Raw genomic sequence first — 57671 nt, forward strand, 5'->3', positions numbered from 1 at the left:
CCGATGGCCACGCAATCTCGCTGTTCAACGACGGCCACGGCCACATCATCGGCGTCTATGATGCCGACAACAACGGCGTTACCGCCACCGACAAGGTCGCCTTCGCCCTGCATGTCGATGCCGCCACCGGCCAGGTCGCGGTGGCGCAATACGTCTCGCTCCAGCACCCCGACACCACCAGCAACGACGAGGGCATCGCGCTCGGCGCCGGCTCGGTCTCGGTCACCGTCACGGCGACCGATGGCGACGGCGACCACGTCACACAAAGCGCCGACATCTCCCAGACCATCGTCTTCGAGGATGACGGGCCGAAGGCCGTCGGAACCGCCTCGATCACGGCGAATGTCGACGAAGACGGGCTTGCCGGGCACAACCCAGATGCCGGCAGGCCGGGTGAGACGGGAGCGATCGGCCTTTCCGCGACCGTCACGGGCGCTGCCGGCGCGCTGACCGCGCTCGTCGACTTCGGCGCCGACGGCCCGGGCGCCCAGGCGTTTCATCTTGCCTCGACGGCCGTGCCGGCGGATTCCGGCCTTACGTCGCAGGGCGCGCATGTGCTCATCGTATCCGATGGGAGCACCTTGCATGGTTATGCCGAGGCAGGAAACGGCGCCGGCTTCTCGGCCGGCGACCGCGAGATCTTCCAGCTGACCGTGGGGGCCAACGGCTCCTACGTCTTCACGCTCAAGGATCAGATCGATCATCCGGCGCTGGACGGCCAGGCCGGAGACAATGGTGAAAACCAGCTGACGAGCCCGATCGATCTTTCCTCTTATATCGTCGCGACCGACGGTGACGGCGACTCCATCTCCCTTGGCGCCGGGACCTTCCTGATCCAGGTCCTCGACGACATTCCGGTGCAGACCAGCGCCACCGTCTCCGGCAATGTCGGCGAGGACGCGCTTTTGCTGGCGAACTCGAATGGTCATTCCGTCGGCAATCCCGACGGAGATGGCCTCGGCACGGTCGCGACCGGTTCGCTGAGCTCGCTGGTCTCCGCCGGGGCGGACGAACCCGGTTCCTTCTCGCTGATCCAGAACCCCGCTGGCTTGCCGGCGGCGACATCGAAGGGCGAGGCGATCGTCTACCACGTCGACGGCACGGTGCTGACCGGCTATGTCGAGAGCGGAACACCCGGCCTCGATGCGGGCGACCGCAAAGTCTTCACCCTCGATGTCCAGCCGAACGGCACCTACACCTTCACCTTGCTGGACCAGATCGACCACCTGCCGAACTCCCCCGCCAACGATGACAACCAGAAGCTGGTGCTCGACTTCACACATGCGCTCCAGTTCACCGACGCCGACGGCGACACGATCGCGATCACCGGCGAGACGACGACCACCACAGCCACGACAGGCCTGAGTCTGCATTCCGGCCATTACGGCACCTATACCGTGGGCGGCGTTACGTTCGACGGACTAACGTTCAATGGAGCCTTGGCTCACGATTTCAACAATGGCGCCGGGAGCGATTCCTTCAACGTTTCGGGTCAGGGCGTCGGCATCGGCGACAATCATATCCATGACAATGAGGGCTTCATCTTCTCGCGGCCCGGCACCGACGCGGTGAGCTTCACCATCAACGGCAACGGTTCGGGCACAATTTCCTGGGAAGCCTACAATGGCGCCGGCGTGCCGGTTTCCGGCAGCTCCGGTTTCCAGACAGGAACGACGACCGTGCCGGCCGACGGCTCCGTCGTCACGATCGACCCGGCGGGCACGTTCGACCATCTGGTGATCCGCTTCGATCTCGACAGCGGCGACAAGATCCGCGCCGAAAATTTCCTCTATACGTCGACCACCACCACCAGCGGCGGCGTCTTCACCATCGGCATCGAGGACGACATTCCGGTGGCGCTGAACGGCAGCGCCACTCTTCCGACCGTCTACGAAGACACGCTGACCGGCCTGTCGAGCGGAAATTCGGAAGCCGGCAGCCAGCCAACCTCGGTTACTTTTGGGGCATCAGCCTTCGTCCCACTGCTTTCCATCGGCGCTGATGACGACGCGACTTTCTCCTTCAACGTCGAAAAGAATGGAACTCAGGCGGGCGTGTCGTCGGGGGGATCGGCGGTTCATTTCGTTGTGGGTGTCGATGCCGTCGATGGCGTCGCGGCGGACGGTCGCACCGTGTTCACGATTGCGGACAACAACAACGGCACCTTTACGCTGACGCTGCTCGATCACCTCGACCATAGTCTCAATTCCGGCGACAGCGGAACGATGGCGATCGACATCGGCTCGCTCTTCAAGGCGACCGACTTCGACGGCGACAGCGTCAACCTGGCCGGCACGTTGAACATTGTGGTCGAAAATGACAGGCCAGTGATCGTTGCGGCGGAGACCACCGTGGCGGAAAGCACCGCAGCGGGTTCCACAAACGCATTCAACGCGGCCTCCGCGACCGGCTCGCTGGGAATCTCGTGGGGAGCCGACAACGCCAATCCCGATACCGGCACGCATGACCGCTCAGTCGCCTTCAGCCCGTTGCTGACGGGTGTCCAGGCCGGCCTGACGTCCAATGGCGATGCCATCACCTACACTCTGTCCAGCAACGACGCCGTGCTGACGGCGACCGCCACGCACAACTCGGTCATCCGCACCATCTTCACCGTGTCGATCAACGATCAGACTAACGGCAACTATTCGTTCAACCTGCAAGACAATATCGACCATCCGGCTGGAGCCGACCACAACGACAAGGCCCTGTCCTTCGGCTTCAACGCGACGGATTCGGATGGCGACAGCACGTCGTCCGCCTTCACCGTGCATGTCACCGACGACATTCCGGTCGTCACCAGCCCTGCGGGTACGGGCAATGTGTCGGAGAGCCTGCTGCCCCTGGTACAGCCGACATCAGGCAATCTCAATATCGACTGGAATGCGGACGACAAGGGATCGAGCCATCTCGAATTCGCGCGCGGTCCCGGCAACACTCTCATGGCGCCCGAAGAGCTGACCTCGGGCGGCGTTTCGCTGGACTACACAGTCCGTCTTGCCGCCAACGGCGTCGATGAGGAACTCGTCGCCTTCAAGCAAGGCGACACCGTATCCAATCCCGTCTTCATGGTGACCCTGAACGGCGTGGGCACGCCGACCTTTGTCTTCACCCTCTGGCAGCCGCTTGACCACGACCACACCGGCGGCAGCGACGCCTCGCTGCCGCTCGGCTTCACCATCAAGGCCGTCGACGGCGACGGCGACTCCGTCACCCAGAGCTTTACGGTCAATGTCGCGGACGACGTGCCGGCGGCAGCGATGAATGCACAGGTCCAGCTCGATGACGACGCGCTGGGCGGCAATCCCGATGGCACCGGCGATGTCGATCCCGACACCGCCCACACATCCGGTACGCTCGGTCACACCTACGGCGCCGACGGCGCCGGTACGACGCTGCTCACCGGCGCAACGCTGCCGGTTGCGGGCGGGTTCTCGGTGACCTCGAACTCGGGAACCGACCTGATCATCAGCCAGATGCAGAACAACGTCGTCGTCGATGTGCTGAAGGTGCATCTGGCCGACACCACATCCGGCGCCTACACGGTCACGCAGCTTCATGCGATCGAGCACCCTGCCGGCGACGACGAGAACAATCTGCAGTTCGGGGTCAACTACACCGTCACGGACGGCGACCACGACACGGCCACCGGCACGCTGTCGATCGATGTCGACGACGACACGCCGACGGCGAGTGTGAGTGCCTCGCAAAACGTCGCCGAGGGCACAACGGTCACCGGCGTGCTGGACTTCGTCGCCGGCGCCGATGGTGCCACGGTGACGCAGATCAACGGCAAGACCCTGGTGTTCGGCGCCGATGGCTACTCGCAGCCAATCGTCTTCGAGCACGGCACGATGGCGGTCATGGCGAATGGCAGCTACACATTCACCGCGCAAGGCGACGACGTCTATCTTACCGGAGGCACCGCAACCGGCACCTTCACCGTAAAGGATGGCGACGGCGACACGTCGACCGCCAACTTCGGCTTTGCGATCAACGACACCACCAACGACACGACGGTCAACCTTAGCGCCTCGACGGTGTCGGAAGGAGCGGTGGCCAACTACGTCTTCACGGCAACACTGTCGAACGCCTCCCAGGGCGTGACCACGATCACAACCAACCAGGGCGACATCACGATCGCGAACGGCCAGACCACCGGCACGCTGACGATTGCCTCAGGCAATGACGAGGACGTCTATCTCGACGCGTCGAGCCGGACCGCGACCATCATCAACACCAGCGGTGGCAATTTCGAGCATCTCGTGGTCGGCGCCGCAACGGCGACGGCGCAGGTCACCGACACTACCAACACGGTGACGGCGACGCTCACGTCCTCAACAATCCCGGTCTCGGAAAATGGCGGCTCGATCCTCTACACGGTGACGCTGACCGGTACTCCTGGTTCGGTCGCACCGACCGCACCACTGACCTTCACGCTGGCCAATGGCGAGACAGTGACAGTCGCCACCGGCGCTACGACAGGATCCGTGACCCACACCTACACGGACGCCCAGATCACCAACCAGGCGAATATTTCCAATTCGATCGCGTCGGTGCAGTCGGGGGGCAGCGAATACGAGCATCTGGTCACGGCGGGCTCGACCACTGTCGACGTCAACTACTTGACGACGCTTACCGGTCTGACGCTGCAAGCTTCGGGCGGGGATACGTTCGTCGATGAAAAGGGCCTGGATATCCGTAGCGGCGAACCTGCGGGATCTGGCGAAAACGACAACAATCCGGCTACCAATGTCGATCCGTCGGAAAGCAACACCGGCGCCTTCGGTTTCACATCGCCCGACGGCCTGGTCACGCTGACGATCGGGACCACGGCGCTGACCTTGGCGGAGTTACAGGCCGCCTCGCCCGGAGCGCCGGTGACCATCTTGGGCGGCCCGGCCTACGGATTGCTCCAGGTGACAAGCTTTGTCGGAGACGCGACCGGCGGCACGGTGACCTACAAGTTCACCTTGCTCGACAATGTCACTCATCCGAATACAACGGCGGATGCGACGCCCGGTGACCGTGGCCTCCAGGATCAGGTGTTTGCGAACTACGGTGTTGTCGTTACAGACACCGACGGCAGCAGCACCACCTCTTCGCTCGACATCGCGATACGCGATGATGGCCCAACGGCCCACAATGACACCGATTCCTTCGGCACTGGCATCATAGGCAGCTCGATCCTCGGCAATGTGATAGACGGCGCCGGCACCAACGAAGGTCTGCACGGCACCGGTATCGACACCCTGGGTGCCGACGGCGCCAAGATCAGCGGCGTCACTGGCTCTGGTGGATCGGACACCGATGTGGCTGGCGGCGGCTTCGTCGTCAGCGGCCAATTCGGCACGCTGGCTCTGCAGGAGGACGGCAGCTACGCCTATACCCGTGTCTCCGGCCTGGCCGGCAGCGACGTGTTCACCTACACGCTGAAGGACGGCGACGGCGACACCTCGACCGCGACGCTGACCGTCGGGCTCGACAGCACCGGTCAGCCGACCGCCACCTCGTCGAGCATCGTGGTCGACGAAGACGATCTTGCCGCGGGCGTCCACAACACCAATAGCACGGGCGACGATACGACTTCGAACCCTGCGAACATGTCGCTTGGCAGCTATGGGCCGGACGGGCATGGCTCGCTCGGCTTCAACGTTGCCAATGGCGACACCGTCATGGACGGCGCTTTCACAGTGAAGCATGACGGCGTCGCGCTCCACTATTACTACGACACCGCCTCACACACCTTGTACGGCACGACCGACACGTCTGGCGCGACGGCCGCAGCCAGCCACGCCGCCTTCAAGATCGAGGTCGACGAGACAGCGGCGACCTATAACTTCACGCTGCTGCAGGAGGTCGATCACCCGCAGGGCGGCGACGAGAACGACATCAATCTTTCGCTTAGCTACACCATCACCGACTCCAACGGCGACCACGCCAACGGCACGGTCGGCATCAAGATCGACGACGATATGCCGACTGTCGCAGCGGATACCGCGACGGCCGTGGCTGGCACCAAGCCGACCATGAACGCGATCCTTGTGCTCGACTTCTCGCAGAGCATGAACGATACCGTCCCGGGCACGGGGCAAACGCGCCTCGCGCTGATGAAGTCGGCCGTGGCGGATTTCCTCGCGAGCAACGACGTCACGTTCACGCAGATCACGGTTTATACCTTCGGAATCAGCGGCAGCTTCATCGGGCAGTATTCGGATCCGGCAGCGGCGGCTTCGGCCATTGCGGCGATCAACTCGACCTCGGCCGGCACCAACTACGCGAGCGCCGTGAGTCTGGTCAGCGGCACGACGGGCAATGGTTACGCCAATCTTAGCCATCCCGCGGCGGACCAGACCAATCTGTACTTCCTGACCGACGGTGACCCGACTGGCGGCACTCACCTGACCTCGGCGCAGCAGACGGCATGGACCAACTTCCTCAACGACAGCGGGAACGACCCGGACTATCCCGCGGTCAATCACGTCTATGCCGTCGGCTTCAGCGATATCAATAATACGAGCTTCCTTGACGAAGTCGCGCAGCGTAACCAAGACAGCACGCAAATCGTCAAGGATCCGACCATATTGTCGGCCACGCTGTCGGCTTCGTTACCTGGTGAGGTAAACGGCAATCTCCTCGGCAACGACCATTTCGGCGCCGATGGCGGGCATGTCTATTCGATCACGGTCAATGGTACGACCTACACCTGGAACGGTGCGACGGGGGCGGGCTCGCAAATCACAGAGGCCGGTGCGATCACCGGCACAATCACCGGCCAGACGACGGTGACGGGCATTGCCACGGCAATTGGTGGACATTTCTCATTCCATTTCGACACCGGCGCATGGACCTATACCAGCCCGACCAATGTCGCCTCGAATACGACCGAGAGCCTTAACTACACATTGGTGGATGGCGACGGCGACAAGGCGAGCTCGAGCTTGACGGTTAATGTGGTCGTGCCAGCGCATCCGGAAACAAACGCTGTTTCAGCCAGCGGCGCGGAGGACGCATTGGATGTTGCGATCACGCTGACGGGCTCCGACGGCGACGGAACCGTGACTTCTTTCAAGATCACCAGCCTGCCAACCAACGGCACGCTCTATCTTGACGCCGCGCATACCCAGGCGATCGCGCTCGGCGGGTCCGTGCCGGCGGGTACGTCGATGATCCACTTCGTCCCTACCGCCAACTACAATGGGCAGGCTACGTTCCAGTATGCCGCCTTTGACAACGACGGCTTGCAGGACAGCACCCCGGCGACGGCCACGATCACGGTAACGGCGGTGAACGATGCACCGACGGCGACGATGGACTCGACAACCTACGCGGCCACCGCGCAGACGAGCCTCACCCTTTCGGGCACGGGATTGTCTATCGCCGACGTCGACGCCGGCAGCGGTTCGATGACGGTGACCCTGTCGGTCACCGAGGGCACGCTGTCGGGGTTGGCTGGCAACAGCGGCGCGACGGTCTCGGGCAGTGGTTCGACGTTGACGATCACCGGTACTGTGACGCAAATCAACAATCTGCTCGGCGGTGTGGACACAGGTGCTGGCTCAGCCGGAACGATCACCTATGTCGACAATGTGGTCACGCCATCTTCGACAGCCACACTGACACTCACCGTGCATGACAACGGCAACACTGGCGGCGGAGATCTCAGCGCCAGCGACACGGCGACGATCAGCATCGCTCCTCTGAACCATGCGCCCGTGGCAGCTGATTTGACAGTGGTGTCAAACTACGGTGGGGGAGCATTCGCCGTGGCGGACGCTGCCTTCCTGGCGTTTGCATCCGATCCAGATGGGAACATGCTTAGCATCACCGGCGCATCTGCACAGAACGGATTCACGACTCTCAATCACAACTCTGGCCAGATCAATATAAACGACAACAACAACGCCGGTGGGACCTTTACCTATACAGTGAGCGATGGATCGCTGACCGATACGGGTACAGTCACCTACCAGCAGGACACAGATGGCACCGTATCGGGAACCAGCGGCAGGGACATCGTCGTTGGCAACGATAGTGCGAGCACGCTGGACGGTGCAGGCGGCAGCGACGTCATCCTCGGCGGCTCTGCCGGTGACACGATCATCGCGGATCAGGTCGATCTGTTGATCAACGGCGGCGGCGGGACGGATACCTTGAGTGTCAACGCGAACTTCACCAGTTCGAGCGACGCTCAGCTTGTCAATATCGAGAATGTGACACTAGCAGCAGCGGCAACCCTCAACCTGTCCAACCAGACAGAGGGCTTCAAGATCATCGGCTCTTCGGGCATCGATACGATCGTCGGTGGTGCAGGCGCAGATACCATCAACGCACGTGGCGGTAATGACACCCTTACAGGCGATGGCGGGGCGGATCAGTTCCGACTAGCGACGAACACAGGAACAGATACCATTACCGACTTCCAAGCCGGAATCGACAAGATTGGCTTCCTCGAAGGCACAGGAGCCGGTGCTGTCAACTTCGGCATCTCAGGAACAGCGGCGGGACAACCCCTTACCAACAGTGATGGCAATTTTACCGCCCGATCGAGCATCGGTGCTATCGATACTACCGACGACAATCAGCTGGTGCTGATTACCTCTTCGACCGGCCAGACATCAGCTCAAATCGCTGCCGCAACTGCCGCTGCTACAAACACCTATATGGCTGTTTTCAATTCGACCCTCGGCGTCGGACAGATTTGGCATGACACAGACTGGAGCACCACTGGGAGCCGAGTTCTTGTAGCGACGTTGAATGGTGTTACCGCTGCGCAGATGGCAGGCCTGCAGGCCTCCGACTTCGTTGTCTACAACAGCGCTACCGACCCCATTGTCCTCGATCTGAACCACAACGGCTTCACCTTCTCCGACCTCAGCCACGGCGTCCAGTTTGACATCAATGGCGATGGGGCGAAGGACCAGGTCGCCTGGAACACCTCGAATGACGGCATGCTGGCGGTGGATCTCAACCATGACGGCAAGATCGACGACGGCACCGAGCTGTTCACGCCGAGCTTCGGCGGCGGCAAGTTCGCCAGCGGGGCGGCGGCACTCGCCTCGCTCGACGGCAATCATGACGGCGTCATCGATCACAATGACGCCGCCTTCGACAGCCTGCTGATCTGGAAGGACGCCAATACCAACGGCGCCAGCGATGCCGGGGAATTGTCGCACCTCGCGGATAACGGTATCGTCTCGATCAGCACGGCGGCCAGCCCCGCCGTGGGCGAAATCGACGGGCAGACCGTGACAGGCAACGGCACGTTCCAGATGGCCGACGGCACCACCGGCAACTATGTCGAGGTCGAACTCGACACCTCGCTCGGTGCCCCCGCACAGCCAACCGTCGCCTCCGACGGCACGAAGACCTTCGCCATCGGCTCTCTCGAGGTGACCGACCTGATCGCCGACTTCCATGACGGGGCCAAGGGCGACCAGATCGATCTTACGGCATTGCTGAAGGGCCTGGCCGGCGTCACCGATCTCGAAGCCGGCGGCTTCGTGGAGATCGCGCAGTCCTCCGCCAATGCGGCGAACGCCGAGGTCAAGGTCGACACCAATGGCGGCGGCGACAACTATCACACGGTGGCGGTGCTGGAGAACTATACGTTCCACAGTGCGGCCGAAGCAGTCAAAATACTCTATGACGACAGCCATGGTACCAAGCAGGACGTGGCCTAAGGGGCGAAAGGAACGGGGTGAGCAACATGAACAGAATCTTGCGGGTGGCTTTCGGGGCCGGTCTGCTGTCGATCTTGTCGACGGGCCTCAATGCCGCCGACATCATCGAAGGACCCACGGGCGATTATTGCGGTGTCGTCGGCACCTCCAACCTGGTGCTGAACGACAACATCGTCGATCTCAGGGATCAGGTGGTGAAGCTGATGGACGAGTCGGTCGCCGTCGCAAACAGCTCGGAGTGGATCAATTCGTCCCGGCCGGTTTTCGTCTGGGCCTCGGAAGCCAAGGTCGCCTGCGGCATGGCTTACGGCTATCTGAAGACGAACTACAAGGACGAGGACACGCTCAACAAATGCGAGTGCTTCCACGATCGCATGGTCGAGTACATGCACTGACCGGATAGGCAACCTGCGCCTGTTGGCCACCATGGCAGCGGACGGATCAACTCCTGAAGGCGATCGCCGTGGCCGGCATTGGCCAAGTCGTCACGCTGGCTTGCGCCGACCGGCTGGAGCAGCCTCCCATGGCACAACCTCCGTCGTCCGGCTCGGCGCAGCCGATCCCATTGTGACGCAACCGCAGTGTGGTATGCGACAGACATTCAAGGCGTTCGCGAGCTATCAGCCGACCGTGCCGTTGCCGATGGCGACGTTCGGCGTTTCCGCGTTTTCGTCGGACCGCGATACCTTCTCAGGGCAAGCGCGACGGGTCGGGGCGCTGAGGGCCCGGCTCTTCGGCGGCTGAAGAAAAACAGGACGGCACGACCAGTTCGCCGTAACATGCGTCGGAGACCAGACCGGGAATAATAAGCCGGCGGTGAACAGGGTGGGACAATCATGGAAGCTGGCCGACGGGTCCGTGGGCTGAAGATTTGGGCAACCGCCTTCGCGCTCGCCGCGGTATTGTCGGGCTGCCAGTCGAAGGGGGGCGTTACCGAAGCGCTCGATCCGGCGGCGATTGCCGCGCCTGCCGGGCAGGACGGCGCCCCGGCCGCCGGCCCGGCCCAGGCAACCCAGTCGATGGGTGCCGGTTCGACGAAAATTACCATGCTGCTGCCATTATCCGCCCCGGGAACGGCGGGGGAAAATGGCCGCAAGATGCTCGATGGCGCCAAGCTCGCGATGACCGATATCGGCAATGGATTGCTTACGCTGACGGTGGAGGACACCAGGGGCGACAACGCACAGGCCGGCAAATTGGCGCTGCAAGCCCTGACGACCGGCACGAAAGTCGTCATCGGGCCGACCGAACTGCCGGCAGCCCAGCATATCGCCACATTGTCGGGATCGAAGCGGCCGCCCGTGCTGGCGCTTGCCGACAATTTCGCGGGCGGCGCCGGTGTTTATGCCGTGCGCCTCAGCGAAGCGGACAGTGCGGCGGCGGGCGCTGCGGGCATCGCCGCGAAAGGCGGAAAAAAATTCGTATTGTTTGTCGCGGGTGGCTCGAATGCCAGCACGGTCGAGAAGCGGGTCGCCAACAGTCTCAGCATCTATGGCGCGACGCTCGCCGTCACCGTTCCATATTCGGCCGGCGACGGCGCCGCCAAGGCGGTCGACGAAATGACCTCGCTCGTGGACACTCCCGACGCGGTCATCATTGCCAGCGGCAATGCCAGCCCCTCGCCTATCCTTGCCGCCCTCAAATCAAAGGGCATTGCGGGCAAGGCGACCTCCGTCGTCGGAACCAGCCGTTGGCTGGAGCATCCCATGGAACCATCGTTCGAGGGAGCCTATATCGCAACGCTCGATCCGGGTGAAACCGGGCCGATCGCCGATCGCTTCAGGACGACATACAATTATCCCGCCGACGTCAACGTAGCCTACGCTTATGATATGGTTGCGCTGACTGCAGGAATTGCCAGCGCGGTCGGACCTGACGGTTTCAGCAAACAGGTGCTCGAAAATCCGAGTGGATTTCGCGGATCGACCGGCCTGTTCCGCTTTCGCGCCGATGGATCCAGCCAAAGATCGATGCCATTCTATCGGATAGAAAAGGGTGCGCTCAAACTGGTTGCCAAATCGACCTCGGGGTTCTGACCGTCCGGTAACGAACGCTGTGCTGGCCCGCCTGGTCATTACGGTCGGAGGCCTCGAGCTGCTGTTCGGGATTGCCCTGATCATGCATGCCGGAGCCTTGCTTGCGACCGACAGGCCTTCCCTTGGGACTCGTGTCGAGAATGCCGGGCAACCAGCCCGGTCGCAGACGACTGTTCTCGACGGAAGATGGCGAGAAGCGCGCAGGGTTGCCGAGGGCATTGTCGCGCTGCCGTCAATTGACCTGTCCGAGATCGAGCGGATCGAAGCCCGGCCGCCGCTCGGCGACCTCGGCCTCGCCGTGCCCCCTAAAACGCCGATGCCGAATGACTGGCGCGAAACCCTGCTCTTCCGGCCAATGGCAACGTCATCGGCGACTTTCGAATCCATGGGACGCAAAGTGGCCGTCAGTGGTGTGGCCAGCATAGAACCGGAAGCCACCTGCTCGTTTCACGATGTCGCTTGGTCCTGCGGCCAGCGCGCACGCGCCGCCTTCAACTCCTGGCTGCGTGGGCGCGCGCTGAAGTGCTTCATGCCGCCGGAGATCGAGCGTTTTGCCATTGCCGCGCCGTGTAGCCTTGGCAAGCAGGATGTCGGCGCCTGGCTTGTGTCCAACGGCTGGGCGATCGCGCTGCCCACCGGCATCTATGGCAAGGCGCAAGCAGTCGCCGAGGACGCGGCGGTGGGAGTTTTCGGCCCGCCGCGATAGGCGAAAATCGATTCACGTTTCGCACATCGATCAAATTGTATGATTTGCCGCAACTGAAATTGCGCATGCCGGCGCTATGCTCGCCGATCTGACAGGAGATTGGTAATGGCACAAGCCGAAACGACCGCCACCGAGCCGGTATGGAAGGGTGTCGCGTGGCTCGCCTTCCTGGGGACCGTTGGCAGCCTTGCCCTCTCCGTGGGCCTCAATTACCTGCTGTTGTTCAGCGATGTCTTGACGCCGTTCGCGCGCAGCATGGTCACTGCGCTGCTGCTGCCTCTGATCATCGGTCTGCCGCTTTTCGTATTGATCGGCTTGAAGCAGGCCCAGATCCGCGGCTACCGGCGGGAGCTCAACAGGGCCGAGACCTATGACAGGGTGACAGGCTGCCTGAACGGCCCGGTTTTCACCTCGATGGTCGAGCGGCGCGCGGCCAGGCCGTCAGCGCCAGGGCCGCGCTCGGGCGCCTTCCTGGTGATTCATGCCGAACACCTTCGCTCCATAAATCTTCGCTTCGGCCCAGATTGGGGCGATGAGGCCTTGCGGCTCGTCGCATCGGCCATTCAGTCTTCGGTCCGCAAGGAGGATATGGTAGGTCGCATAGGAACATCGATGTTCGGAGTCTTTCTTCCAGGTACGACCGAAGCGGAGGCCGCGGAAATTGGCGAGCGCATTCGGGCAAGCGTCGCGCGGGTCTATTTCGCGCCCAAGGGGACCGAGGACGCTCTGACGATCAGCCTGGGAAGCACCGTGTTTGAAACCGAGCTTGGATTCGAGGACATGTTTCGCTCAGCGGAAGCGCAATTATCCGCCCGCGCATCCGCCGAAACGCGCCCTGCAGGTCTCCAGTAGCCCGGTGTAACGTGACCGAAGCCAATACCTGGCGGCAAATCGACGTTTGGACACATTCCTAAAGCTCAGCGAGCAGGGCCGCTCGACAGGCACAAGCATTTGATCGATCTCGTTGCCGGAAACCTCATCGGCGCGGAAAGAGAACCTCGCCCATTCCAAGCACCGCGTTGTCGCCGCCATATTTATGTGGTGCGCTCCCCAGCAGCGGCCGTTTCAAAATGCCTTCGGCGATCAGATGACGATCGATGATGGTGGCAAAAACGCTCTCGGGCGCGCCACACTCGACGAAGCTCGGCGACAGATGTCCTGGCGCGCGATCAAGAAGGATCGAACCGCGACGCATCAGGTAGCCGGGCATTTCACCTATGCCACCGGCTACCACCAGCGTGCCTGCGATCATGCGGCTGCCGGCATAGTCGCCCGAGCCTTTCAGCACCGAGATCAGACCGCGCCGCATCCGGTCCGCGGCGAAGGCGCCCGCCCTGCCCCTGACGATCAGCACGCCGCCATTCATGCCGGCCAGTTCGCCGACGAGCGGCGCACCAAGGTGATCGCCGGCATTACCTGTTATCTCCAGCCTGCCGCCGCGCATGCCAGAGCCGGCGTGCGGCCCCGCATTGCCTTCGATCGTCAGCTTGCCGCTGCGCATGGCGCGCCCGGCCTGCGCGCCAGTATTGCCGATCACGCGAACCGATCCACCTCCCATGCCTTGCGCCACCCGGTCGAGGCGTGTGCTTCCACCTTCGAACACGATGCTAAGCGGATCGCTGCCGGCGAGGCGAAAAATGTCGCCCACCTTCGATCCGTGCTTCGACATGCCGATTCGGATTTTTTCGATATCCCGTCTTTCGCTCCCAGCAAGCCGCTCCGGCGTCAGCGGCGACAGGTCGAGGCGCTCAGGCGGTTCGGCAACAAGAGTGAAGGTCAGCGCCTTCATGGCAACATATCCTTCAGCGAATAGATGAACTTACCGAGCTTGCCGCCGTAATTGCCGGCGCCGATGCGAACCGCGCCTTTCTTCGGTCCGAGCTGGAGGACGGCCTTGATGCCGGCCTTCATCGCCGCGGCAACGGCATCATTGGTCTCACCATCAATGACGATTTCCAGGACGGCGTTGATGTCGGGGCCGAGCTCACTCGCAACCACACCGCGCAGTGTCGGCGCGTAGCCTTCGTTGGCCGAGGCGATCATGCCCTTGTATTTGCCACCTATCTTGGAACCCGAACGGGCGATGCCGCCCGGGAACGGCACGATGGCACCGGGCACCATTCCGATCGCGGCGACCGCGGCCTCGGCCGCGACCAATGCGTTGGCGCTGCTTTCGGCCATGACAAAGAAATTGCCGCCGCCGACGGCTTCCTTCGTCAGTCCGGTTGTTGCCTCGCAGAGGAATTCACCATCCATGACGGGAATGCGCCAGAAATGCCTGTCGCCGATCTTCTTGGAGATTTGCCAGCCGTCGCCGAAATAACGCAGTGCCGAACCGAGCTTGAGCTTAGCGCTGCCCTCCAGCCCGGCAAAGCAGGCGGAGCCCGGCGAAGTCAAAACACACTGCCCGACGCGATTGAGCAGTTGCTTCTGCAATTCATCGGTTCCCATCGCGAAGATCATCACGCGGCAGCCGGGCCGGCCATCCGGGGTGGCTGACGGCGGCAGGTCGGCATCGATTGCCGCTTCGCAGCCGCAACCGATTACCGAGGTGGCGAAGCCGGTCATCGTGATCGCCGCCTGCCGTGCCCATTTCCGGTTCGGCGCGGTGATGATGATGGCGGTTGCCCGCATCCCAAAGGCTTCGGCAAAAGTATCGTCGATCGTTACGCCATTTACGCTCACGTTCGGCATGGCACCTCGCCGAATGGCTGTTCACGCGCAATCGCGGAATCCGGGAAATTGAACCAATCCAAGGACAGGCCGTAGCGCTGCTGGTGATAGTCCTCCAGACGCCGCACCATCGCCTTGTCCACAGGTGGATTAAGCCTGAGGGCCTTGCCCCAGCGGTAATGGATGATCTCCCCGTCCTGCACGACGAGATCGCCATCCTTGAAAACATATGCCGCCTGTCCGAGCATTTTCGCGATACTTTCGTTCCTGCGATAGACAGCAATATCGGCTATCGCGCCGGCGCCGAGATGGCCTCGATCCGTCAACCCAAGCAGCCTGGCCGGCGCTGCGCGCGTCATGATGGCTATTTCCTCGAACGTGTATTCGCGGTCGATTGCGGACAGGGTAGAGTGCGCTAAGGCGGATCGTGAAAGTCCAGCGGCCATTTCGGTGCGTGCTTCCCGCCTCATCAGCAGCTCGAACAGAGCCGGATAAGCGGTAAAGGGTGCACCGTTGGGGTGATCGGTGGTGAAGAACACACGCCAGGGATCGTCGATCAGGAGAAAAAGCTCGAGCCCGATCGCCCACTGCATCGTGCCATAAAAGTCCTTGCCATAGCTGTAGGGCACGATGCCGCCGCCATTGCCATCCCCGTCATGAATGACGGTCTTTTTCGGATGTGCGCTGCCCCGCGCCGAGAACTGCCGCATGACGTCGGAGGAGACCGTGACCGTCTGACCGAACATCACCTGACCGATATCGATGGTGACTTCCGGCGTCGTGTTGACCAGTTCGGCAAGCCGCGCGGCAGCGGAGGAAAATCTTCGCTTTCCTTCCGTGCCATAGCCATAGAACTGGAGGTGGGCAAGGTGCAGCGGCTGCCCATCCGCCGCCGCAATCGTCGCGGCCGCCGTGTCCGCAGATCCGGGAATGCCCAGATTGTTGCAATGGACATGCAAAGGATGCGGCAGGCCAAGATTGTCGACGGCGGCCTGCAGCGTCTTGACGATGTTGCGCGAGCTGACGCCGTAGGAAGGCACCACATCGTCCAGCGCGAACGTGCGTGCGTTTTCCTTGAAGGCGGCCGCTGCACCGGCATTGATCACCTTGACCCCGAGCGCTCGCGTCGAGGCGACCGTCCAGGCGACATAGTCCTCGATCATTTGAGGTGTGGCGGCGTCACGGATCATTGACAGCAGGAAGTCGTCGTTGCCGAGAATGGCGAGCGTCGCCTTGTCGATGATCGGGATGTCGGCCAGCTCGAGATGGGTGTGGAGTGCAGATCCCGGCGACATCGCCGGTTCGACGACCGTCGTGAAGCCCATCTTGGCGTAGAGACAGCCGGTCTGGAAGGTCGACCAGCCGGCATTGGAGAGCGGCGTGGTCGCCGGTCGGGCCTGATGGGCGGCATGCTGTTCGGGCAAGAGAAGCCGCGCGGTATTCACGTTACCGCCGCCAATGTGGGAGTGGATGTCGATGGCGCCCGCCATCACGATGCAGCCGGCGGCTTCGATGGTCCGGTCGGCCACCCCCTCAGCCGGCGCCGCGACGATCTTGCCGTCCTTGATCCACAGGTCGCCCTTGCCGAGACGGCTGTTGACGGGGTCGACGATGTCGCCGTTGGCAATTTTCGTCAGCATGGCAATGCCTCGGCGAAAACCCGACTGGCGACCAGGCGAATGATCGTCGCGGCGGAGGGCAATTTCGAAGCAGCGCGGGTATCAGTCGACTTCAGCGAGCCGGTACGGCTGGAATAGACAACCGCATCGTGATCGACTCCAGCTTCGCCAATGGCGATGGTGACCGCGGCGCCTGTGACCGGCTCTTCCGTTTTAACCAGCGCAATCAGTGCCATGCGTCCCCTTTTTCTCGGGAGTTGGGCAACCGTGGCGGAGATCCGCAGGTGCAGGTCGGCTTCGCCGGCGGCGATCATGCGCGCCACATCGTAACGCCAGGGATCGAATTCCGGGAAGCCCCGCGCAAAGCCCGTGCGCAATGGAAAACCTGTCATCCAGGTCGAGGCGAGCACGCTTCCCCACCCGTTTTCGCTCGCGGGCAGATGAAGGCCAGATGCACGTGATTTGCGATTGAGATCGGCGATCAGCCCCTGCAGCATCTCCAACGCCAACCCATCGGTGGCGTGGCCTGAAAACAGGAACACGGGAAAGTGCGCAGCCGCCAGAGCCTTGGCGAAATCGTTGAAGTTCGACACCGGTCGCGATGTTTGCCGCCTCTTGTACTGCGCCCTCAGCGCCGCCAGCGTGGCGCCGAGGCTAGCCTGGCCACAGGAAAGGAGCGTTGCCTTGCGCCCGTTTTTCAACGGCGGCGCGGACACCCCGTTCGACCCCACCAGGAAGAACTCGCGCTCAATCCCGGTCGAGAGATCGGGAACCGTGCCAGCGAGTTCGGCAACAAGATCATGATGGGTTTGTGCGAGTTCGCCCACGATCACCACGATATCGGCACGCCGGCGCGTCTCCCCAGGAGCGACGGTCATCGCGCCCCTGTCGGTAAAAAGCAGGGTCTCTCGGGCAAGTGCCGCGCCGTCGGTGTGATCGTATGCCGCGCCAAGCCGCTCGGCCAGCGCGATCGCCGCCCTCGTGCCGTGTATGTCCGTATCAAAGCTGAAAACCGGGCACCGGCTTGACGATAACAGCGACGCGGCATGCGCAGCCGCGCGCTCGACCAGCGCTTCCCGGTTGCCTATCCAAGCAACCGCCATTCGCTACACTACTTTCTGGTGCCGGCCCGATCCTAGACGAAACTGGATTGGCCGTGAACCCCGCTTGCCAGCAGATTAACGAATGTTTTCATACGCTATCAACAAACTCCGACCGCGCTTAATCATATTTGATGTAAGCGAAGCGTTGATCGGTCGCCGGAGTTCCCTCCAGCGTTCCGCCTTCCTTGGCCGGCTGCCACTGGACAACGTCCTCGATCTTTCTCGCCAACTCGAAGTCCTTGTCGGTGATACCCTTCGCCGCGTGGTTCATCAGGCGTACCTCGACCCAGGCATAGGAAGCGGTGATATCGGGATGGTGCCACGCCGCCTCGGCGAGATGGCCAACCGTGTTGATGACCATCAGCGTCGACTTCCAGCTGTGGGTCTTGTATTTGCGCCGTATCCAGCCGTTTTCGTAGCGCCATTTCGGCAACTCCTTCTCAAGCCGGTCGGCAATCTCGGCGTCCGAATAGACCTTCTCCTTGACCGTTTCGCTCATCTCGACCTCCCCGAATTGCTCGGTCCGTCAACACGACAGGCCAAAGCAGAAACATGAATGCACTCTCTTTGGCTTGCTCCCTCGACGAAAACAGTTATCATCGTGGCGGGCACCTAAACTTCCATGATGCATCCATGATGCATCCATGATGCACCCATCGGGGGGCATATGTCGAATTTTGTTACCGTACGAGTGCCCGCTCGCCTTCACCTTGGCTTCCTCGATCTCAATGGCGATGCCGGACGTCGCTTTGGCAGCGTTGGGCTTCCGTTGAGTGAACCCGAAACCGTTGTCACCCTGTCGCGGTCCGGCGAGACCATAGTCGAAGGTTCCGAGAGCGTTCGCGCCGGTGAGCACTTGTCGACGCTCTGCAGGCATCTCGGCATTCGCGGCCAGCACCATTTGGTGATCGAACAGTCGATCCCGAGTCACGCCGGCCTTGGGTCCGGCACGCAGATCGCCCTTGCCGTCGCCTCTGCACTGCGAACGCTCCACAACCTGCCTCTCGATGTCGCCGGCGACGCGACCCTGCTCGAAAGAGGCGGCCGATCTGGAATCGGCATCGCAAGTTTCGAAGACGGCGGCGTGATTGTCGACGCGGGCAAGGACGAGCGTGGCGGACCGCCTCCGGTCGTGGCGCGGCTGCCGTTTCCCGAAGAATGGCGCGTCATCCTCATCCTCGACCATGCCGGGCATGGACTGCATGGCGAGGCAGAGGTCGCGGCGTTCCGTTCACTGCCACCCTTCCCGACGGCGGGCAGCGGCGAGATCTGCCGGAGGGTACTGATGGGTATCATGCCGGCCTTGGTCGAGCGCGATCTTGCGGCATTCGGCGCTGCCGTCACCGCGATACAGATGCTGATCGGCAGCCATTTCGCTCCGGCGCAGGGCGGTGTGTTCACCTCAAAGCGGGTCGAGATGGTCGCTCACCGTCTCAATAAAGCGGGCGCCGTCGGGATCGGCCAGAGTTCCTGGGGACCCACAGGGTTTGCCTTCGCGCCGTCGCATGACGCCGCGCTCAAATTCGTCGGCGCGGTTCAGAAGACAGCCGTTGAAGACGGCCTTCAGATCAAGATCGTCAAAGGCAGGAACTCCGGCGCGAAGATCAGTTCGACCGGACTCGGTCTCGTCGGCAGCTGACGCTTCAGATTCCAAGCAGAAAGGCGAGAAATGGCCCGCAAACATATCCTGCATATGCTGACGCCGTTGAAGCACATGAGCCCGTTCGACGTGAACATGGCGCTCGACGCTGGCTTCGACAGCGTGGTCCCCTATGTCGATGTCGATCTTGGTGAGGTGACAGGCCTGGTTCAGGACGCGATCTTTTCGCGCCCGCCGGATGCGGGTGTCGATACCGGCATCTTTATCGCCGGGAAGGATGCTTCGTTGGCGCTCGACATGTTCGATGCCGCGAAGAAGGCGATGGTGCCGCCTTTCCAGGTTTCGGTATTTGCCGACCCGGCCGGCTCGTTCACCACGGCCGCGGCGATGGTGGCCAAGGTCGAGAAGGCGTTGGAGAAGAAATTCGAGCGCGGGCTGAAGGACACGAGGGTGGCTGTTTTCGGCGCCACCGGCGTGGTTGGCTTCTGCACCGCCGTCATCGCGGCAAGGGAGGGCGCCCGCGTCACGCTTGTCGGCCATGACGGCATCGAAAGGGTGAAGCAGATCGCTGCCGAGATCAAAAGCCGATTCAAGATCGGTGTCGATGCGGCTGACGGATCGACCGATGCCCGGAAAGCCGATCTGGTCGAAGCAAGTGAGGTCATACTGGCTTGTGCGAAAGCCGGCGTCCAGGTGGTTTCAAAGGCCCAGTTGAGAGGAAGCGGCTTGCTTATCGCCGCCGACGTCAACGCGGTCCCGCCCGCAGGCATCGAAGGATTGGCCGTCAATGCCAATGGCGACCCGCTAGAAGCGGCAAAGGTCGTCGGGATTGGCCCGCTTGCCATCGGCAACGTCAAATATAAGGTCGAGTCTGGCCTTTTCAAAAGAATGATCGAATCCGAAAAAACGATCGCGCTCGATTTCCAGGAAGCGTTTTCCCTTGCACGCGAGATTGCCAAATAGCGCCAGATCTCTGCTGATCGCGGCGATTTCAGGCCGGGCATTGGCCATGGCTGCGCGGCGTGCGGGCTATCGTCCGTTGGTCGCTGATTTCTTCTGCGATACCGATACGGTTGCGCTGGCAGAACGAACGACCAAGCTGCCGGGCAACCTACAGGACGGCATCGACGGCGAGCGCATCATCGAGACGCTTCGGGACCTGGTCGGCGAAGACCAGCCGGTCGCCGTCGTCCTGGGCTCGGGTTTTGAGCGGATGACGGAGACTGTCGACGCCGTCGCTCGCCATTTTCCGCTTGCCGGCAATTGCGGCGCGGCGATCAGCAGGATCAAGGACCCGCAACTGCTGGCCGCGGATTGTGCCGAACTCGGCATCCCACATCCGGAATTCCGGTGGGATCGACCGCCTGAGCCAGACAGTTGGGTGGCCAAGACCGTGGGCGGCGCCGGGGGTGGGCATATCAGACAGGCGGCCGGAGAAAGCCAGACCACCGGCCGCTATTTCCAGCGTTTCGTCGCCGGACGCAGCGTCTCGGCCCTCTTCGTCGGCGACGGCCAGGCCGCGCGCATCGTCGGCTTCAGCCAACAATGGACTTCTCCCGTCTCCACGGCGCCCTACCGCTATGGCGGGGCCGTGCGGCTGAGACGCTTCGACCGCAGGCAGGCGGCGGTCATCGGCGGCTGGCTTTCAGCCCTGACGCGCCGTGCCGGCCTGGTTGGATTGTGCAGCGCCGATCTCATTCGCGGATCGGATGGCTACAAGCTCATCGAGATCAATCCGCGGCCAGGCGCCACGCTGGACATTTTTGACGAGGCCGACGCGCCGCTGATCGAAGCACATCTGCGAGCTGCAACCGGCGGAACTTACCGTTTGCCACGCTTCGTCGATTCGATGGCTTCAATGGTGACCTACGCCGCGACGCCAATCGCGCGGTTTCCGTCGATTGCGTGGCCCGACTGGACCGCTGACCATCAGTCGCCCGGCACTCCTCTGATTGCCGGCGACCCCGTCTGCACCGTCTTCGCGCGCGGTCCGAACGCCGATTTGACCAGGCGGCTCATCAAGGGGCAAGCCCGCCGGTTGCAACTCCAATGGGAAGGAGACCGGACATGAAAGACGGTTCGGCATTCCTGAACGACAATGCACAGCGCATCGCTGACGGCATGATCAGCGACGCCGAACGGCTGCGGATCGCCGCTTCCAAGGGAACCTTGGGCGAGCTCCTTATCGATGTCGGCGCCAAGGCGCCCGGCAGCATCGAGGCCGGGCTGCGCATGGCGGAGGCGGCGATGGGCGGTCTCGGCAGCGTTTCGGTGTTCATGGACCGCACGGAGCGGAAATGGCCGTTCACCGTCGAGGTGCGCTCGTCGCAGCCCGTACTGGCCTGCCTAGGCAGTCAATATGCGGGCTGGAACCTGTCTGCCCAGGACTATTTCGCCATGGGATCGGGACCGGCGCGGGCACTCGCCCGCGTCGAACCCCTGTTCGACGCGCTTTCCTATCGAGACACCGCATCGTCCGCCGTGCTTATCCTGGAGACTGCCAAACCGCCTCCCCCAGCAATCGTCGAGAAAGTGAGCAAGGCAACCGGACTGGCAACCGACAAGCTCACCTTCCTCTACGCGCCGACGCAAAGCCTTGCCGGCAGCCTGCAGATCGTTGCGCGCGCGCTCGAGGTTGCCCTGCACAAGGCCAACGATCTCAAATTTCCGCTGGAGAACGTTGTCGACGGCATCGGAGCGGCGCCAATCCCCGCCCCCCACCCGGATTTCCTGACCGCCATGGGCAGAACGAACGATGCCATCATCTATGGCGGCAGCGTCCAGCTCTTCGTAAAAGGGTCGGCAAAAGAGGCCAGCAACCTCGCGGAGAAACTTCCGAGCCGCGCCTCACAGGACTACGGTCAACCCTTTGCCGAGATCTTCAAGCGGTTCAAGGGGGATTTCTATGCCATCGATCCACTGTTGTTCAGCCCGGCCGAAGTGATCGTGACGGCGATCGAAACCGGCGATACGTTTCGCGCTGGCCGGCGTGATCCAAAGATGCTCGAACGGAGCCTCGGTTAGCATGGCGGCACAAAGAGACCCGTCCGTCATCCGCCACATCCGAGGCACCACATGATCCCTCGCATACTGATCGTCAGCGACAATTCGGACACCGGCTCAAGTGGCCTCGCGGCAAGGCTTGGTCGACGGGGCGCTATTGTTGCAACCGTGCCGCTGGCGGCGATCGCGTTCGACACCGGCAGCCCGGGCGGACTTTCGATCCCCGGTTTCGGCGGTGCGCTGCCTGATGCCGTGCTCGTCCGTTCGATCGCCGCCGGATCGTTCGAAGCGATCACCCGGCGCCTCGGGGTACTGCACGCGCTGAGCCGGCTGTCGGTTCCCGTGTGGAATTCGGCGCAGGCGGTCGAACGCTGCGTCGACAAGTCGATGACGACTTTCCTCTTGAAAAATGCCGGTCTGCCAACGCCACCGACATTCGCCGTCGAAGGACTTGCCGCCGCCAAGGAGTTCGCGGCGCAAGAGCTTCCGAAGGGACCGCTGGTTCTCAAACCATTGTTCGGGGCGCAAGGCCGCGGGATAAGGCTGATCCGTACGCTCTCCGACCTTCCCGCCGCAGACGAGGTGAACAGCGTCTACTATCTCCAGCACTATGTGTCGCGCGCCGGCCCGCCCTTCCGGGATTTCCGCGTTTTTGTCTGCGCCGGCGAAACAGTCGCGATGATGAGCCGCAGCAGCGACGACTGGATCACGAACGTCAACCGGGGTGGCGTGCCGGAGCCGGTTTCGGGACCTGGCAAGGCTGAGCTGGCATCGCTGGCTGTCGCCGCGTCAGCCGCCGTCGGCGCGGATTTCGCCGGCGTGGACATCGTGCGAGCCGACGATGGCAGCTTGTTCGTACTCGAGGTGAACAGCATGCCCGCCTGGTCAGGACTGCAATCGGTGGTCGCTGTGAACATCGCCGAAGCGATCGCCGATGCCCTGCTGAAATTCCTGGCCGACCGCACCGAAGCGACCGCCGCGCCGCGGCCCTTCCGTTTCACCGCGCCGGCGAATTCGTAACGGAGCGGCAGGATGGCGTTATCGCGTGAACGCCTCCGGGCTAGCTACAAGGATGCCTGCCGGATGGAGATCGAAGCTCTGAAGCCGGGCAATGTCCACCTGTTCGCCGACGGACACGGCATGTCCGCCGCCCAGTTCATGATGAGTGCCGAGGTTTCGTCCGAGCCGCTGACCGATCCTCGCCTCTCGGTCGGGCAGCGCATGCTGGAGGCGGTGCGTGCGACACGCCTGGCGGTAGCAACCAACACCAATCTCGGCATCGTCCTCCTGGCGGGGCCTCTGATAGGCGCCGCCGAAATGAGGAGTGGCAGCTTGCAGGACAATCTCGACTCGCTGCTGCGCGCGCTGAGCATGGACGATACCAGGGCAGTGTTCGAGGCGATCGCCATGGCAGCGCCAGGCGGCCTGGGAGATGCCGCGAATGATGTGCGGCAGGTGCCGAAGGTTCATCTCTTGGAAGCAATGCGGGAGGCTGCCGACCGCGATATGATCGCCCGCCAGTATGACACCTGTTTCGGCGACGTGTTCGGGGTAGGGCTGGCCGCGCTGGTAGGGGCGCTAGCTCGCGGAGAAAGCGGCATGTGGCCGACCGTGTTCGCCTATATGGCGTTTCTCGCAGGCTTCCCCGACAGTCACGTGGTGCGCAATCACGGAATTGAAGTCGCAAATCAGGTGCGACAGGACGCTCTTTCCGTTCAGGCGACGCTCCATGCCAACGGCGACGAGCCGTCACGCATTCGCCTGCTCATGGAGTTCGACCGCCGGCTGAAGGCGGACAAAGTAAACCCCGGCACCTCGGCCGATCTGACCGTGGCTACTCTTTTAGTCCACACTCTAGGCACTCGCTTGCATAATCGCGGCGTTGGTGCTTGACTTCCAAAAGCGGGAGCTGTGCTTCCGCGGCTATCTAGCCAACCGGTCCGGGCAATCCGGGCGCTGCCAACAAGGATAGCTGTCCATCGAGCGCCTGCTCGGTTGCAGCGTCCGTGGACATCATAATTGTGTCTTGGAGGAAATTGGCATGGCAAAAATCTCGAAGGTAATGGTCGGTGAATCGCTGGTCGGGGACGGCAACGAAGTCGCGCATGTCGACCTGCTCATCGGGCCGCGAGGGAGCGCAGTCGAAACGGCATTTTGCAACGCGCTTACCAACAACAAGGACGGTTTTACCTCGCTTTTGGCGGTGATCGCGCCCAATCTTCAATGCAAGCCCAATACGGTGATGTTCAACAAGGTCACGATCAAGGGCGCCAAGCAGGCTGTACAGATGTTCGGCCCGGCGCAGCACGCCGTTGCAAAGGCAGTGCAGGACAGCGTCGCGGACGGGACAATTCCGGCAAACGAAGCGGACGACGTGTTCATTTGCGTTGGCGTATTCATCCATTGGGACGCGGCCGACGACGCCAAGATCCAAAAATACAACTACGAGGCGACAAAGGAGGCCATCCAGCGCGCTATCGCAGGAACCCCGACCGCCGCCGAAGCCACCGCTCAGCGCGACAACGTCAAGCATCCGTTCGCGGCCTAGACAAGAGACAGCCCCGCACAGGAAAAGCCATCTTCCGAAACGGATGGTCTGTTGCGCCGGCTGAAAAGGGTTCTGGGCTTTTGAAGCGACACTCCCGAAGGGCGCCCGCCTTTCGGGGGTGAGGAGCAACTGTGATCAGGCGCCGAGCGACGCCAGGTGACTAGGTGTGAGCGTGGCGTTGTGCAGTGAGGTTGCGACCAGCGCTGCGGCGATGCCCATTGCTGACAATGCGTGGATATCGTTGTCATCGCGGACGCCGCCGGCCGCGATGACCGCGCGACTTCCCGCCTTGGCCTTGACCTCCTCCAGCCGCCTGAAGTCCGGGCCGGCGGCCGCACCGACTTTGGCCAGCGTCATGACGATCACCTTTTGCGGCCAAAGCTCGGGCTCAGCGAGAAGAGAACGCGGTCCGCAAAAATCATCGCCAAAGAAGTCAAGGGACAGGATGAGATCGGGATGATCGCGAAAATGCCGGAGCAGCACATCGTCCTGCTGCGATTCGGAGCCCAACACCGGGTAAACCGAATGTTCAGCGAGCGCCGCCAGAAGCGTTTTCCTGTCTGCTACGCCGGCATCGACCCAGAGCTCAGGCGGCTGCGTCATCGCCCTCAGCCGGGCAAGTGCGTCGCTGTTTGGAGTACCGCCTCCAATGGCGTCCAGATCGGCGATGTAGAAGGTCGAAAAGGGATGAAGCGTGCGCAACCCTTCGGCGACGGCGAGGACATCGGAACTTCGGCTGAGCGGCGTAATGATCGGCCGGTAGCGATCGCGTTTTCCTTGCTGGGCACGAACCACCTCGCCGCCTTTCAAGTCGAGAACCGGAATGATGCGCAACGCTTTTCTCGCCAACCAACTGCTGTCATGAAAGCTTGAAGTGTGGAAAAAAGAAAGAGCATCATTGCGGGTTTCGACATTGGCGGCGCGCATCTGAAGGTGACGCGCGCGCAAGGCGGCCGCATCGTCGGCGCGGTAACGATCGCCACGCCGCTTTGGCAAGGGTTGCACAGCCTGACCTCGGCCCTCGACGAAACAGCCCCGATCTATGCGGAAGCCGATCTCAACGCGTTCACCATGACGGGCGAGCTATCGGACATCTTTGCGTCCCGCGATATCGGCGTGACGACGCTGCTGGGTCAGATTTCCAATCGTTTTCCCACAGGCGAAAAGCTGATCTATGCCGGATCATCCGGCTTTGTCGAGGTCGAGCAGGCAGCGCGGCTGAGCACTGATGTCGCCTCCGCCAACTGGCACGCGACAGCCTCTTTGGTGGCAAAACTGGCCGGCGATGCCCTGTTCGTCGATATGGGCTCCACCACCACCGACATTATCGCCATAAAGGACGGCGCCGTCGTCAATGAGGGCTACACCGATGCCGGACGGCTTCTGACTGGTGAATTGGTCTATACCGGTTTCACCAGGACATTCCTGTTCGGTGTAGCCTCGTCTGCTCCGGTCCATCGAAGGCTGACGCCATTGATGAACGAGTATTTCGCCTCGATCGCCGACGCGCACCGGATCCTGGGCGTGCTCGATGAGGAGGACGACATGCACCCTTCCGCCGACGGCAAGGAAAAGACCGTCCACGGCTCAATCGCGCGACTGGCGCGCATGGTCGGGCGCGACGCCGCTGAACTTTCGCCGCCGGAATGGGGTGAAGTCGCACGCTGGTTCAGCGAGCAGCAATTGCGGAAAATCCACGACGCAGCATCCCTGGTTGCCTGGGGTCTTGCTCAAGATGTTCCGATCGTCGGCGCCGGAACGGGCCGCTGGCAGATCAGGCGGCTGGCCGAGCGCATGGAACGTCGCTTTGTCGATTTCGCCGACATCGTCCCCGCCCATGACGCTGTTCGCGGCGAGGCCAGCCGCGCCGCACCAGCATCGGCGGTGGCGCTGCTGGCTGGATATCGATCGCAAGCAGCGTAGCGGCGCTCGCGTCGTCACGCTCACGCGTCCTCGCTGCTGGACCCTTTGACGGCCAGGTGATCGCTGACACGCTGCATCAGCCAACCCCAGGCTTCCCGTTCGTCGGCGCCGGCTGTCTTTTCGATAGAGATCGAAAGATACGCGATCTCGGCCTCGATCTTGTCGCGGGGTAGCATGCCGAGCCGGCTGACCAGGATGGCCAGTTCCAGAACAGCCGCCTTGGCACGGTTAAGGCCGGTGAAGGGCGCATGCATTTCCTCTCGAACCACGCGGCAGAAATGGCGAGGGCGCACGCCATCATCGTCAACGCTCTCGACTTCGAGAACCGAATGCGCCAGCGCAGTCGCCAACCGGGGAACCAGAAAATCTTCAACGGGAACGGTCGGCCAGTCCTTGCGCCCGGTCAGGCATCCAGCGAAGACGCGCACGTCGTCGGTGTAGTTGGCGATGGCGAACGGCACCGCCGCCAGATTGTCGAGCGTAACCGAGGGACGAAACGGTGCGATGACCCAGCCGTCTTTTTCGGAGATTATGCCGATCGGCGCGATATGGACCTTTCCTGCCTTGTCGACAGTGGTGATGATTGTCTCGCGAATGTAAGGCACCTAGCCCTCCTTCTTCGCGCGAAGCGTTTCGCCCGGTTTGGCAAGACGGGTACGGTCGGTTTCGGGAGCCGGTGCGGCAACGCCCCATGCGAGCGGCTCGTCCTGAACATAGCGCTTGCCGAGGCGCCACGCGATCTCGGCCTTCGTCAGTTCCGCGCCCAGATAGAAAGCATGCGCACCATCGGTCTCCACGCCAAGTCCGGCGAAGAATTCGAACGCATCCGTGGCAACCGCGTGCCCTTTGCCGTTGAAAATATGAATGCCGTCCTCCGCTGCCGCGATACGGTAGTTGGCGTCGCGCACCTCGGCCGCCAATCCAGCGATATCATCGGTCGAGGCCGTGAAGGGCTTGCGATCGTGGATCTGCAGCAAGCCTGGGTGATAGCTACGCGGCAGTGCACCGTCATTGCGGGCAGCGAACATGATGCGACGGGCAATGTCGTGCTCCTCGATCGTCCGCACCGTGTGAGGGCTGACATGTACGGCTAGCACGTTTCGAATCCCGAGTTCCGAGCAGAGCCCCGTTAGAACGGCCGTAACGCCAGAACTGTCGGCGTCGGTAAGTTCGGTGAGATTGCCGGTGCCCATCAGCAATTCGATCTTCGGCCAGCGGCGGCGCGCCTCGATGAAGCGGCCGAGCGATTGGGCGAAGCCGAAGTGGATCGGATCCAACACGGGATCGGCGATAAAGGAAATGCCAGCCCTTTGCGCCGCATCGATAGCGCGGCCAAGCGAATCCAGATCGCCGGGGGCGGACGGGATCAACACTGCCGTAGCCCCATGGCCGAACACTAACGGCAGCGTGTTCTCGTCGAGGCTGAGAAGATAGTCCGCACCGGCGCGTGCACCGATCGACAGTTCGTCCGCGCTGGCCGAATCGACGCTGACCTGAAATCCTTGTGCCTTGAGCTCGCGCACAGCCTCCGACAGCAACGGAAATGGCGTTTCAGGCAGGCAGCCAAGATCGATGACATCGGCGCCGGCCGCAGCTAGCGTCCCCGCCCGCAGCGTGAGCGCTTCGATCGACAGCATTGGCGCATCGACGATCTCGGCGAAGATGCGCATATCGTGACGCGTAAGATCCGGCGGCTCGCCGACACGGCCGAGAAAGGCCGGCAGGTCCGCGATCTCGTCAGGACCGCGCGCAAAGGGCACGCCGAAATGGTTCGACAATTGCTCGATATCGCCGCGATAGCGCCCTGGCAGGATAAAGCGGTCAACGGCGTTGGGCGCGATGAGACGCCGCTTTATGATGTCTTCGGTCATCAGTGCGGCGACCTTGACACCTATGTCGACCACCTCCCACGAAAACTCCGTCTCGCCCAGACCGGATAGCAGCTTTTCCAACCGTGCCCTGGCCAGATGTCCCGTGAGAAAGACCAGCCGCTCAGCCATGGCCGGACAGCTCGGCCCGGCGTTGCTGAACCGCCGCGTTGAGGTCCGCGAGCGACTCGACCACCTGGGTTCGTTCGAACCCCTTCAGCCGCTCGGTGTTTTCCAGGTCAATCCTGCGCGGATAGACTTTGACCAGGCCATGCGGCGCCATGGTTTCGAGTTCGGGTGCGGTGTCGCAGGCAAAGACGATGATCGGCACGCGGCACTTTCCGGCTTGCGCAAAGACGTTGGTGGCAAGCGTATCGGATATACCCCAGACGCATTTGGCAACCGTGTTGGACGAGGCAGGCGCCACCACGACCGTGTGGTAGACGCCGTGGTAAAATTCGCCGACGGGAATGGCGCTCGCCGTCTTGTCGTGCAGCACGCGCGTCGTCTCCGGAAAATCGAGTTTGAGCTTGTACATGCGCAGCACTTCATTGGCGGCTTTCGACACGAAGACATCGCAATGTTCGAGTTGGCGAACAAGTGCGAAGCTCTCCGTGAAAAAATGCCCGGACCCCGTCAAAACCCACGCCCAGCGCGGCACGTGCAGCTTCACCATCGGCTATCCTGCCTTCTTTGCCGAGCGGGTCGAAGCCACAATCCCGATGCCGGGCAGCTTGCCCGATGCGAGTAGCGCGCCCGCCTCGGCGGCATCCTTCGGACCGGCGAGACGGAAATCGATGCCGTCGGGCAGCATGGCGGCAAAGCCTGGGTCGACAATGCCCCTGGCCTTCAGGCTGTCAGGGGTATCGTTGTCGAAGAATGCATCGGTCTGCTTGATAAGCAACAGCGCGTTCGCGCCAAGCTTCCCGCCAAGCCAGGCAGCCAGGGAATCGGAGGTAATGTCCCAAGAGGCCGGAAGGTCCGGTGCCGGCAACGCAAGTGACGACGGCAGCCACACCGGAACCTTGCCTTCGTCCAATGCTCGCACAATCTCCTCCAGCGATCGTGCCGGCGTCAGTCTTTCGTCCCGATCGAGGATGATTTGGCCGAACTGCTCCATGGCGAGGATCGCCATGGCATGTGCGGCGGTGTCGGAAAAATCCATGCGGGTCTGCGTCTCGCGCACCTGATCGGCAAACAGGCCGCCGCCGGGCACGATGACGATCGGTAACCTGGAACCCGCCAGCGCCGCGATCCAGCTCGTCATTTCCGCCGCATGGGCAGTGCTGCCGCCAAGCTTGACGACGGCCCGCCCGAGGACGTCGGAGCCTTGCTGGCGCGGCCGGGAAACACTGCCTCTGTCTTTTCGGCCGGCAGAGCCGGAGGCGACACCGCGTCCTGCCGATTGGCGCTTGCGTTCGATCTCGACGCCGACACCGCCAGGCCCGAGCTCGAGTTTTTCCACCCTTACCGTGACGCGCACGACGCGCTGGTTCTCCAGAACGTGCGCCGCCACTTGCTCGGCCAAAGCCTCGCTGAGCTGAATGTGCCCCCGCGCGACGATGGTGCGAATGCCATCCATGATGATGTCATAGGAGAACACATGGCGCATGTCCTCGGGATGGTCGGTGACTTGCAGCACGTCGGCGATCACATCAAAGCGCACCTTTTGAGTATGACCATGCTCGAAGCTGTAGGCACCGATCTGGACCGGCAGAACAAAATCCCGCACGAAAATCCTGTCCGTGCCCAGTGTCGGATCGGTGCCCGGCGAATAGCCTCTCGCTGCCAACAGGCGATAGTCGATGCTCGATTTACCGCCCGTCCCAGGCTCTGCCGGGACCAATTCGCGAATCTGCGAGACCGCCTCGGCGCTGATTGAACCCGCGCGGTCGGCATGGCCACACAGCGCGCCGCGAAAGCCGAGGAAATCGGGAGCGAAAGGCAATAGACGTGGAATATCCGGGGCTTCGAGCGATCCGCTCAGGCCAACCATCAGACCGAGCGACTTGGCTCGATCGACGAATCCCGGAATCCGCTCCGGTGGCAAATGGTCGAGCAGCCGGCCCTTTCCCTTCTGCGCGGTATCAACCATCACGCCGTGGAAGCGGTGCCTGCCGAATACCGGCAGGAGCTCGAAGTCCGGCGCCAGATCGGCAAAGAGCACAGCGATCAACTTCGTTCGCGCGGCCAGCGGTTCGAGCGCCTCCGCGCAGGCAGGGATGTGAGCCGATGGGAAAAACCCGATCTTGACATAATCGACGCCGGTCGCCGCGATCTCTTCAGCCTTGGCGCGGATCGTTTCGGGTTCCATCGGCAGGTCGCCGCAGACCGCGCTGACCGGAGCCCGACCAGCGATGAACGAAATCGTTCGGCGGATGGTTTCCGTGGGTACCGCGCCCAACGCTCCCGCCTTCGGATCCTTCAGATCGACGATGTCGGCGCCGCTCGAAAGAACGATCTCCGCCTCTTCGATGCCGGTGACGCTGGCCAGCATTCTGGTCATTTGAACAGTTTCTCCAGTTTGGAGGACAAGATCTTTTGTCCTTCGTCCGCTTGATTCTCGCGCACGTCGCGGATGACATAGCTGCGAACGACCTCGAAATCGAAGATGGCAATCTTTTCAGCCGCCATTGCATGTTTGTCAAAAAGACACCGAGCCAGGGCAGACGCGAAAAGTCGTCCGATAGGGTTTGATAAATTTTGCGGGTCGGCTAAGTTGACCATGGGCACCTGGACTTGGCGCTGCTCCGACACCCGTCGGACCTCAGCGCAAGAATGGGTAATTACTATCGATGACGAGCGCGGTGCCGGGCACTCTCGCCGCCTTTTTGTGCTTTTTTTCCCTGACCGTCAACGCTCCGGGCGCGATAGCCCAGGAAGCGGCGGCGAAGCCGGAAAAAAAGGTCACTGAAATCAAGATAGGGTATTTGCGGGCCTACGCGCCGCAATTGACGCTTTCCATGCTCGACCTGCCGCCGCGTGATGAAGGTGTCGCCGGCGCCACTGTGGCAATCGGCGATAACAACACCACCGGAAAATTCACCGACCAGAAATTCAGCCTCGACGTGACCGAGATCAAACCCGAAGCCGACGCGGTTCAGGCATTCGAGGACCTGATCGCCAAAGGTGACCACTATGTCGTCGCAGACCTCTCGGCCAAACAATTGCTGTCGATCGCCGATATAGCCCGCGACAAGGGCGTGCTGATCTTCAACATCGGTGCCACCGACGATAGCCTGCGCGAGGAGGACTGCCGCATCAATGTTTTTCATATCGCGCCGACGCGCAGCATGCTTGCCGATGCGCTGGCGCAGTATCTCATGGTGAAGAAGTGGCCGAATTGGGTGCTGCTCTACGGCTCGCATGAGCAGGACCATCTCTACGCCGACGCGTTGCGCCGCGCGGCAACCCGTTTCGGCGGCCAGATCGTCGCCGAGAAGGAATTCAAGGACACCGGCACGGCCAGGCGTACCGACACCGGCGCCACGCAGATACAGCAGCAGATTTCCGTATTCACGCAGGATCTGCCGGAGCACGACATTGTGCTTGTCGCCGACGAAAGCCAGGTGTTTGGCACCTACGTGCCCTACCGCACCTGGACGCCGCGGCTGGTCGCCGGCACGGCCGGGCTTGTTGCATCGTCGTGGCATCCCGCCAGCGAGCAATGGGGCGGCATCCAGATGCAGAGCCGCTTCCTGAAGACGACGGGCCGGCGGATGCTTTCCAAGGACATGTCGGCGTGGACAGCAGTGCGTGGCGTCGGCGAAGCCACCACGCGCACCAAAGGCGACGATGCCAAAAAGATCAGTGACTACATCCGGTCGGGCGATTTCTCGGTTGCCGCCTTCAAGGGACAGAAGCTCACCTTCCGCAAATGGAACCTCCAGCTTCGCCAGCCGATCCTGCTTGGCGACACCAAGTCGGTCGTTTCGACATCACCGCAGGAGGGCTATCTCCACCAATTCTCCGAACTCGATACGCTTGGTATCGATCAGCCGGAAACGAAATGCGTTCTCAAGTAGGGCCAAAGGGGAGGAATTTGCGTGCAGACACGAGCTTGTGCATTCGCCATTCTCGCGGCCGGCCTCACGGCCAGCCCGGCATCGGCCTATACGGCCTACGTTTCCAACGAGAAGGACAACACGATGACGGTCGTCGACACGGCCACCATGCAAGTGGTGAAGACCGTCGAGGTCGGCCAGAGGCCACGCGGCATCACCATCTCGCATGACGGCAAATTCGTTTATCTTTGCGCCAGTGATGACGACACGGTCGAAATCATCGACACCGCGACGCTGCAAATCGTCGGCACGCTGCCATCTGGCCCCGATCCCGAATTGTTCGTGCTCTCGCCTGACGGCAAGACGCTCTATGTCGCCAATGAGGACGACAACCTCGTCACCGCCATCGACGTCGAGAGCAAGCAGGTCATGGCCGAGATTCCAGTCGGCGTGGAACCGGAAGGCATGGGTATCAGCCCTGATGGCAAGACCATGGTCAACACCTCGGAAACCACCAGCATGGCGCATTTCATCGACACTGGCACCCACGATGTAACCGATAACGTGCTGGTCGACACGCGCCCGCGCTTTGCCGAATTCAAGCCGGACGGCTCGCAGGTCTGGGTCAGCGCCGAAGTGGGCGGCACCGTCAGCGTCATCGATAACGCCAAACGCGAAGTGGTGAAGAAGATCCAGTTCGCGATTCAGGGATTGCGGGCTGAGACCATCCAGCCGGTAGGCATCGCCATCAGCGCCGACGGCAAGAAAGCCTATGTCGCGCTCGGCCCGGCGAACCATGTCGCCGTGGTCAATACCGACACCTTCGAGGTCGAGAAATACATCCTCGTCGGCCAACGCGTCTGGCACCTGGCCTTCACACCCGACCAGAAAACGCTGATCACCACGAATGGCAACTCCAACGACATCACGTTCATCGATACGGCGACCGACGAGCCGGTCCAATCGCTCACCGTGGGCCAGCAGCCTTGGGGTGTGGCCATTTCGCCCAAATAGCAGACATTGATCATGGGGAGGATCGCGACATGAAATTTCGCCATAGATTTATCTTCGCCGCGCTCGCCGGATTTGTGCTTGCTCCGATCGGCGCAAGCGCGGATGACGCAACGCCAAAACCATCGCGTGCCAGCAAGAACCTGCCGGAATTGATTATCGGCTCGGCCGATTCCACCTATGCCGTCAATCAGAAGGATTTCGAGCTGATCGCCGGCCAAGGCTATCGCTGGAAGATCACCTCCAAGGGCGGTTTCGAATACAAGTTCGTGACCGACCTGTTCCGCAATGTGTGGATGGACCAGATCGTCATCGACGATCTGGAGGTGCATATGGACGGCGGACCGGCCTGGCTGGAATTCGACGACGCGGGAACGATCCAGGTGCAATTCCACACAGTTCGCCCCGGCGAGTATACCTGGTCGGTTCCCGACCTCGCCGACAAGGGCCTGAAGGGCAAGATCACGATCAAGTGAGACCAAAGGAAATCAGGCGCGCTAGATAGCAGTGCGTCCTGCCAACGCGTCCTGAAGGAGCGATCCGGGCATGCAGCATGTGAGGACAAGCGGACCGGGAGACGAGGCGGCGGCGCTCGACGTCAGTGCCGTCAGCCACTCCTATGGACCGAAGCGGGCACTCAACGAGGTCTCGTTCTCGATCTTGCCGGCGACGTTCACCGTCCTGCTCGGCCTCAACGGGGCCGGCAAGACAACGCTGTTCTCCCTGATCAGCCACCTCTATGACACGCGTCACGGGTCGATCCGCATCTTCGGCCACGACATCCGCAGCGCTTCGGGCGAAGCGCTCAGACGGGTCGGCATCGTGTTCCAGGCGCGCACGCTCGACCTCGATCTCAGCGTCTATCAGAATCTTTCCTACCATGCCTCGCTGCATGGCATTGGCGGACGCGAAGCCCGGCAGCGCATCGCCGCGCTGCTTGACACAGTCGACATGCAGGGCCGCCAGCATGACAAGGCACGCAGCCTCTCCGGCGGTCAGATGCGGCGCATCGAGATCGCCCGGGCGCTGCTTCACCGACCTTCCCTGCTCCTGCTTGACGAAGCGACCGTCGGCCTCGACATCGAGTCGCGTGCTGGCATCCTCGCCACCATCCGCAAGCTCGTCGAAACCGATGGTATCGGCGTGCTCTGGGCCACGCATCTGATCGATGAAGTCAACGATACCGATCATGTCGTCGTGCTGCGGCGGGGTGACCTGGTCGCCAGGGGCAAGGTGTCGGATGTCGTCCAGGCAAATGGAGGAAATTCCATTCGCGATGCCTTTTCGAAGCTCAGCCGCATCGACGCGGCAGGCATGGCGGAGACATCGTCATGAGCGCTCCTGCGATGCCCGGAAAAGTTGTCAGCATCAAACCGGTAGGGTCTGAACCATTCGGCCTCCGCCACTATCTCATTTGCCTGAAAGGCATCGTCCTGCGCGAGTGCCTGCGCTTCCTGCACCAACGCGAACGGTTCATTTCCTCACTGGTGCGGCCGCTCGTCTGGCTGTTCATCTTCGCCGCCGGCTTCCGCCAGGTGCTCGGCGTGTCGATCATCCCTCCTTACAAGACCTATGTGCTCTACGAGGTCTACATCACTCCGGGTCTGTGCGGCATGATCCTGCTGTTTTCCGGCATGCAGTCTTCACTGTCGATGGTCTACGACCGCGAGATGGGCAACATGCGCATCCTGCTGGTCAGCCCATTTCCGCGCTGGTTCCTGCTGGTGTCGAAGATGTTGGCCGGCGTGGCCGTATCGATCGTGCAAGTCTACGCATTTCTGATCGTCGCCTGGTTGTGGGGCGTCAGGGCGCCGCCGCTCGGCTATCTCTACGTGCTGCCGGCACTGTTTCTGTCGGGCATGATGCTTTGCGCGCTCGGCATGCTTTTGTCGTCCATGATCAAGCAGCTCGAAAACTTCGCCGGCATCATGAACTTCGTCATCTTTCCAGGCTATTTCGCGTCGCCGGCGCTGTATCCTTTGTGGCGTATCCAGGAGGCAAGCCCCCTGCTCTACAAGATCTGCCTCGCCAATCCGTTCACCTATGCCGTCGAACTGATCCGCTTCGCCTTCTATGGGCAGATCGACTGGCTGTCGCTGGGCGTCGTCGCCGGTTGCACGCTGTTGTTTCTGGGCGGCGCCATCATTGCGTACGATCCTTCGCGCGGCCTGATGACCCGCAAACAGGACACGGGAGGAAACGGCTGATGGCGCGAATGAGACTTGTGCACACCCTGGTTCTGGTCGCCATGCTTGTCCCGATGGACGCCAGGGCGGCAAACACCGATCCCGACTGGCCTTGCATGCAGCGCAAGGTGCCGCAGCTCTCGCTCGGCCAGATCTGGAATGGGCCGGAGCTTCCCCCGGCGGCGAAGGATTGGTCGAAGGATTCGGGCGTCTCCGCGCTGGTCGAGGCGGTGGCGGCCCGACGGACGCCGATTGCCGAAGCCCAGAAGGAGATCAAGGACTTCGTGGCTTCTCTGCCGGCGGAGCAGGTCGCACCAAAGATGGCGATGCTGGTGCAGGGAATGTTCGATCACATGGACGCCGAGCGTTCGCACGTGATTTCCGGCATTTCCCGCTATGCCCACAAACAGCTCGAAATGGCGGCTGAATTGCGCAAGGAAGCATCCGACGTCGACGCCCTACGTGCCAAAGCCGACGCCGATCCGGACGAAGTCGAACGGCGAACCGACCAGTTGAATTTCGCGACGCGCATTTTCAACGAACGTGTCCAGTCGCTGACCTATGTCTGCGACGTGCCGACGATAATCGAGCAGCGGCTCTATCAATTGTCCAGGACCGTCTCGGAAACGCTCGGTCGGAAGAAATAGACCTTCAGTCGACCTTGCGACGGATTTCACGTCTCTTGGCAGGCGACACGTCCGGCGTCTCGCTCCGGTCGATTCCGAACGCCATCCGTCGGTCATCCCGCTCAGGAATCGGGATAAAGCTTACCGAACAGGGGCAGATACATCGCGCCCTTGCGCATCAGGAAGTCGTTGAACGTAGCCATGGCCGGCGAGATTGCGTGATCGGTTCGTATCACCGAGAACCACTGTCGGCGGATCGGCATGCCGACAACGTCGAGGATGACGAGCCGGCCAGCTTCGGTTTCCGCGGCGATCGTGTGGGCAGAAATGAAGGCGATGCCCAGACCAGCCATCACCGCCTGCTTGATCGTTTCGTTCGAGCCCATCTCGACGCCGAGTTCATCGATGCGGCCAGGCACGTCGCTCAGGAATATTTCCAGCGAGATGCGGGTTCCGGAGCCGGGCTCGCGAATAAGGAAATGCTCCTCGGCAATGCGCTCCTTGGAGATATCGCGTGCCGCCGCCAGCGGGTGTTCGGGCGGTGCGATGATGACCAGCGGGTGGTCGCCGAAGACCGAAGCACGCACCGGGACCTCTTTCGCCGGGCGCCCCATCAGCGCGATGTCGATGTCGTGATTCTTGAGGTTGTCGATCGTCTGGGCACGATTGCCGATGGCAAGCCGCATGTCGATGTCGGGATGTTCCTTCATGAACGCAGCCATCAACCGCGGCGCGAAATACTTGGCGGTGGAAACGACGCCGAGCCTCAAGCTACCCGTACGAACGCCCTTGATGGCGTCGATCTTGTCTTCGAGCAGACCGAGATGCTCCTCGATAGCTTGCGCTGCCTCAACGACGGCCAAACCTGCGGCAGTGGGACGCATGCCGTCCGACGTCCGGTCGAACAGAGCCAGTTGGAATTCTTCCTCCATTTGCCGCAACTGAATTGTCAGTGCTGAAGGAGACAGACCTAACGCCTTGGCCGCACTCACAATTTTTCCGTGCCTGATGATGGCCTGGATGGTCTTGAAATGCTTGAGCGTGAGGTTTCTCATGTCTCATACTAAATTATTTTTAGTACCAACGTAAAGTTATTGAATTTTACTTATCAATTGTCGTTTGTTTTCATTCCCCCGATCCAGCCGATCCGAGGAGACGCGGCTGGATCGGGAGGTTACGATGCCAGCGGCAACGCTCGACGCTTTTCTGAACTCCTATCTCGGCCAGCCGGACGAACTTCGCTCCGCGGTCGTAACGACTGTCCGTCAGCTGACACAGGCCGCCAGCAAGATCCGCAATACCATCAATCAAGGTGTGCTCGGCGCCGCCTTTGCCGGGACTCGTGGCGCCAACGCCGACGGCGATGTCCAGAAGGATCTCGACGTCTTCTCCGACGACATCTTCCTCGACGCCATGCGCCACGCTCCGGTCGCGCTCTACGCTTCCGAGGAGCTGGAGCAGCCGGTCCTGCTCGACAGGCAAGCACCACTCGCCATTGCCATCGACCCGCTCGACGGCTCTTCCAACATCGACACCAACGTGTCGATCGGAACGATCTTCTCGCTCCTGCCCGCAACTGGCGCGCCGGATGCCGATCCGGCCGCCTCTTTTTTGCAGGCGGGCGTGAATCAGCTAGGCGCCGGTTTCTTCATCTATGGGCCGCAGTTGGCGCTCGTCCTGTCGCTCGGCAGCGGTACGCATATCTTCGTCCTGTCGGCCAGGCTCGGCACCTTCGTCCAGGCCTACGAGAGCCGGATCATTCCGCAACGCACCCAGGAGTTCGCCATCAACGCCGCCAACTACCGGCACTGGGACGAGGCCGTGCGGCTCTATGTCGACGACTGCCTGGAGGGCACCGAAGGACCGCGAGAGAAGGATTTCAACATGCGCTGGATCGCCTCCCTGGTCGCCGACTGCTACCGCATATTGATGCGCGGCGGCGTGTTTCTCTACCCCGGCGACCGGCGCAAGGGCTACGGTCAGGGACGGCTGCGCCTGGTCTACGAGGCCAACCCGATTGCCTATCTCATAGAACAGGCTGCCGGTGCGGCCACCGATACGATCAACCGCATCCTGGACATCGAACCCGACAGCCTGCACCAGCGCGTGCCGATGGTCTTCGGGTCGGCGCGGGAGGTCGCGCGCGTCACCCGCTACCACACCGAGCCGAGCAACATCGGCGAACGAGCGCCGCTGTTCAGCCGCCGTGGCCTCTTCAGAGCCTGAGCAGCACCATGTCAGCCAAGCACCCCATCATCACCATCACCGGCTCGTCGGGCGCCGGCACCACTTCGGTCAAGCGTATCTTCGAGCTGATCTTCCGGCGCGAGAACATCGAGGCCGCGTTCATCGAAGGCGACGCATTCCACCGCTACGACCGCGCCGCGATGAAGGCAAAGGTGGCCGAAGAGGAGAAGGCCGGCAATCCGAACTTCACCCACTTCCATGCCGCGGCCAACGAACTCGGGATTCTCGAAGAGGTGTTCGCGGAATACGGCCGCCGGGGATCCGGAAGAACCCGCACCTACATCCATGACGAGGAAGAGGAAAAGCAGTACGGCACGCCACCGGGAAGCTTTACCGAATGGCGCGAGTTCGGTCCCAGCGACCTGCTCTTCTACGAGGGGCTGCACGGCTGTGTCGTCACCGACACGATCAATTTGGCGAAGCATGCGGATCTCAAGATCGGCGTCGTGCCGGTCATCAATCTCGAATGGATCCAGAAGATCCATCGCGATCGTTCGACACGCGGCTATTCCACCGAGGCGGTGATGGACGTGATCCTGCGCCGGATGCCCGATTATGTCCGCTACATTGTCCCGCAATTCTCGCAGACCGCCATCAATTTCCAGCGCGTGCCGATTGTCGATACGTCCAACCCCTTCATCGCGCGCTGGATTCCGACGCCTGACGAATCGATGCTGGTTATCCGCTTCGCCAATCCGCGCGGCATCGATTTTCCCTATCTGCTGTCGATGATCCACGACTCGTTCATGTCGCGGCCAAATTCCATCGTGGTGCCAGGCAACAAGCTCGACCTTGCCATGCAGCTAATCCTGACGCCCCTCATCCTGCAATTGATCGAACGCAAGAGCCGTGTGTCGTGAGGAGGACGTCATGACCAGCCAAACAGCACTAAAGCCTGCCGCCGCCGCCGTCGTCTCGGAGCTCGACATGGCGAACGCCATTCGCGTGCTGGCGATGGACAGCGTCCAAAAAGCGAATTCGGGACACCCCGGCATGCCGATGGGCATGGCCGATGTCGCAACGGTGCTGTTCAACCGCTTCATCAATATCGATCCTTCCAGGCCGGGCTGGCCCGACCGTGACCGTTTCGTGCTTTCAGCCGGCCATGGCTCGATGCTGCAATACGCGCTGCACTATCTGCTCGGCTATGAAGACATGCAGATCGAGGAGTTGCAGCGGTTTCGGCAACTGGGCAGCCGCACGGCCGGACATCCCGAATATGGCCACGCGCTTGGTGTCGAGACCACCACCGGCCCGCTCGGACAAGGCATTTCCACGGCGGTCGGAATGGCGCTGGCGGAGCGCATGCTTGCTGCCCGCTACGGTGCCGATCTGGTCAACCATCATACCTATGTGATTGCAGGCGACGGCTGCCTGCAGGAAGGCATCAGCCACGAGGCGATCGACCTCGCCGGCCACCTGAAGCTTTCCCGCCTGATCGTGTTCTGGGACGACAATGCGATCTCCATTGACGGGCCAACCTCCCTGTCCACGTCGATGGACCAGCCGGCGCGCTTCAAAGCCGCCGGCTGGGATGTCCAAACGGTCTCCGGCCACGACATGGAAGCTGTCGCCGCGGCTATCGAGGCGGCGCGGCAGTCGGATCGACCGTCGCTGATTGCCTGCCGCACTGTAATCGGCAAGGGCGCCCCCAATCTCGGCGGTTCGGAGAAGACGCATGGCGCGCCGCTGGGCGAAGCAGAGATCGCTGCGACCCGCGAGAACATCGGCTGGACCTTCGCGCCGTTCGAGGTGCCGGACGACGTGCTTTTCGCCTGGCGCGAAATTGCCGGCCGCGGCGAAGCGATGCGGGGCGCGTGGGAGCAGCGGCTTGCCGCCTCGCCGCAGCGAGAGGCCCTCGAGAACGCGGTCGCCGCCAGACTGCCCGACGCGGTCTTCGAAGCGCTCGATGCCTTTCGCCGAGAGCATGTCGAGAAGGCAACCAAGGTGGCAACGCGAAAAGCTTCCGAAATGGCGCTGGAGGTCATCAACGGCGCCACGGAATTGACCGTCGGCGGCTCGGCCGATCTGACGCACTCGAATCTGACGATCACCAAGGGCATGAACCGCATTGCGCCGAGCGACTATGCCGGCCGCTATATTCACTACGGCATTCGTGAACACGGCATGGCCGCCGCCATGAACGGCATCGCATTGCATGGAGGCTTCGTGCCCTATGGCGGTACGTTCCTCTGCTTCGCGGACTATGCGCGTGGTGCGATACGGCTCTCATCGCTCATGGGCCAGCGCGTCATCTACGTGATGACGCATGATTCCATCGGCCTCGGCGAGGATGGCCCGACGCATCAGCCGGTCGAGCACCTGGCGATGCTGCGTGCCACGCCGAACCTCAATGTCTTTCGCCCAGCGGATATCATCGAAACGGCGGAATGCTGGGAACTTGCGCTGAAGAGCAGGGATCGGCCGAGCGTGCTGGTGCTGTCGCGCCAGAACCTGCCGATGCTGCGTGAGGCGCACAGCGATGCGAACCGCTCCAGCCAGGGCGCATACATCCTACGCGAACCAGCCAGGCACCGCGCCGTCACCCTGATCGCAACCGGCTCGGAGGTCGAGATCGCGGTTGCCGCCGCCGAAAGGCTGGAGACCGAGCATGGCGTCGCCGCCGCGGTCGTCTCGATGCCTTGCTGGGAGCTTTTCGAGGAGCAGGAAAACGCCACCCGCAAGGCTGTTCTCGGCTCCGCGCCGCGCGTCGCGGTCGAAGCGGCAGCCCGGCTGGGCTGGGACCGCTGGGTCGGCGAGACGGGCGCTGTCGTCGGCATGGCCGGCTTCGGCGCCAGCGCCCCTGCCCCCGATCTCTACCGCCATTTCAACATAACATCCGAAGCGGTTGCCGCGGCCGCGCTGAAGCTCATCGTCTAGGAGGACCCACAATGGCCCGCATCACCCTTCGCCAGCTTCTCGACCATGCCGCCGAGCACGGCTACGGCGTGCCTGCATTCAACATCAACAACATGGAACAGGGCCTCGCAATCATGGAGGCGGCCAAAGCCTGCGACGCACCTGTCATCATCCAGGCCTCACGTGGCGCCCGGTCCTACGCCAACGACGTCATGCTGGCCAAAATGATGGAGGCATTGACTGAAATGCATCCGACCATTCCGCTGTGCATCCATCAGGACCACGGCAACGACGAGGCCACCTGCCTTTCCGCGATCCGCCACGGCTTCACCTCGGTGATGATGGACGGATCCCTGATGGCAGATGCCAAGACGCCGGCAAGCTATGCCTACAACGTCGCCGTAACCGAACGCGTCACACGCATGGCGCATTGGGTCGGGGCTTCCGTCGAAGGCGAACTGGGCGTGCTCGGATCGCTGGAAACCGGCCAGGGCGAGGCCGAGGATGGCCACGGCGCCGAGGGCGCACTCTCCCACGACCAACTCTTGACCGACCCCGATCAGGCGGTCGACTTCGTGGCCGCAACCCAGGTGGACGCGCTGGCGATCGCCTGCGGCACCTCGCACGGCGCTTACAAATTTACCCGCAAGCCGGACGGCGACATCCTGGCCATGCAGGTGATCGAGGCGATCCACGAGAAGCTGCCCAACACGCATCTGGTCATGCACGGCTCTTCCTCGGTGCCACAGGAACTGCAGGACATCATCAACAAATATGGCGGCGAGATGCCCCAGACCTTTGGCGTCCCGGTGGAGGAGATCGAGCGCGGCATCCGCTACGGCGTGCGTAAGGTCAACATCGACACCGATTGCCGCATGGCCATGGCCGGGCAGTTCCGCCGCGTCGCGACGGAGAATCCGCGCGAGTTCGATCCCCGAAAATTCCTGAAGCCCGCCATGGACGCCTTGCACGATCTTTGCCGAGACCGCTTCGAGCGTTTCGGCACGGCGTCCAACGCCTCGAAGATCAAGGTCATCGCCATGGACGAGATGGCCAAACGCTATGCCGCGGGAAAACTCGCGCCCCATATCGCAACCGCGAAAGCCGCCTGAGCAACAAACAGGAGACCTGTCATGAACAAGATCGATATGCTGCCAGCGGGTACGCTCAAGGAAGGCAAGGAACGCTACAAGTCAGGGGTCATCCCTTACAAGAAGATGGGCTACTGGGAGCCGGACTACAGGCCCAAGGAGACCGATCTGATCGCGATGTTCCGGATCACGCCGCAACCCGGCGTCGACCACGAGGAGGCAGCGGCCGCCATCGCCGGTGAATCCTCAACCGCGACTTGGACCGTGGTGTGGACCGACAGGCTGACAGCGTGCGAGCTCTACCGCGCCAAGGCGTTCAGATCCGAGCCGGTTCCAAACACCGGTCCCGGCACCAAGACCGAGCAACAGTACTTCGCCTACATCGCCTACGACCTCGACCTGTTCGAGCCGGGCTCGATCGCCAACCTGACCGCATCGATCATCGGCAACGTGTTCGGCTTCAAGGCGGTCAAGGCGCTGCGACTGGAAGACATGCGTATCCCGGTCGCGTATCTCAAAACCTTCCAGGGACCCGCAACCGGCATCGTGGTGGAGCGTGAGCGGCTCGACAAGTTTGGCCGTCCGCTGCTCGGCGCGACGACGAAGCCGAAGCTCGGCCTGTCAGGCCGCAACTATGGCCGCGTCGTTTACGAGGCGCTGAAGGGCGGCCTCGACTTCGTCAAGGACGACGAAAACATCAACTCGCAGCCCTTCATGCACTGGCGCGACCGCTTCCTCTACTGCATGGAGGCGGTGAACAAGGCTTCAGCTGCCACTGGCGAGGTCAAGGGCCACTATCTCAACGTCACCGCCGGCACGATGGAGGAGATGTACGAGCGCGCCGAATTCGCCAAACAGCTTGGCTCCTGCATCATCATGATCGATCTCGTCATCGGCTACACGGCGATCCAGTCGATGGCCAAGTGGGCACGCCGCAACGACATGATCCTGCACCTGCACCGCGCCGGCAATTCGACCTATTCGCGCCAGAAGAACCACGGCATGAATTTTCGCGTCATCTGCAAATGGATGCGCATGGCCGGCGTCGACCATATCCACGCCGGCACTGTGGTCGGCAAGCTGGAAGGCGACCCGCTCATGATCAAGGGGTTTTATGACACGCTGCGCGAGGAGCGCACGCCGCAGAATCTCGAGACCGGGCTGTTCTTCGATCAGGACTGGGCCTCGCTCAACAAGGTGATGCCCGTCGCCTCGGGCGGTATCCATGCCGGCCAGATGCACCAGTTGATCCATTATCTCGGCGAGGACGTCATCCTGCAGTTCGGTGGCGGCACGATCGGCCATCCCGACGGCATCCAGGCGGGCGCGACGGCCAATCGCGTTGCATTGGAAGCGATGATCCTGGCCCGCAACGAGGGACGCGATTATTTGCGCGAAGGGACCAAAATCCTCGAACAGGCGGCCAAATGGTGCACGCCGCTGAAGGCTGCCCTGGAGACCTGGAAGGATGTCACCTTCAACTATGAATCGACCGACACGGCCGATTTCGTGCCAACCGCAACGCCCAGCTTCTAGAAGAAAGGAACCGTCGCCATGATGACCAATCCGGGAAACAAGGTCACGCAGGGACAGTTCTCGTTCCTGCCCGACCTGACCGATGAGCAGATTTCGGCGCAGATCAAATATGCGCTGAAGAACCACTGGGCCGTCAGCGTCGAGTACACGGACGATCCGCATCCGCGAAACACCTATTGGGAAATGTACGGCAACCCGATGTTCGATTTGAGAGACCCGGCGGGCATCCTGCTCGAAGTCAACGCTTGCCGGAAAGCCTGTCCGAACATGTATGTCCGGGTAACCGCCTTCGATTCGACCAAGGGATGGGAAGCGCCGCGCATGTCGTTCATCGTCAACCGGCCACCCAGCGAACCCGGGTTCCGGCTGCTGCGCCAGGAGCGTGACGGCCGCAGCCAGGGTTATTCGATCGTGCCTTATGCGACCGACAGGCCCGAGGGCGAGCGGAGCTAGCTGAGCCATGCTGGACACGATAGCAAAGGGCGCTGGCGCTCAGGACGAATCGGTTGATCTGCAGGCCGAGTTCGAAGCGTCCAACATCGACGAGGTGATGGACAAGCTCGATCGCGAACTCATTGGCCTGAAGCCAATCAAGAACCGCATCCGCGAGATCGCGGCTCTTCTCCTGGTCGACCGGCTTCGCCGCAAGTTCGGGCTGACCTCGGGCGCACCGACGCTGCATATGAACTTTACGGGAAATCCGGGCACGGGCAAGACCACCGTGGCGCTGAGGATGGCCGAAATCCTGCATCGACTCGGCTATGTCCGCGAAGGCCACCTGGTCGCGGTGACGCGCGACGATCTCGTCGGCCAGTATGTGGGCCACACCGCACCCAAGACGCGCGACGTGATCAAGCGTGCCATGGGCGGCGTGCTTTTCATCGACGAGGCCTATTACCTCTACAAGCCCGAGAACGAACGCGACTACGGCCAGGAATCGATCGAGATCCTGCTGCAATGCATGGAAAATAATCGTGACGACCTGGTCGTGATCCTTGCCGGCTACAAGAACAAGATGGATCGTTTCTTCGACAGCAATCCCGGCATGCGTTCGCGCATCGCCCACCACCTCGATTTTCCCGACTACGGCGTCAGCGAGCTGAAATCGATCGCCGAGATCATGCTGGCGGAGCAGAATTATCGCCTCAGCGAGGCGGCCGCCCAGGCCCTCGAAGAGTATCTTCCGATCCGAATGAGGCTGCCGCATTTCTCCAACGCGCGCTCGGTGCGCAATGGGCTGGACCGGGCGCGGCTTCGCCAGGCCAATCGGCTTTTCGCATCGCGAAGCCGTGCCCTGACCAAGGCAGACCTTATTACCATCGAGGAATCCGATATCCGCGGCAGCCGCGTATTCGCGGAAGGGAAGCTCGAAGGCGAACCGGAGACGAAGACGCGCTGAGGGCGAAGCCGGCTGGCGGGCGGCGACCCGACACGGAAGACAGAAATTGGAGACGACGACCATGGTCACCAGGACAATCATCGCGCCCTCCGTGCTTTCCGCGGATTTCTCGCGGCTCGGCGACGAGGTCGAAGCTGTCGTTCAGGCGGGCGCCGACTGGATCCATCTCGACGTGATGGACGGGCATTTCGTGCCCAACATCACCTTCGGTCCGCCGGTCATCAAGGCGATCCGTGGTCGAACGGACAAGATCTTCGACTGCCATCTGATGATCGCGCCGGCCGACCCCTATCTGGCCGCCTTCGCCGATGCCGGTTGCGACATCATCACGGTGCATGCCGAGACTGGACCGCATCTCGACCGCTCATTGCAGGCGATCAGGAATCTTGGCAAGAAGGCCGGGGTGTCGCTCAATCCGTCGACGCCGGAGAGTGTCATCGAGTATGTGCTCGACCGGCTCGATCTGGTGCTGCTGATGACGGTCAATCCAGGCTTCGGCGGCCAGGCTTTCATTTCAGCGGTCGTCGAGAAAGTCAGACGGATCAAGGCTTTGGTTGGCCATCGCCCGATTGACATCGAGATCGACGGCGGAGTCACGGCCGAGACCGCCCCGCTGGTCACCGCGGCTGGCGCCAACGTACTGGTCGCCGGTTCGGCTGTATTCAAGGGAGGCACCGAGGCAGCCTATCGTGCCAATATCGGCGCCATCAGACAGGCGGCCGATGGCGCGATCCGGAAAGCCGCGTAAACCGTTGTCGGGGAGACGAACATGGCTGCGGTCCCACCTGTATGCGATTTCGGCTGGCCCGCCATCGATGCCGTTTTGCCCGGCGTCGACGGCACGTCGCATTCCATCTTCGGTCACGCCGGCCCGAATGGCCTGGTCGTGGCCTTCATCTGCAATCACTGCCCTTATGTGAAGGCCGTGATCTCTCGCATCGTGCGCGACGCCAATGACCTCAAGGCCGAAGGTATCGGCTTCGTCGCCATCAACTCCAACGATGCCGACACCTACCCGGACGATTCCTTCGACCACATGAAGCGCTTCGCCGTGACGAACGGCTTCAGCTTCCCTTACCTGCACGACGAGGCCCAGACTGTAGCGCGCGACTACTCAGCGGTGTGCACTCCCGATTTCTTCGGGTTCAACAGCGAACTGAGACTGCAATATCGCGGCCGGCTGGACGCGTCGCGACGCGAATCCGGACCGCTCGGGCTGCGACGCGATCTGTTCGAGGCGATGAAGCAGGTTGCTCGAACCGGCGATGGTCCGTTCGACCAGATCGCCTCGATCGGCTGCTCGATCAAGTGGAAGGATGCTGCATGAATGTCGGCGCAGGTAGGTCGCTTCGACCGCCGAAGGCGATCCTGTTCGACCTCGACGGCACACTGGTCGATTCGGCGCCTGATATAGCGGCCGCCGTCAACGAGTTGCTGGCCAGCCGCGATCTGCCGCCGTTGCGCCTGGACCAGGTCAAGGCCATGATCGGTGGCGGCGTCAGGAAATTGATCGAGCGGGCCTTCGCGGCGTCGGGAGCGCCGCTCGTCGGCAACGCGCTCGATGAGGCCAACCGCGTCATGGCGCCGATCTACAGCCGACATCTGACCGGCCTGACAAGACTGATGCCTGGCGTCAGGGAGGTTCTCACACACTTCTACGCGAAGGGAATGGCCATGGGCGTCGCGACCAACAAACCGCAGTTGGCGACTCGCGAGATCCTGCTGCATTTCGGACTGACGGAATATTTCCGTGCGATCATTGGCGGAGACGCGGTGACATGCCTGAAACCCGCGCCCGATGCTCTGCTGCTGGCGCTCGCCCAGCTTGGAGTCGACCCCTGTGACGCGCTGCTGGTCGGAGACAGTGGTGCCGATGCAGGCGCCGCGCGCGCCGCCGGCATGCCCGTCATTCTGCTGCGCGGCGGATACACCCATTTTCCGGTTGAAGAGCTTGGCGCCGACCAGGTTTGCGACAGCCTTTTCGACCTGCCTGCGGCGATGCAGGGGCTGCAAGCCGGTGCTTGATCGGGGCGAACGCCGGCCGGACGCAAGTTCGAACGGCCGGCGGCGCCGCTATTTCGAGAATTGCTTCAAATAGGCGATGACGTTGGCGATGTCTTGGTCCTGCTTGAGGCCGACGAACGCCATCTTCGTTCCTTTGACCATGGCCTTGGGATCGCGAAGGTAAGTCGTCAGCGTGGGTTCGTCCCATTTGACGCCGGACTTGCCTGCCGCGACCATCGCTTGGGAGTAACTGAACCCCGGGTGTGTGCCAGCCGTCCGGCCGATGACGCCGTTCAACGACGGGCCGACCTTGTTCTTGTCCTGGTCGGCGACATGGCAGACCTTGCATTTGGCGAAGACCTTCTCACCCGCCGCGGCATCCTGTGCCTGGGATTGGCTTGTGATGAAGGACACAGCAAACACGACTGCGAAAAATGCGATTGCGCGCATGGCATTTCCTCATGGATCGTCTGGGTGCCCTGGACGATTTTGCGCATGCCGATCTTTCATCCATTGACATGCACCTTACGCGGTGGAGTGGAGTATCCGCTTTCCCTTTGTGAAGCGGCGCCGCGCGAATCGAAAAGCTAGTTGGCGTGGGGTGAAAGTCAATCGTATAAAGGTATAGAGGCTTGGGTACCCAGGGTACCGGTATTCGTCTTTGTTGACGGCTATCGGGCGAATGCGTAGCTTCAAGACATCCGGTTTCTCCACTGGCACCTCGGGAATCCGGCAACTGGCGATTTTGTCCAGGCTCCTCATTGGGCCGGACCAGTCGAGACAGGCGTCCCGGAGCGCAAGAGGTGCTAAATGGATATGGTCGATCTCATATTAACGGTGTGCCTCAGCACCAATCCGGGCAATTGCCGAGACGAACACCTCTATTTCGAGAGCCGCGGCTCTCTGCTCCAATGCATGTTCCTTGCACCCAGCGAGATCGCGAAATGGTCTCAGGAACACCCGGCCCTCAAGGTCATGCGCTGGAAATGCGCCTTTCCGAGCAAGGAACGAGCGATCTGATTGACGTCCTGGAGCCCAGGGAGGAGGTGTCATGATGATTTCACGGCGCAACACGCTGCGTCTGGCGGTTCTCGGCACAGTCGCTGCTCTTGCCGCAAGGCCTGTCTTTGCAGCAGCCAGGATTCGCGTCGGTGTCCTGAAGTTTGGAACCGTGAGTTGGGAACTCGACACGTTGAGGCAACACAAATTCGATGTGGCGAACGGGATCGATCTGGAGATCATCGATTTCGCCGGGGAGGACGCGACCAACGTCGCCTTGCTGGCCGGTGCGATCGACATGATCGTCTCCGACTGGTTGTGGGTCTCGCGCCAACGGTCGGAAGGCGGCGACCTCACATTAGCCCCCTATTCGACCGCTGTGGGGGCGATCATGGTGAAGGAGGGGTCGCCGATCCGGACGGTCGCCGACCTCAAGCACAGGAAGATCGCCGTCGCCGGCGGCCCGCTCGACAAGAGCTGGCTCCTGATACAGGCTCTGACCAGACGCGACTACGGGGTCGACCTGTTGGCAACCAGCGACATCATCTTTGGCGCGCCACCGCTGATTTCGGAAAAGGCCATGCAGGGCGAAGTCGATGCGGTGCTGAATTTCTGGCATTTTTGCGCCCGTCTCGAGGCCAACGGCTTTCGTCGATTGATGGGCGTGAACGATGCGGCGCGTGCGCTCGGCGCCTTGGGACCTGTGTCGGCACTCGGTTACGTCTTCCACGACCAATGGGCGAACGAGAACCCGGAGGCCGCCAGGGGCTTCGTCAGGGCCTCCGCGCAAGCCAAGGACCTGCTGGCCAGATCCGACGAGGAGTGGCTGCGCCTGGCGCCGATCATTCGCGCGGAAGGCAAAGAACTGGAAAAACTGCGCGACCGCTACCGCCAAGGCATCCCCAGGCGGGCGGTCGCCGAGGAAGCGGCCGACGCCGGCAAGCTCTATCACGTGCTGGCGGCGATCGGTGGCGCGAAGCTGGTCGGCAGCGCGCCCGAGATGGCGCCCGGCACATTCTGGCAGGACCGCACGGAATGACCGCACCGGAAACCAGCAACGGCACGCGAGGTGCCCCGACGAGCATGTCCGGGCGATCCAGCTTGGCGACAACGCTGATGCCCGCGCTGACCGTGGCGGTTTCCTTGCTCGGGCTTTGCCTGCTGTGGAGCCTTGCGGCGAGTGTCTGGCGGAGCCGTGCCCTCCCGGGGCCGGGACAGGTCTGGCAGGTGCTCCTCAGGGAGGCTGCGAGCGGCGACCTCTTCTATCATCTCGGCGCGACCCTCGGCCGGGTCGCCGCGGCATATATCGTCGCGATGATCATAGGATCGGTCATCGGCGTTTTGCTCGGCAGCTATCGTCGCGCCGACCGCTTTTTCAACCCATGGGTAATTCTGTTCCTCAACATCCCGGCGCTGGTGGTCATCGTCCTCGGCTACATCTGGTTCGGCCTCAACGAGGCGGCGGCGATCGGCGCGGTGGCGGTGAACAAAATCCCGAATGTCGTGGTGACGATGCGTGAGGGCGCCAGGGCGCTTGATCCGAGCTACGCCGAAATGGCCACTGTCTATCGCTTCGGTCCTCTCGATCGCATCCGCCACATCCTGCTGCCGCAATTGCAACCCTATCTTGCCGCCGCGTCACGATCCGGCATCGCCCTCATCTGGAAGATCGTCCTGGTCGTCGAACTGCTCGGCCGGTCGAACGGCGTCGGCTTCCAGATCCATCTCTATTTCCAGCTCTTCGACGTCGCCGCCATTCTTGCCTACACACTGGCTTTCGTGGCGGTGATGCTCGTCATCGAACTTCTTCTGGTGCAACCCGTTGAACGACATGCAACCCGTTGGCGCCGTCGTCCCGCTTAGGGTCGATATCGCTGAAAAGACTTTCAGGTCCGCGCAAGGCGTCTCGATCACGGCGCTTCAGGACCTTTGCTTCGAGGTCCGGCAAGGCGAATTCGCCTGCTTGCTGGGACCGTCGGGCTGCGGCAAGACCACGACGCTGCGTATCCTGCTTGGGTTGGACAAGGATTTTTCCGGATCCTTCCAGTTGCCGCAAGGAGGCTCCAACCGCATTGCGGCCGTGTTCCAGGAGCCGATCTTGCTGCCGTGGCGAACGGTGGAGCAGAATGTCAGGCTGGCCTTGCCGAAAAGCTTGAGAACGAAGAACCTTGACGGGCTCTTTGAAACTCTCGGCCTCGCCGGCATGCGTTCTCTCTATCCTGCGGAACTGTCGCTCGGCCTTGCGCGCAGGGCAGCACTTGCCAGGGCCTTCGCTACCGAGCCGGCGATGCTTGTCCTGGACGAACCCTTTGTCTCGCTCGACCACCAGACCGCCGAGCGGCTTCGTCACCTGCTTCTGTCGGTATGGTCGGCACGACCCACGACCGCCTTGATGATAACGCACGATCTACGCGAGGCGCTGATGCTGTCGGATCGCATCATCGTGCTCGCGCCGCGACCAGCACATGTGCTCGGCGTGTTCGACGTGCGGTTGCCTCGGCAACATCGCAATTCACAGGTGATGAGTGACCTTCTGCGGTCGTTCCGGCAAAGGTTCCCGGGCGTCACCTGAACGCCCTGATGGTGAAATGCATATCGGAGGACCCCATGTCGATTGATCGGCTACGACGCAGGGTTATGAGTGGCTTTGCCTGCACCGCCGTCAGCGCTGCCTTGCTGCCATGCTGCCTCGGACGAGCCGCCTTGGCCGCGGCTGGCAGCCTGCGGTTCTCGGTTGGCCAAATCGCCGACGGCGTCTTCGCCTTCCAGGGCGTGGATGAATTGATGACCGCAACAAACGACGGTGCCATCTGCAATCTGGGCGTCGTCGTCGGCACCGACGCGGTTGCCGTCATCGACAGTGGCGGCAGCCTGACCGAGGCGCACGCCTTGCTCGCCGCGATCGGAAAGATAACCGCAAAACCGGTTCGCTTCCTGATCAACACCCACATGCATCCCGATCACATTTTCGGCAATGCGGCATTCCGGGAGATCGGCGCGACCATTGTTGGCCATCGCAATCTGCCGCGTGCCCTCGAGGCGCGTGGCGCGTTCTATCTGCACAATTATCGCGAACAGGTCGGCGAAGCGCTTATGAACGGAGTCGAGATCGTTTCGCCGGCGATGCTGGTCGACGATCGCCTGGAACTCGATCTCGGCGGGCGCATGCTCGAACTGCGGGCATGGAAGGCTGCGCACACCGACAACGACCTGACCGTCTTCGACCCCGAGACCCGCACTCTCTTTGCCGGCGATCTCGTGTTCATGGGGTCCTTGCCGACGCTCGACGGATCGCTGCTTGGCTGGCTCCGCCAGATGGAGGCGCTCGCCGCGATCAGCGCCGCGCGCGTCGTTCCGGGTCATGGTCCGGTACCGGCCGACTGGCCGCAGGCGCTGGCAGGAGAACGGCGCTATTTCGAGATTCTGGCGCGCGATATCCGCAAGGCGATCGCCGACGGGACGCCGCTCCGAGAGGCCGTCAAAACCGCCGCCGGAAGCGAACGGGGCAAATGGCACCTGTTCGACGACTACAATGAGCGCAACGCAACGGCTGCTTTTGCTGAACTCGAATGGGAATAGACCACACCGACATGCGCCAGAGATCATGAAGTGGGGCGATTTGCCAACGCGTCGTCAAAGGCATATTCTAAACGCCAGCCTGGGCACCACCTCTGTTGCATTGGTGGAGGCATCGAAATGCAAAATCACGCTTACGCGAGCAGGCAGTTCGCCTTGTCGCTTGCACCATTCTTGGCCGCAATCATCTTGACCATCGGTACGCTGTTCGGCGTCTCCTCAGCCGCCAACGCACAGCAAACAACGGCTTCTTCGGAGAAGATCTGGGAAGACTTGAAAGGCGACGTGTTCGGCGACCGGGCTATTCTGGTCGATACCGGCGTGGTCAGGATCGAAGCGCCAAAGCGGGCGCAAGATGCCGCCATCGTGCCTGTCGACATCTATGTTGACCCAGCCAAGGCGCCGGACGGCATCAAATCCGTGACCTTGATCATCGACGCCAATCCTGCGCCGGTGGCGGCAACGTTCCAGATCGGCAAGGACGCCGGGGTGACACATCTGTCGACACGCGTGCGCGTCAACGATTATTCCTATTTGCGTGCCATAGCGGAGACTCAAGGCGGCCAACTCCACATGGCTCAGACCTTCGTCAAGGCGTCAGGCGGCTGCTCCGCCCCTGCGGTCAAGAACCAGGACGAGGCCATGGCGGCGATGGGGCAGATGAAGCTGCGCCAGTTCCCACCCCAAGAGACGATGAGCAAGGCAGAGGAGTTGCAGTTGATGATCCGCCACCCGAACAATTCGGGCCTGCAGCGGGATCCGTTGACCCAGTATTTCATCCCCGCGCATTTTGTTCAGAAGCTGTCGATCTCGCAAGCCGGCCGGCCGATCCTCTCGATGGAAGGTGGAATATCGATTTCGGAAGACCCTAATTTCCGATTCGATTTCACGGCGCACGGCAATGGTGAAATCCAGGTCGAAGCGATCGACACGGACGGCAAGGTATTCCGCAATCAGTGGCCGCTGGAGAAAACGGGGCTCTGAAGTCTCGAAATACGCTATGCCGCGCTGCCACGGCGATGGGCACGCTTGATCTTTAGAAGCAACGCACGTCGGCTTCCGACTGCGCACGCTTCAGCTCTGTACGGGCTGCCTTCGCCGGTGCGCTTTCCCGAAACAGCCCCGCGTTTTCCCCCGTTGTCAAAGACATGCTCTTGAAGGTCTCGGCCGTCTCATAGTGGTCGTAGGGCAGGATCGAGGCGATGACGTCGATCGAGCAGGAACAGCTTTCCAGCGCCTGACGCGTCTGGCCGTTCGTTCGCATGCAGCCGAGCACGTAGTCGACAACCGTTACTGTGGGATAGTCTCCCGCAGCACCCGCCGGGTTTGCGATGGCCAGTGTCGCCGTGAAGAGCAGCGGCAAGGTCGAAAATCCAACATATCTGATCATGAGAAACCTCCGGTTGGTCCGGGTTCGATGCGCCCGGACGAGATCGGCGTGCCAGTTGGCAACGCGCCGTAAAGCCAGTCAAGCACCCATGGGTTCCGTATACGACCAAAGGAGGAAAGGGCTGTCCACGAGCGATAGCTATGGATGACGACTTGATCACCGGCTCCGCGCCCAGGCTCCCGCGACCGCTTCGTATCTCGCTCAATATCGGAGAACGACGAGACTTTTTACATGCCATCCAAGATGGGCAGCGATAAACATTAGCAAATAACCTCGGTGTATATTAAAACCAAAAGACCGACAGTAAGACTATTTTAGTACGGTTCTCGGTCACCGCGGGAGCGTAAAACACTTCATATTAATCTTGTAGTTCTGTTCATTTCTGTATATTGCAGTGCATCATTTAGAATATTGCGGTGCAACAATGCACTAGGCCTTTTTTGCTTGCCTAGCCTTTTGGGATGACATAGCCTTTCCCTGTTTCCGGCTTCAAGGGCGTCACCGTCATTAGGGAGCGGCGACAGTCTTTCGTAGGCCAAAGTGAGGTGGGCAGTAACGGTGCCCTCTGCACATCTGGCTTAGGTCGTGACACGCTGCCGGAAATATTTCCCCCCCGTGAATCGCTTGGGCGAGCCCTTGTGGGCCTGACAGTCGATTCATCACTGTGAACCCCGGGAGGAATTCGGATGCGTGTACTTACGAAAGCTACGTATATTCTAACCACTGCGGCGTTTCTGTCGCTCGGCGCGGCCTATACGGCGTCGGCCAACGAGGATCTTGCAAAGCTCGCTTCGGATGCGAAGAACTGGGCGATGCAGACGGGTGACTACGCCAACACCCGCTATTCCAAACTCAACCAGATTACTGCGGATAATGTGAAGAACCTGCAGGTCAAATGGACCTTTTCCACCGGCGTGCTGCGCGGGCATGAGGGTGGACCGCTGATCATCGGCGATGTGATGTATGTCCATACGCCCTTCCCAAACAATGTCTTTGCGCTCGACCTCAAGAATGACGGGAAGATCCTCTGGAAATACGAGCCCAAGCAGGATCCGAATGTCATTCCGATCATGTGTTGCGATACGGTCAATCGCGGTGTTGCCTATGGTGACGGCAAGATCATTCTCAATCAGGCCGACACCACGGTCGTCGCCCTCGATGCAAAGACCGGCAAGGTCGTCTGGTCGGTCAAGAATGGCGACATGACCGACGGCGGCAAAGGCGAATCCGGCACGGCTGCCCCCGTCGTGGTCAAGGATAAGGTACTCATCGGCGTGTCCGGCGCCGAATTCGGCGTTCGCGGCTGGCTGGCCGCCTACAATCTGAAAGACGGCAAACTTGCCTGGAAAGCCTATTCGGAAGGTCCCGACGCCGACACCCTGATCGATCCCGAGAAAACCACCCAGCTGGGCAAGCCGGTAGGCAAGGATTCCGGCACCAACACCTGGGAAGGCGAGCAATGGAAGACAGGCGGCGGCACGACATGGGGATGGTATTCCTATGATCCCAAGCTGAACCTGGTCTACTACGGCACCGGCAATCCCTCGACATGGAACCCGGTCCAACGGCCTGGCGACAACCGCTGGTCAATGACGATCATGGCCCGCGATGCCGATACCGGTGTTGCCAAATGGCTCTACCAGATGACCCCGCATGACGAATGGGACTATGACGGCATCAACGAGATGATCCTCGTCGACGGCATGGAGGTCAATGGCGCCAAACACGACGTGCTGGTGCATTTCGATCGTAATGGTTTCGCCTACACCATGGATCGCGCCACCGGCGAGCTTCTCGTCGCCAAGAAATACGATCCAGCGGTGAACTGGGCGACGGAAGTCGTCATGGACCCAAAGAGCGAACAGTATGGTCGCCCGCAGGTCGTGGCGAAATATTCGACCCAGCAGAACGGCGAAGACACCAACTCGACGGGTATTTGCCCGGCGGCGCTTGGAACGAAGGATCAACAGCCAGCTGCCTATTCGCCGAAAACCGGCCTGTTCTATGTTCCGACCAACCATGTCTGCATGGACTATGAGCCGTACAAGGTAAGCTACACCGCCGGTCAGCCTTATGTTGGCGCCACAGTGTCGATGTACCCGGCACCTGGCGGCGACGGCAGCATGGGCAACTTCATTGCCTGGGATGCGGCCAAGGGCGAGATCGTCTGGTCGAAGCCTGAGAAGTTCTCCGTGTGGTCGGGCGCGTTGGCGACAGATGGCGACGTCGTCTTCTACGGCACGCTCGAAGGCTACATCAAGGCGGTCGATAAGGACGGCAAGGAACTTTACAAGTTCAAGACCCCGTCCGGCATCATCGGCAACATCACCACGTACGAGCATGACGGCAAGCAGTACATCGCCGTTCTGTCCGGCGTCGGTGGGTGGGCAGGTATCGGTCTGGCAGGCGGTCTGCTTTCGCCTGACAACGCTGCTGCCTGGCATGGCGCCGTCGATCAGGGCCGTGCGCAAGGCGATCAGTCCGCGGTCGTTGGTACCGCTGGTCTGGGTGCCGTCGGCGGCTACGCGGCACTTGCCGACTATACGACGCTGGGCGGTCAGCTCACCGTCTTCGGTCTCCCGGACTGACGGGCGGGGAACCTTAAGCACGCCTCAGGTCTTGTTGGACCGGAGGTTTGAAAAACGAGAGCCCGGATCATCCGAAACCATGGCCGGGCTCTCGATGCGGTTGCACCCCCGACACACCGATCAATGCCGGCCACGGCAGCAAAACCGTGTCCACGGCAAATGAAGGAAGCGTTTGAATGTCCGTTCGCATTGTAATTTCGGCTTTCGTCCTGGCTCTGCTGCCTCTGGCAAGCTCAGGCGTGGCGTGGGCCGAGGACAGCATGGAAAAAGCCAAGGCGGTGAAGCAAGAAGGCGGCAAGTATTTGGATGCGGATGGAAATCCGACCTACAAGATCGAGAACGGAACCGTCGACTGGTACACGTTCAGCGGCTACCGCCGGTATCACTCCGATTGCCATGTCTGTCACGGACAGGATGCGACAGGTTCGAGCTACGCGCCGGCCCTGGTCAACAGCTTGAAAACCATGGACTACGCCACGTTCCTCTCGATCGTCGCCGAGGGCCGCAAGAATGTCGGCGGCGGCAAGGAAAACGTCATGCCTGCCTTTGGCGACAACAAGAACGTCTATTGCTACCTGGACGATCTCTATGTCTACCTGCGCGCGCGCGCCGATGGTGCGGCGCCACGCGGCAGGCCGCCCAAGCACGAAGACAAGCCGCAGGCGGCGAAGGATGCCGAAGCATCCTGCATGGGCGGATGACATGAACGGCTGCGGTGCATTGAAGCTGCGCGTCGTTCTGCCGATTCTAGGCGCGCTGGCCTTGTTGCCATCGAACGCGCAGGCGCAAGGCGCCGGCCTCGGCGCGGCGGGAGAACTGGTCGATCCCGACATTCTGCGCGTCTGCGCCGATCCTTCGAATATGCCCTTCACCGACAAGAGCGGCGAAGGCTTCGAAAACAAACTTGCCGAACTGGTAGCCGCGAAAACCGGACGGAAGTCCGTCGCCTATACCTGGTTTCCACTTGTCACCGGCTTCGTTCGCAACACGCTGGGGGCCAACCGATGCGACATCATCATGGGCTATGCCCAAGGCGATGAACTGGTGCAGAACACCAACGCCTATTATCGCTCCACCTATGTGCTGGTCTACCCGAAAGGCAACGATATGGAGGGCGTCGAAACGATCGAGGATCCCAAACTCACGGGCAAGACGATCGGGGTTGTCGAGCGCACGCCGCCAACCGCCAACATGGCCGCCAACAAGCTTCTGCGGACCGCCAAGATCTATCCGCTTGCGGTGGATACGCGTGTCACCCCCTCCATGGGGGAGGTCATGATCAAGGACATGCTGGCCCACAAGATCGACGCGGCGGTCCTGTGGGGACCGATGGCAGGCTACTATGCCAAGCAACTTGGAGCCGATGTGGCGATTGTTCCGCTGGTAAAGGAAA

The 57671-nt window shown here is 61.7% G+C and carries 52 protein-coding genes (1 of these 52 running past the window's edge); 38 read left to right on the forward strand and 14 right to left on the reverse strand.

Annotated features, from left to right (window positions below; translation table 11 throughout):
• The first annotated feature begins 14 nt into the window (after positions 1–14).
• From FJ426_RS13805 to FJ426_RS13825, 5 genes are all read left to right on the forward strand, one after another.
• Positions 15–9683, forward strand: coding sequence for a DUF5801 repeats-in-toxin domain-containing protein (locus FJ426_RS13805; RefSeq protein WP_281405486.1), 9669 nt, complete (start codon positions 15–17; stop codon positions 9681–9683).
• Between the two features lie 26 nt (positions 9684–9709).
• A complete protein-coding gene (locus tag FJ426_RS13810) occupies positions 9710–10078 on the forward strand; it encodes a hypothetical protein (protein ID WP_140498145.1) in 369 nt (122 codons plus the stop codon).
• 441 nt (positions 10079–10519) lie between these two features.
• Positions 10520–11719 carry an ABC transporter substrate-binding protein gene (locus tag FJ426_RS13815; RefSeq protein ID WP_140560498.1) on the forward strand — a complete coding sequence of 400 codons (1200 nt, stop codon included), beginning with the start codon at positions 10520–10522 and terminating at the stop codon, positions 11717–11719.
• Positions 11679–12425 carry a thermonuclease family protein gene (locus tag FJ426_RS13820; RefSeq protein WP_246675538.1) on the forward strand — a complete coding sequence of 249 codons (747 nt, stop codon included), beginning with the start codon at positions 11679–11681 and terminating at the stop codon, positions 12423–12425. Before FJ426_RS13815 ends, FJ426_RS13820 begins: the two co-directional genes overlap by 41 nt.
• A 105-nt stretch (positions 12426–12530) precedes the next feature.
• A complete protein-coding gene (locus FJ426_RS13825) occupies positions 12531–13277 on the forward strand; it encodes a GGDEF domain-containing protein (protein WP_140560496.1) in 747 nt (248 codons plus the stop codon).
• 124 nt (positions 13278–13401) lie between these two features.
• On the opposite strand, the gene FJ426_RS13830 is transcribed toward FJ426_RS13825, so the two are convergent.
• From FJ426_RS13830 to FJ426_RS13850, 5 genes are all read right to left on the reverse strand, one after another.
• Positions 13402–14214: a formylmethanofuran dehydrogenase subunit C gene (locus tag FJ426_RS13830; protein ID WP_140524691.1), complete on the reverse strand. Its 813-nt coding sequence runs from the start codon at positions 14212–14214 to the stop codon at positions 13402–13404.
• Entirely contained in the window at positions 14211–15119 is a 909-nt protein-coding gene (fhcD, locus tag FJ426_RS13835; protein WP_140560495.1) for a formylmethanofuran--tetrahydromethanopterin N-formyltransferase, read from the reverse strand. The genes FJ426_RS13830 and fhcD overlap by 4 nt, the downstream gene beginning before the upstream one ends.
• A complete protein-coding gene (locus FJ426_RS13840) occupies positions 15107–16738 on the reverse strand; it encodes a formylmethanofuran dehydrogenase subunit A (protein ID WP_140560494.1) in 1632 nt (543 codons plus the stop codon). The genes fhcD and FJ426_RS13840 overlap by 13 nt, the downstream gene beginning before the upstream one ends.
• Complete coding sequence (locus tag FJ426_RS13845; protein WP_246675539.1) at positions 16732–17550, reverse strand: tungsten formylmethanofuran dehydrogenase; 819 nt, start codon at positions 17548–17550, stop codon at positions 16732–16734. The genes FJ426_RS13840 and FJ426_RS13845 overlap by 7 nt, the downstream gene beginning before the upstream one ends.
• 388 nt (positions 17551–17938) lie before the next feature.
• Positions 17939–18319: a 4a-hydroxytetrahydrobiopterin dehydratase gene (locus FJ426_RS13850; protein WP_140560492.1), complete on the reverse strand. Its 381-nt coding sequence runs from the start codon at positions 18317–18319 to the stop codon at positions 17939–17941.
• 168 nt (positions 18320–18487) lie between these two features.
• On the opposite strand from FJ426_RS13850, the gene FJ426_RS13855 reads away from it, so the two are divergent.
• The 7 genes from FJ426_RS13855 (at position 18488) to fae (ending at position 24971) form a co-directional block, all read left to right on the forward strand.
• Entirely contained in the window at positions 18488–19459 is a 972-nt protein-coding gene (locus tag FJ426_RS13855) for a beta-ribofuranosylaminobenzene 5'-phosphate synthase family protein (RefSeq protein WP_140524695.1), read from the forward strand.
• Positions 19460–19489: 30 nt separating this feature from the next.
• A complete protein-coding gene (locus FJ426_RS13860) occupies positions 19490–20383 on the forward strand; it encodes an NAD(P)-dependent methylenetetrahydromethanopterin dehydrogenase (RefSeq protein WP_140498168.1) in 894 nt (297 codons plus the stop codon).
• 46 nt (positions 20384–20429) lie between these two features.
• On the forward strand, positions 20430–21491 hold the full coding sequence (locus FJ426_RS13865) for an ATP-grasp domain-containing protein (RefSeq protein WP_246675540.1): 1062 nt from the start codon (positions 20430–20432) through the stop codon (positions 21489–21491).
• A complete protein-coding gene (gene mch / locus FJ426_RS13870; RefSeq protein WP_140560491.1) occupies positions 21488–22444 on the forward strand; it encodes a methenyltetrahydromethanopterin cyclohydrolase in 957 nt (318 codons plus the stop codon). The genes FJ426_RS13865 and mch overlap by 4 nt, the downstream gene beginning before the upstream one ends.
• Positions 22445–22495: 51 nt before the next feature.
• Positions 22496–23443 (forward strand): RimK family alpha-L-glutamate ligase, encoded by a 948-nt coding sequence (locus FJ426_RS13875; RefSeq protein ID WP_140560490.1) that lies wholly within the window; start codon positions 22496–22498, stop codon positions 23441–23443.
• Between the two features lie 12 nt (positions 23444–23455).
• Positions 23456–24316: a triphosphoribosyl-dephospho-CoA synthase gene (locus tag FJ426_RS13880; RefSeq protein WP_140560489.1), complete on the forward strand. Its 861-nt coding sequence runs from the start codon at positions 23456–23458 to the stop codon at positions 24314–24316.
• Positions 24317–24464: 148 nt separating this feature from the next.
• Positions 24465–24971, forward strand: a complete 507-nt coding sequence (gene fae, locus FJ426_RS13885) for a formaldehyde-activating enzyme (protein ID WP_140498176.1) — start codon at positions 24465–24467, stop codon at positions 24969–24971.
• 135 nt (positions 24972–25106) lie between these two features.
• Here the strand turns inward: fae and FJ426_RS13890 are convergent, their stop codons facing one another.
• Positions 25107–25898, reverse strand: a complete 792-nt coding sequence (locus tag FJ426_RS13890; RefSeq protein WP_140560488.1) for a HisA/HisF-related TIM barrel protein — start codon at positions 25896–25898, stop codon at positions 25107–25109.
• Between FJ426_RS13890 and FJ426_RS13895 the strand changes: the two genes are divergently transcribed.
• Positions 25848–26894 (forward strand): hydantoinase/oxoprolinase family protein, encoded by a 1047-nt coding sequence (locus FJ426_RS13895; RefSeq protein ID WP_140515157.1) that lies wholly within the window; start codon positions 25848–25850, stop codon positions 26892–26894. The two genes, FJ426_RS13890 and FJ426_RS13895, sit on opposite strands and share 51 nt — an antisense overlap.
• Positions 26895–26914: 20 nt before the next feature.
• On the opposite strand, the gene FJ426_RS13900 is transcribed toward FJ426_RS13895, so the two are convergent.
• The 5 genes from FJ426_RS13900 to FJ426_RS13920 are packed head-to-tail and all read right to left on the reverse strand — an operon-like array spanning position 26915 to position 31519.
• Entirely contained in the window at positions 26915–27499 is a 585-nt protein-coding gene (locus tag FJ426_RS13900; protein ID WP_140560487.1) for a DUF447 domain-containing protein, read from the reverse strand.
• The gene (locus FJ426_RS13905) at positions 27500–28894 is read right to left on the reverse strand and encodes a DUF6513 domain-containing protein (RefSeq protein WP_140560486.1); all 1395 of its coding nucleotides are present in this window, start codon (positions 28892–28894) and stop codon (positions 27500–27502) included. It abuts the gene before it with no gap.
• Entirely contained in the window at positions 28887–29438 is a 552-nt protein-coding gene (locus FJ426_RS13910) for a flavoprotein (protein ID WP_140515154.1), read from the reverse strand. The genes FJ426_RS13905 and FJ426_RS13910 overlap by 8 nt, the downstream gene beginning before the upstream one ends.
• A gap of 3 nt (positions 29439–29441) precedes the next feature.
• Positions 29442–31268: a (5-formylfuran-3-yl)methyl phosphate synthase gene (locus FJ426_RS31810; protein ID WP_140560485.1), complete on the reverse strand. Its 1827-nt coding sequence runs from the start codon at positions 31266–31268 to the stop codon at positions 29442–29444.
• Positions 31265–31519, reverse strand: a complete 255-nt coding sequence (locus FJ426_RS13920) for a hypothetical protein (protein WP_140560484.1) — start codon at positions 31517–31519, stop codon at positions 31265–31267. The genes FJ426_RS31810 and FJ426_RS13920 overlap by 4 nt, the downstream gene beginning before the upstream one ends.
• 38 nt (positions 31520–31557) lie before the next feature.
• On the opposite strand from FJ426_RS13920, the gene FJ426_RS13925 reads away from it, so the two are divergent.
• From FJ426_RS13925 to FJ426_RS13950, 6 genes are all read left to right on the forward strand, one after another.
• Positions 31558–32787 (forward strand): ABC transporter substrate-binding protein, encoded by a 1230-nt coding sequence (locus FJ426_RS13925; protein WP_140560483.1) that lies wholly within the window; start codon positions 31558–31560, stop codon positions 32785–32787.
• Between the two features lie 21 nt (positions 32788–32808).
• Positions 32809–33780, forward strand: a complete 972-nt coding sequence (locus FJ426_RS13930; protein ID WP_140524705.1) for a YVTN family beta-propeller repeat protein — start codon at positions 32809–32811, stop codon at positions 33778–33780.
• A 29-nt stretch (positions 33781–33809) separates the two neighbouring features.
• Positions 33810–34253: a hypothetical protein gene (locus FJ426_RS13935; protein ID WP_140498197.1), complete on the forward strand. Its 444-nt coding sequence runs from the start codon at positions 33810–33812 to the stop codon at positions 34251–34253.
• Between the two features lie 70 nt (positions 34254–34323).
• Entirely contained in the window at positions 34324–35112 is a 789-nt protein-coding gene (locus FJ426_RS13940; protein ID WP_140560482.1) for an ATP-binding cassette domain-containing protein, read from the forward strand.
• Between the two features lie 11 nt (positions 35113–35123).
• Entirely contained in the window at positions 35124–35984 is an 861-nt protein-coding gene (locus FJ426_RS13945; RefSeq protein ID WP_181167204.1) for an ABC transporter permease, read from the forward strand.
• Complete coding sequence (locus FJ426_RS13950) at positions 35984–36610, forward strand: hypothetical protein (RefSeq protein ID WP_140524706.1); 627 nt, start codon at positions 35984–35986, stop codon at positions 36608–36610. The genes FJ426_RS13945 and FJ426_RS13950 overlap by 1 nt, the downstream gene beginning before the upstream one ends.
• Positions 36611–36711: 101 nt before the next feature.
• Here the strand turns inward: FJ426_RS13950 and FJ426_RS13955 are convergent, their stop codons facing one another.
• Positions 36712–37644 carry a LysR family transcriptional regulator gene (locus FJ426_RS13955; protein ID WP_140498205.1) on the reverse strand — a complete coding sequence of 311 codons (933 nt, stop codon included), beginning with the start codon at positions 37642–37644 and terminating at the stop codon, positions 36712–36714.
• Positions 37645–37768: 124 nt separating this feature from the next.
• On the opposite strand from FJ426_RS13955, the gene FJ426_RS13960 reads away from it, so the two are divergent.
• From FJ426_RS13960 to gph, 10 genes are all read left to right on the forward strand, one after another.
• Positions 37769–38815 (forward strand): class 1 fructose-bisphosphatase, encoded by a 1047-nt coding sequence (locus FJ426_RS13960; protein ID WP_140515144.1) that lies wholly within the window; start codon positions 37769–37771, stop codon positions 38813–38815.
• Between the two features lie 8 nt (positions 38816–38823).
• The gene (locus FJ426_RS13965; RefSeq protein WP_140498210.1) at positions 38824–39696 is read left to right on the forward strand and encodes a phosphoribulokinase; all 873 of its coding nucleotides are present in this window, start codon (positions 38824–38826) and stop codon (positions 39694–39696) included.
• Between the two features lie 10 nt (positions 39697–39706).
• On the forward strand, positions 39707–41716 hold the full coding sequence (tkt, locus tag FJ426_RS13970; RefSeq protein WP_140560480.1) for a transketolase: 2010 nt from the start codon (positions 39707–39709) through the stop codon (positions 41714–41716).
• Between the two features lie 11 nt (positions 41717–41727).
• Positions 41728–42807, forward strand: coding sequence for a class II fructose-bisphosphate aldolase (fba, locus tag FJ426_RS13975; protein ID WP_140515142.1), 1080 nt, complete (start codon positions 41728–41730; stop codon positions 42805–42807).
• Between the two features lie 21 nt (positions 42808–42828).
• Positions 42829–44322, forward strand: a complete 1494-nt coding sequence (locus FJ426_RS13980) for a ribulose-bisphosphate carboxylase large subunit (RefSeq protein WP_140498217.1) — start codon at positions 42829–42831, stop codon at positions 44320–44322.
• Positions 44323–44340: 18 nt separating this feature from the next.
• Positions 44341–44775, forward strand: coding sequence for a ribulose bisphosphate carboxylase small subunit (locus tag FJ426_RS13985; protein ID WP_140498220.1), 435 nt, complete (start codon positions 44341–44343; stop codon positions 44773–44775).
• A gap of 7 nt (positions 44776–44782) precedes the next feature.
• Positions 44783–45721, forward strand: coding sequence for a CbbX protein (gene cbbX / locus FJ426_RS13990; RefSeq protein WP_140557415.1), 939 nt, complete (start codon positions 44783–44785; stop codon positions 45719–45721).
• 61 nt (positions 45722–45782) lie between these two features.
• Entirely contained in the window at positions 45783–46469 is a 687-nt protein-coding gene (rpe, locus tag FJ426_RS13995; protein WP_140515139.1) for a ribulose-phosphate 3-epimerase, read from the forward strand.
• 21 nt (positions 46470–46490) lie between these two features.
• Positions 46491–47048 carry a thioredoxin family protein gene (locus FJ426_RS14000; protein WP_140515138.1) on the forward strand — a complete coding sequence of 186 codons (558 nt, stop codon included), beginning with the start codon at positions 46491–46493 and terminating at the stop codon, positions 47046–47048.
• On the forward strand, positions 47045–47746 hold the full coding sequence (gene gph / locus FJ426_RS14005; protein ID WP_140515137.1) for a phosphoglycolate phosphatase: 702 nt from the start codon (positions 47045–47047) through the stop codon (positions 47744–47746). The genes FJ426_RS14000 and gph overlap by 4 nt, the downstream gene beginning before the upstream one ends.
• Positions 47747–47794: 48 nt before the next feature.
• On the opposite strand, the gene FJ426_RS14010 is transcribed toward gph, so the two are convergent.
• Positions 47795–48175: a cytochrome c family protein gene (locus FJ426_RS14010; protein WP_140498230.1), complete on the reverse strand. Its 381-nt coding sequence runs from the start codon at positions 48173–48175 to the stop codon at positions 47795–47797.
• A 360-nt stretch (positions 48176–48535) separates the two neighbouring features.
• Here FJ426_RS14010 and FJ426_RS14015 point away from each other — a divergent pair, with 360 nt between their 5' ends.
• The 6 genes from FJ426_RS14015 (at position 48536) to FJ426_RS14040 (ending at position 53284) form a co-directional block, all read left to right on the forward strand.
• Positions 48536–48745, forward strand: a complete 210-nt coding sequence (locus FJ426_RS14015; protein WP_140498232.1) for a hypothetical protein — start codon at positions 48536–48538, stop codon at positions 48743–48745.
• Positions 48746–48776: 31 nt separating this feature from the next.
• On the forward strand, positions 48777–49763 hold the full coding sequence (locus tag FJ426_RS14020) for an ABC transporter substrate-binding protein (protein WP_140825233.1): 987 nt from the start codon (positions 48777–48779) through the stop codon (positions 49761–49763).
• Positions 49764–49840: 77 nt separating this feature from the next.
• Entirely contained in the window at positions 49841–50587 is a 747-nt protein-coding gene (locus FJ426_RS14025) for an ABC transporter permease (protein WP_224519073.1), read from the forward strand.
• Positions 50556–51296 (forward strand): ATP-binding cassette domain-containing protein, encoded by a 741-nt coding sequence (locus FJ426_RS14030; RefSeq protein ID WP_140825240.1) that lies wholly within the window; start codon positions 50556–50558, stop codon positions 51294–51296. The genes FJ426_RS14025 and FJ426_RS14030 overlap by 32 nt, the downstream gene beginning before the upstream one ends.
• A gap of 65 nt (positions 51297–51361) precedes the next feature.
• Positions 51362–52303 (forward strand): quinoprotein relay system zinc metallohydrolase 2, encoded by a 942-nt coding sequence (locus FJ426_RS14035; RefSeq protein WP_224655932.1) that lies wholly within the window; start codon positions 51362–51364, stop codon positions 52301–52303.
• Between the two features lie 117 nt (positions 52304–52420).
• The gene (locus FJ426_RS14040; RefSeq protein WP_140825234.1) at positions 52421–53284 is read left to right on the forward strand and encodes a quinoprotein dehydrogenase-associated SoxYZ-like carrier; all 864 of its coding nucleotides are present in this window, start codon (positions 52421–52423) and stop codon (positions 53282–53284) included.
• A gap of 52 nt (positions 53285–53336) precedes the next feature.
• Here the strand turns inward: FJ426_RS14040 and FJ426_RS14045 are convergent, their stop codons facing one another.
• Positions 53337–53690, reverse strand: coding sequence for a hypothetical protein (locus FJ426_RS14045; RefSeq protein WP_140498241.1), 354 nt, complete (start codon positions 53688–53690; stop codon positions 53337–53339).
• A 686-nt stretch (positions 53691–54376) separates the two neighbouring features.
• Between FJ426_RS14045 and FJ426_RS14050 the strand changes: the two genes are divergently transcribed.
• The 3 genes from FJ426_RS14050 to FJ426_RS14060 all read left to right on the forward strand — a co-directional run.
• Positions 54377–56278: a methanol/ethanol family PQQ-dependent dehydrogenase gene (locus FJ426_RS14050; RefSeq protein WP_140498243.1), complete on the forward strand. Its 1902-nt coding sequence runs from the start codon at positions 54377–54379 to the stop codon at positions 56276–56278.
• A gap of 176 nt (positions 56279–56454) precedes the next feature.
• Positions 56455–56979: a c-type cytochrome, methanol metabolism-related gene (locus tag FJ426_RS14055; RefSeq protein ID WP_140515133.1), complete on the forward strand. Its 525-nt coding sequence runs from the start codon at positions 56455–56457 to the stop codon at positions 56977–56979.
• Positions 56951–57671: the 5' portion of a substrate-binding domain-containing protein gene (locus tag FJ426_RS14060; RefSeq protein WP_140515132.1), read on the forward strand. Its footprint extends 173 nt past the window's final position; only the first 721 of its 894 coding nucleotides appear in the window; its start codon is at positions 56951–56953; its stop codon lies off the right edge, out of view. The genes FJ426_RS14055 and FJ426_RS14060 overlap by 29 nt, the downstream gene beginning before the upstream one ends.

It is taken from the genome of Mesorhizobium sp. B2-6-4 (genome assembly GCF_006441495.1).
Lineage (GTDB): Bacteria > Pseudomonadota > Alphaproteobacteria > Rhizobiales > Rhizobiaceae > Mesorhizobium.

Bases quoted from the DNA above. Each gene is read 5' to 3' on its own strand.
- cbbX (WP_140557415.1), top strand. From the start codon at position 44,783: ATGCTGGACACGATAGCAAAGGGCGCTGGCGCTCAGGACGAATCGGTT.
- FJ426_RS13965 (WP_140498210.1), top strand. From the start codon at position 38,824: ATGTCAGCCAAGCACCCCATCATCACCATCACCGGCTCGTCGGGCGCC.
- FJ426_RS14055 (WP_140515133.1), top strand. From the start codon at position 56,455: ATGTCCGTTCGCATTGTAATTTCGGCTTTCGTCCTGGCTCTGCTGCCT.
- FJ426_RS13840 (WP_140560494.1), bottom strand. From the start codon at position 16,738: ATGCTGACGAAAATTGCCAACGGCGACATCGTCGACCCCGTCAACAGC.
- FJ426_RS13960 (WP_140515144.1), top strand. From the start codon at position 37,769: ATGCCAGCGGCAACGCTCGACGCTTTTCTGAACTCCTATCTCGGCCAG.
- FJ426_RS13935 (WP_140498197.1), top strand. From the start codon at position 33,810: ATGAAATTTCGCCATAGATTTATCTTCGCCGCGCTCGCCGGATTTGTG.
- tkt (WP_140560480.1), top strand. From the start codon at position 39,707: ATGACCAGCCAAACAGCACTAAAGCCTGCCGCCGCCGCCGTCGTCTCG.
- FJ426_RS13850 (WP_140560492.1), bottom strand. From the start codon at position 18,319: ATGAGCGAAACGGTCAAGGAGAAGGTCTATTCGGACGCCGAGATTGCC.
- FJ426_RS13825 (WP_140560496.1), top strand. From the start codon at position 12,531: ATGGCACAAGCCGAAACGACCGCCACCGAGCCGGTATGGAAGGGTGTC.
- FJ426_RS13855 (WP_140524695.1), top strand. From the start codon at position 18,488: ATGTCGAATTTTGTTACCGTACGAGTGCCCGCTCGCCTTCACCTTGGC.
- fba (WP_140515142.1), top strand. From the start codon at position 41,728: ATGGCCCGCATCACCCTTCGCCAGCTTCTCGACCATGCCGCCGAGCAC.
- FJ426_RS14035 (WP_224655932.1), top strand. From the start codon at position 51,362: ATGAGTGGCTTTGCCTGCACCGCCGTCAGCGCTGCCTTGCTGCCATGC.
- FJ426_RS14015 (WP_140498232.1), top strand. From the start codon at position 48,536: ATGGATATGGTCGATCTCATATTAACGGTGTGCCTCAGCACCAATCCG.
- FJ426_RS13830 (WP_140524691.1), bottom strand. From the start codon at position 14,214: ATGAAGGCGCTGACCTTCACTCTTGTTGCCGAACCGCCTGAGCGCCTC.
- FJ426_RS14025 (WP_224519073.1), top strand. From the start codon at position 49,841: ATGCCCGCGCTGACCGTGGCGGTTTCCTTGCTCGGGCTTTGCCTGCTG.
- FJ426_RS14045 (WP_140498241.1), bottom strand. From the start codon at position 53,690: ATGATCAGATATGTTGGATTTTCGACCTTGCCGCTGCTCTTCACGGCG.
- fae (WP_140498176.1), top strand. From the start codon at position 24,465: ATGGCAAAAATCTCGAAGGTAATGGTCGGTGAATCGCTGGTCGGGGAC.
- FJ426_RS13940 (WP_140560482.1), top strand. From the start codon at position 34,324: ATGCAGCATGTGAGGACAAGCGGACCGGGAGACGAGGCGGCGGCGCTC.
- mch (WP_140560491.1), top strand. From the start codon at position 21,488: ATGAAAGACGGTTCGGCATTCCTGAACGACAATGCACAGCGCATCGCT.
- FJ426_RS13925 (WP_140560483.1), top strand. From the start codon at position 31,558: ATGACGAGCGCGGTGCCGGGCACTCTCGCCGCCTTTTTGTGCTTTTTT.
- FJ426_RS13815 (WP_140560498.1), top strand. From the start codon at position 10,520: ATGGAAGCTGGCCGACGGGTCCGTGGGCTGAAGATTTGGGCAACCGCC.
- FJ426_RS13865 (WP_246675540.1), top strand. From the start codon at position 20,430: ATGGCTGCGCGGCGTGCGGGCTATCGTCCGTTGGTCGCTGATTTCTTC.
- FJ426_RS13860 (WP_140498168.1), top strand. From the start codon at position 19,490: ATGGCCCGCAAACATATCCTGCATATGCTGACGCCGTTGAAGCACATG.
- FJ426_RS14030 (WP_140825240.1), top strand. From the start codon at position 50,556: ATGCAACCCGTTGGCGCCGTCGTCCCGCTTAGGGTCGATATCGCTGAA.
- FJ426_RS13950 (WP_140524706.1), top strand. From the start codon at position 35,984: ATGGCGCGAATGAGACTTGTGCACACCCTGGTTCTGGTCGCCATGCTT.
- fhcD (WP_140560495.1), bottom strand. From the start codon at position 15,119: ATGCCGAACGTGAGCGTAAATGGCGTAACGATCGACGATACTTTTGCC.
- FJ426_RS14010 (WP_140498230.1), bottom strand. From the start codon at position 48,175: ATGCGCGCAATCGCATTTTTCGCAGTCGTGTTTGCTGTGTCCTTCATC.
- FJ426_RS13810 (WP_140498145.1), top strand. From the start codon at position 9,710: ATGAACAGAATCTTGCGGGTGGCTTTCGGGGCCGGTCTGCTGTCGATC.
- FJ426_RS31810 (WP_140560485.1), bottom strand. From the start codon at position 31,268: ATGACCAGAATGCTGGCCAGCGTCACCGGCATCGAAGAGGCGGAGATC.
- FJ426_RS14040 (WP_140825234.1), top strand. From the start codon at position 52,421: ATGCAAAATCACGCTTACGCGAGCAGGCAGTTCGCCTTGTCGCTTGCA.
- FJ426_RS14000 (WP_140515138.1), top strand. From the start codon at position 46,491: ATGGCTGCGGTCCCACCTGTATGCGATTTCGGCTGGCCCGCCATCGAT.
- FJ426_RS14020 (WP_140825233.1), top strand. From the start codon at position 48,777: ATGATGATTTCACGGCGCAACACGCTGCGTCTGGCGGTTCTCGGCACA.
- FJ426_RS13875 (WP_140560490.1), top strand. From the start codon at position 22,496: ATGATCCCTCGCATACTGATCGTCAGCGACAATTCGGACACCGGCTCA.
- FJ426_RS13910 (WP_140515154.1), bottom strand. From the start codon at position 29,438: ATGGTGAAGCTGCACGTGCCGCGCTGGGCGTGGGTTTTGACGGGGTCC.
- FJ426_RS13905 (WP_140560486.1), bottom strand. From the start codon at position 28,894: ATGGCTGAGCGGCTGGTCTTTCTCACGGGACATCTGGCCAGGGCACGG.
- FJ426_RS14050 (WP_140498243.1), top strand. From the start codon at position 54,377: ATGCGTGTACTTACGAAAGCTACGTATATTCTAACCACTGCGGCGTTT.
- FJ426_RS13945 (WP_181167204.1), top strand. From the start codon at position 35,124: ATGCCCGGAAAAGTTGTCAGCATCAAACCGGTAGGGTCTGAACCATTC.
- gph (WP_140515137.1), top strand. From the start codon at position 47,045: ATGAATGTCGGCGCAGGTAGGTCGCTTCGACCGCCGAAGGCGATCCTG.
- FJ426_RS13985 (WP_140498220.1), top strand. From the start codon at position 44,341: ATGATGACCAATCCGGGAAACAAGGTCACGCAGGGACAGTTCTCGTTC.
- FJ426_RS13880 (WP_140560489.1), top strand. From the start codon at position 23,456: ATGGCGTTATCGCGTGAACGCCTCCGGGCTAGCTACAAGGATGCCTGC.
- FJ426_RS13890 (WP_140560488.1), bottom strand. From the start codon at position 25,898: ATGCGCGCCGCCAATGTCGAAACCCGCAATGATGCTCTTTCTTTTTTC.
- FJ426_RS13955 (WP_140498205.1), bottom strand. From the start codon at position 37,644: ATGAGAAACCTCACGCTCAAGCATTTCAAGACCATCCAGGCCATCATC.
- FJ426_RS13980 (WP_140498217.1), top strand. From the start codon at position 42,829: ATGAACAAGATCGATATGCTGCCAGCGGGTACGCTCAAGGAAGGCAAG.
- rpe (WP_140515139.1), top strand. From the start codon at position 45,783: ATGGTCACCAGGACAATCATCGCGCCCTCCGTGCTTTCCGCGGATTTC.